The following is a 44,465-nucleotide window of genomic DNA, read 5'->3' as shown; positions in this document are numbered from 1 at the left end:
CATCGACATCTACGTAAATTGCATCTAAGTTATTCATGCCCTTGCCTTGGTAATCTTATGTTTCTTGGTCGAAAGATCTGATCACCGCAAGGGCATTTAGTTCCATTTCTTATGCGCAGCTCAGGTTTATTACTTAAATCAATCATTTTGAGTGAGTAAATGGAGTGAGTAATAACAGCACCTAACCTTTTGATGAGGTAATTATGCGCATGCAAACAAGGGAGAAAAAGAGAGGATATACCCAATTAATATGGACTGTTTTGTCCATAATAAATTTTAAACAAAAAAAAGCCCTGCATGTGTATGCAGGGCTTTAATATAAATGGTGCCTCGACCCGGAATCGAACCAGGGACACGAGGATTTTCAATCCTCTGCTCTACCAACTGAGCTATCGAGGCACTTAAACAGTGCAATTAAATGTTTAAACATTTAATTTAAATAAATGGTGCCGACTAACCGAGTCGAACGGTTGACCTACTGATTACAAGTCAGTTGCTCTACCAGCTGAGCTAAGTCGGCACACTAAACTGTGTGCTAAGGCACGTTCAATTTTAAAGATTGAGAACTTAAAATAAATGGTGCCTCGACCCGGAATCGAACCAGGGACACGAGGATTTTCAATCCTCTGCTCTACCAACTGAGCTATCGAGGCACAAAAACTGTGCAATTAAATATTTAAACATTTAATTTGAATAAATGGTGCCGACTAACCGAGTCGAACGGTTGACCTACTGATTACAAGTCAGTTGCTCTACCAGCTGAGCTAAGTCGGCACACTAAACTGTGTGCTAAGGCACGCGTAATAACGTTTAAACTATTGATTAAACACCACTACTTTAATAAATGGTGCCTCGACCCGGAATCGAACCAGGGACACGAGGATTTTCAATCCTCTGCTCTACCAACTGAGCTATCGAGGCACTTTAACAGTGCTAATTAAAAATCATAAATGATTTTTAATGCAATTCCCACTCAGCGCTATCGACTGAGCCATCTGGGCGTGCGGCGTATTAAACGAGTTTTGCCCTTACAAGTCAACTTTTTTTTTACTCTTTATAACTGTTTGAACGGTTTTCACACAACAAAGCTTATTTTTATAGACTAATGTTTATTTATCCAACAAAAACTCACAAAAAACCTTAATTTAATCAATTAAACCAGACTAAAAACGTAGTGAATTATTTTACGTAAATGATACGATTACTGTGAAAATACGATAAGGGCTTATCGTACAAACAAATACCAATGGGAACAATCAATGCAGAGTAAATTCTCTTCGCCGGTGAAAGGCTTACTGCCGCTTTTTTTAATAATTAATATTGCAGTAACAGCGCTTGCTATTGTTGCCTTTGCGTTTTATTCGCAAAACACACAACCTGCACCAGCAGCCAAACAAAAAGTAAGTATTACGCAGCTAGCACAACAACTTGATTTACCAATGGTAGATGCACTTACTATGTATGGGCAAGGCAAGGTTCGCCAGCTACTTGAGCTTACTTCAGTATTAGATGATGAGTTTGAATATACGCTCTATCGCTTTAATGCCACCTCAGAAACCCAACTTGTATATAGCAGCACTAAACCCGCTATCGAATCTAAAAAAGTAGATGAGCATTTAACTGAGCAAGGTATATTGCACCATATATTGCTTTTGAACGACCAGCCTATTGGTGAGCTAATAATAAAACAACAGTTACCAGCACCGCCTTTAACGCAGCAAGACTCGCAAGTAATAGCCTATATTATTGCAATTGTAAGCGTGTTCGCCTTATTTGCATTAGCCCTACTATTTAATACCTATATAAATACTCGCTTACGTAAAAGTAGTCATTTGTTAAATGAAGAACTTCAAGCGATTACCGAAAATGGCAATTACGACAGTAAAGTAAGTGAAAAACTAGACTTAGGCTTATCTGGCGTGGCTAAAAACATAAACTTGCTGCTAGATAAAGTTAACTCAGTAATGTCTGAAAAAGAGGCTGCGCAAAAAGAGCTTCAAAAATTACAAACTGGCCTTGAGAGCGAAGTACAACAAAGAACAATTGCATTAGAGCAAGCGACATTAAAAGCACAACGCGCTAGCGAAACTAAAACGACCTTTTTAGCCACTATGAGCCATGAAATTCGCACGCCTATGAACGGCGTTATTGGCACTATAGATTTATTAAGACAAACAGAGCTTGATGGCGCGCAGCATCGTTTAAGTACTATTATCCGTGAGTCAGCGTTTTCACTATTAAGTATTTTGGATGATATTTTAGACTTCTCTAAAATTGAAGCGGGTAAGCTAAATATTGACCCTACGCCTTTTTCAGTTACTGATACGATTGAAGAAGTGGCTCGCGTGCTTTCATCTGTTGCTAAAAAGCGCAAATTAGATTTAGAGCTTTCTATTGCGCCAGATATTCCAACTAATTTAACTGGCGATACAATACGGGTTCGCCAAGTACTGTATAACCTTTGTAGTAATGCAATTAAGTTCACCAGCACTGATGACAAACGCCAAGGGCACGTAAAAATATCGGTAGAAGTGGCCCATAATACGGCAGATCATTTTACGCTGCGTTTTTGCGTAACCGATAACGGCAAGGGCATGACCCAAGCGCAACTGCGAGAAATATTTAACCCGTTTGTGCAAGCCGAAAACTCAATTACCCGTGAATACGGCGGCACTGGTTTAGGGCTTTCTATTTGTAAAAGTTTAACCGAGCTTATGCTCGGTACTATTAATGTAACTAGCCATGCAGGCATTGGTAGCGAATTTACCGTTGAGCTTCCATTTGGTACCTCAGGAAAAATTAAGTACGCACATAAAAATGCGCTCAATGGCAAACATGTAGTGGTAGTGAGCAATCATTTAGAGCGCGAAAAAGCAATGTACCGCTATTTATCGTTTATGGGCGCTAAAATTACCTACGTGCACAACCAGCAAGAAATAGAAGCTCAACAAGAGCAGCACGACATTATATGGGTTGTCGATGGCATAGATGATATGGAAAAAGTTAACTCTTTACTGCGTCGTCTTATTTACTCACTTGAAGATAATAATCAACAAGTAGTGGTATTAAGTAAGCTTGATGAAGCCGCTATAAACCATAAAAATGTATTTTATATTAATGCCTCACCGCTGTGTAAATCTAACTTTATGATGTCGATATTGGTAGCAGCAGGCTTGCATCAACCTAAACAAATTAAAAAAACAAAAACACTCAACAATTATTTAAATGTTGAACAAGCACGCGATGCCAATAAACTCATTTTATTAGTAGAAGATAACCTACTAAACCAGCAAGTTTTAACCGACCAACTGCATATACTAGGCTATGGCGTTGAAGTAGCAAATAACGGTGAAGAAGGTTTAGATATGTGGCGTCAAAACAATTACTCGCTCATATTAACCGACTTACATATGCCAAAAATGTCAGGTTACGATATGGTTGAAAAAATTCGTGATGAAGCCGAGTTGTTAGATTCTATAGACGCTCAGCCTTATATTATTGCGGTTACTGCCAATGCGCTCAAAGGTGAAAAAGAGCGTTGCCTGGCGGTAGGTATTAATGACTTTATTACTAAGCCTATAGAGCTTAATGCCTTAGAAGATACCTTAAAGCGTTGGTATGATAAGCATAATAAAGACCAAACTGTTGTTATTCATCAAAAGCCTGCCATGCCTATTAATATGGACGCGGTATCGACTTATGTAAACGGCGACGAAGCCAAACAATTACGCTTTTTCAAAATGTTTTTAGAGCAAAGCCAAAGCCTAATTAAAAGCATTAATTCCGGCGTTATGGTTAATGACAGAGACGAGATAAGCAGTGCTTGTCATCAGCTCAAGGCTATCTCTAAAACTATTGGTGCTGAGGCCGTTGCACAATGTGCAGAAGAGTTTGAAGAGAAGTGTCGAAATGCAGAGCTTGATACTGATGAGCTAATAGCGCAAAGAGATACCCTTGAAATTGAATACTCTAAAGCTGCGCAGTTTTTAAAAGAGCAAGTGCGCTCAGCGAATACTGATGAAGAAACGCTATAAAATATAGCTATAAAAAAAAGGGCTATATAGCCCTTTTTTTTATGCCTAAAAATTACTTTTCAGGAGGTCGATAACCTTCAATTTCTACGTCTTTGTCTTCAAACAAAAAGCCAACCATTTGCTCTTCTAAAAACGTACGGTGCTCTGGGTCCATCATATTTAAATGCTTTTCGTTAATTAGCATAGTTTGCTTATGCTGCCACTGGCCCCACGCTTCTTTAGAAATATTATTAAAAATTTTCTCGCCTAGTTCACCGGGGTATAACTGAAATCCAAGCCCTTCGGCTTCTTTTTGTAACTTTTGACAAAATACTGTACGTGCCATAATTGACTCTCTTAAGCGCTAAATGCTAATAGTTTAACCTATTGGGCTCATTTGTTTAACCAACTTTTTAGTCGGTGCAGCTAAACCCACCTCTATAGATTGATCGAGTGGGTACCACACAAGTTGTTTATCGTTTACTACATCCGGTACGTTATTAATATTAAGCACATGTGGATTTATCGTCAGCTCAAAATGCGAAAACACATGAGTAAAAGGTGTTAACTCTTCCAGCTCGGTTTTTAAGCCTTGCTGATTTAAAAATAACACCATTTCGCTGTATTCGTTAAACTCAAAAAAGCCAAACAGACCGCCCCAAATACCGCTACTTGGGCGCTTTTCCATTAAAACTTTCTCGTCATGCTGAATAATTAATTGATGACAACTCTTTTTAGGAACCGCTTTTTTAGGTTTAGAATGAGGAAACTCTTTTACTTTACCGGCATTAAACGCACCGCAATCGCTATTAAGTGGGCACGCTTGGCAGTCAAAGCGACTGCGAGAGCAAAGGCTGGCGCCCAAGTCCATCATGGCTTGGTTAAACTCAGTCACATTGTTTTTAGGGGTTAACTGGGAAGACAAGTGCCAAAGTTGGTTTTCTACTTTTTTTACCCCATACCACCCTTCAACCATAAAATAACGGGCAAGCACTCGCTTAACATTACCATCTAAAATAGGGTGGTGCTGGCCAAGCGACAGCGATAATACCGCACCTGCGGTAGAGCGCCCTATTCCGGGTAAATCCATGACCTCTTCAAGTGTAGTAGGAAATTTACCTTGGTATTTATCTCGCACTATTTTGGCCGTTTTATGTAAGTTACGTGCCCGTGCGTAGTAACCTAAGCCAGTCCAATGATGCAGCACTAAATCTTCATCTGCATTTGCTAAAGCAATGATATCTGGGAAGCTTGCCATAAACTTTTCAAAGTATGGAATAACCGTAACAACTTGCGTTTGCTGTAACATTACTTCTGACACCCACACTTTATACGGTGTTTTACCTAGTTGCCAAGGCAATGTTTTACGCCCATGAAGGTGATACCACTGAACCACTTGGTTAGCAAATTTGTCTGACTGCTGTTTATTTAAATCCAACATATACTACTTTTACTCATGCTCAATAGCGGCTCAGTCTATTGCAGTTAATAAAAAGATCAAGCTATGAAGGCGCTATAACACGCTAATACTTGTGATTAGCTGCGTGGTCAGGGATAATACGCAACCATTTTTAAACACATTGTTTTTGTCAGGCCAATAATATGAGTGAATCAAGTAACAACAACCTTGAGCAAGCTAAGCAAGAAGGTAAGTATATCCGCACAATTCGCAGTTTTGTAAAACGCGAAGGCCGCTTAACTAAAGGCCAAGCTGCCGCAATTGAAAAATGCTGGCCAACTATGGGTCTTGAGCATAAAAACGGCCTACTCGACTTAGCTCAAGTATTTGGCAATAACAATGATGTAGTATTAGAAATTGGTTTTGGTATGGGCAAGTCATTAGTTGAAATGGCAAAAAATGCACCGCACCTAAACTTTATTGGTATTGAAGTACATCGCCCAGGCGTTGGCGCATGTTTAATGGATGCAGATGAAGCCGGTGTTACTAATTTACGTGTATTTGAACACGATGCGGTAGAAGTACTCGCTGACTGCCTTGCAGATGAAAGCTTAACAACGCTGCAGTTATTCTTCCCTGATCCATGGCATAAAAAGCGTCATCATAAACGCCGTATAGTGCAAACAGAATTTGCTGAAAAACTGCGTACAAAATTAAAAATTGGCGGTGTTTTTCATATGGCTACTGACTGGGAAAACTACGCCGAGCACATGCTAGAAGTTATGCAAGCAGCGCCTGGCTATAAAAATCAGTCATCTACCAACGACTACGTACCTCGCCCTGATTCGCGCCCACTAACTAAGTTTGAACAGCGCGGCCACCGTTTAGGTCACGGCGTATGGGACTTGATGTTTGAGCGCACAAAATAATTACACTAATTTACTAATCAATAATTTGTAAGGCAAAGCCATTTATGAGCGTATTAACCAACCCAAGTTTACTGTTACTTCGTAATAGCGAAGAACTAGTGGGAAAATCTATCTTGGTGGTCAACTTTGTTCAAGATGGCTTTTTAGCAGAGCTAAAGCAGCTAAATCCTCAAAGTGCCATCACCGCATTTAGTTATAACCATGCTAATGGGGAATTTGCTAAAAAAATAAATGGCATAAACGTGTGTGTTAACCATGAAATGGCCGCCAACGATTATGATTTAGTCATTCTTTACTACCCAAAATCAAAGCCTGAAGTATTAATGGCACTTGATAATATTCGCGCCGTTATTAACGAAAAAGCACAGCTACTTGTGGTAGGCGAAAATAAAAGTGGCGTTAAATCGATAGAAAAACAGCTCGCGGGCAAAGCGCAGTACAGTAATAAAATTGACTCTGCTAAACATTGTATTTTGTTTTCATTTGAGCAACTAGAGAACAATCCAACCTTTGAGATTAGCCGCTACCATAAAACGTTTAGAGTAAATGTAGCAGGAGTAGAGTTTGATGCTATCAGTGTTCCGGGTGTATTTAACCACGGCGCTTTAGACGCTGGCACAAAAATGTTGCTAGAAAATGCCCCTACCACTAAACAAGGTAATGTACTGGATTTTGGCTGTGGCGCGGGCTTAATAGCCACTTTTTTAGGTATTAAAAACCCAGCACTGACTTTTACTTGCAGCGATGTGAGCGCACTTGCAACTTATGCTACTGAGCAAACATTAAAGCTTAATAATATTAAAGGCGGCACTATTTTAAGTGATGGCTTAAAAAGTATTAGCGGCAAGTTTGATTTAATAGTTAGTAACCCGCCTTTTCATACTGGCATAGCGACCGACTACGCAATTGCAGAAGCATTTTTATCAAATGCTAAGCAGCACTTAACCAAGGTAGGAAAGCTAAGCATAGTGGCTAATAGCTTTTTAAAATACCCGCCAATTTTAGAGGCGCAGTTTGGTAGCTTCCACACTGTGTACAAAAATAACAAATTTGCCGTTTACAGTAGCTAACTAATTATACTTAATTAGGCTAAGTGTAATTAATACTTAGCCTAACTTTCGAATAAATATCAGAATTAATTTCACTATTTCCCTTCACTTTCTATGGTTTTTGCTAAACTAAAGTTCTAAATATAAATATTCATGCTTAGGCGATGCAGCAATAATGCCAAAAAAAGTACATCAAAAAAGTATTCGAAAAGCGCTGATCAACACCATCATGCTTATCACTGCTATTTGTTTAACTTTATCGGTTTCAATTTCCACTTATATGAGTGTAAAAGAACAAAAGGAACTGATCATAAACAAGCTCGTGATCCTTTCCGATATTGTTGCTTTTGATGCCGCAGATTCATTGGTAAAAGACGACAGAAAAACAGAAGAAAAACGCCTAAAGTCGTTTGATAAAATCCCCCTTGTTAAAAACATTCATATTTACGCAATAGAGAAAACATCGAGTAAACCTGTATTTTTTATTAGCTTTAATGCTAAAAAAACCCCACCTGTTCCGCTGCGCGTTGACAGCATTAAAGAGCTTAACGAGCCAAGAGTGACCAACAATTACATTGAGCTAATAACACCTGTGCTCAATAACGAGCAGGTGGTGGGTTACGTTTACATGCGTGGTAGTTTAGAAAGCCTAGATGAATTTATAAAACAAAAAATTATTATAGATATTTTCCTTACCCTGTTTATTTTGTTTTTTGTGTACTTTATAGCAATAAAAACACAAAAAAGTATCGCTAACCCTATTGAACACTTAAGTGTATTGCTACAAGACGTATCAAAAAATCATAATTATGACGTACGCGCACCAAGCACCAGCGTAAAAGAGGTTACAGCCCTATCAAACAGCTTAAATATCATGCTTACTCGCACCCGTAAGCAAATAGAACGTCATGAAAAAGACAAACTAGAGATCAAACAACTCAACCAAAGCTTAGAAGAAAAGGTAAGCCAAAGAACAATAGCCCTGCGTGAAGCAAACCAAGAGCTGCTTTCTACCCTTGAGCGAATGCATCAATACCAAGAACAAATAGTAGAAAACGAAAAAATGGCATCTTTAGGGCAAATGGTAGCCGGCGTAGCCCATGAGGTTAACACCCCAATTGGCCTAGGTATTACTGGCTCAACCTTGCTGCGCGATAAACTTGCCGATATTCAGCTTAGTTTTGATAATAAGTCTCTTACTTCTAACCAATTAAAACGCTTTATTGACGAAGGTATCGAAAACCTTGACTTAATTTATAGAAACCTAAATCGTGCGGCCGACCTTATCTCTAACTTTAAAAAGGTAGCTGTAATTCAAGATGACGGGATTAAAACCCATGTAAACATCCATAGGTTAATATCTGATGTGTTAATGTCGATTCAATCAGAGTTAATAAAGTCAAAGCCTAACGTAGTGATTAATTGTCCGAGTGATTTAACCATTGAGAGTAAATCTGAGCCATTACAACAAATATTCCAACAGCTTATTTTAAACTCTGCCATTCATGGTTTTAGCAATAGCGAAAATAACGAAATTAAGTTTGATATAGAAATAACAGGCCCACAAATAAAAATAACCTACACAGATAACGGCCAAGGCGTTGATAAAAATGTCAAAAACAGGATATTTGACCCATTTGTAACCTCTAAGCGGGGCCAAGGGGCAAGTGGTTTAGGCATGCACTTAGTGTACAACTTAGTAACCCAAGCACTAGGTGGGCATATACTGTATGACCTAGATGCAAAACCCGGCGTACGCTTTGTTATTACAATTCCATAAAAAGTGTTTAAAAAAAGAGTATTTATTTACGCTTTTTACTTGAATTACCATTTAATGACCTTATAGAGAGAGCATGTGATATTTCATGTTTAATTATTTAACTTGATCTAATAATTAAGCGATACAATTTCTGAACTTTATTGCTTTTGCAGTATCACATACATTGATGAAAGGTTATAAAATGATATAATTCCGTTTTGAATTTGCGCGATTATTTTTAGTACCTTTAAGCGATTGGTGGATGTATCAATTATTAAAGGAAATGGCTTCGTTTTCATAATTCAAAAAGCTGCATCCGTTATATATCATTAAACAGTAGTTTTTGCACAATGCCTTTTGGTTAGTTTGGAACACCCCTACTGTTTTATTTTTATCCAACTTGTTTTTTCTTGTTAACATTTGGGTATAATCCTATAATCTCTAGTAATCGAATTATTTAGTTAAGATTCGATTTTTTGTAAATAAAATATTCCAAAAAGGTTAATTAATAATGCAAACGCCAGTCATTCTAATCGTAGAGGATGAAGACGTAACTCGACTAAACCTCGTGAGTTTATTTGAAGCTGAAGGTTACAAAGTTATTGAAGCCATTGATGGCGATGATATGCATGACAAGCTTACAAATAATGATGACGTCAATCTTGTAGTTATGGACATCAACCTACCGGGTAAAAACGGGCTAATATTAGCACGTGAATTACGCCAAAAACGTAAAGTCGGTTTAATCTTTTTAACCGGCCGTGATAACGATGTAGACCGTATTTTAGGTTTAGAAATTGGTGCTGATGATTACATCACTAAACCTTTTAACCCTCGTGAATTGACTATACGCGCTCGCAACTTAATTACCCGTACAGCGCTAGGCGGCGAAGAGTCAGTGCTAGAAACCAACGGTGTAATTACATTTAATGGTTGGGAACTTGACGAAAACAGCCGTTGTTTAACGTCACCAAATGGTGATGCTAAGCGTTTACCTAAAGGTGAATACAGAGCGCTGCGTTTAATGCTTGATTCTCCAGGGCGTATTTTTAGCCGTGAGCAACTTATTAAGCATATGACTGGCCGTGAACTTCGCGCTAATGACCGTACAGTAGATGTAACTATTCGTCGTATTCGTAAGCACTTCGAAAGTGATAATTCTACTTCTGAGCTAATCAGCACCATCCATGGTGAAGGTTACCGCTTTATTGGTAAAATCGACGCTTAATTAGAGTAAACCGCTTACTCTAATAATTGTAAAAACGAATGAAGGGCAATTTGTCCTTCATTTATTTTATCTGCCAATATATCTAACCATTCTTTTAGTACTTCATCTGATTCATCAAGCGCACCGTGTTCCATCTTTTTAGCATGTAACTGTACGTCGTTTAATCCTACAGAGCCCGCAGCACCTTTAAGCTTATGCGCCACCGATTTGTACTCTTCCCTGTCGTTTTCATTTAACGCGCTTTGCAGCTCTTGCTGATATTGCGGGTTTAGTTTTTCAAACAAACCACTGCTGCGCTTAAATACTTCAAGCCCCATAGAGTTTACAAAGTCTTCAATGGTTTCAACATCAAGCACACCTGCATTAATGCCCTCAAGCGCTTCTTTACTTACCGTTAGCAGTGGTTTGTCTGATTCACTTTGTTGAATATCAAACAAATCAGCCAGCATTTTATCAAGCTTTATTGTATTAATCGGTTTAGCAAGCGCCCCTTGCACCGAAATACCTTCTAAGTCTTCTTCGGCGCTACGTACATTCGCTGTAAGCGCAACGATAGGTAATTTATCAAAATGGCTATCGGCACGTATTTGTCTTGCCACCTCATCACCATTTATATCGGGCAGTTGCATATCAAGTAGTACTAAATCTAGCTCGTCTTCGGTTTCTACAAACGAGAGTGCATCTTCACCTGTTTCGGCCCAAATTACTTCATGGCCGCGCTGCTCTAACAGGTTTGTCGCAATTTCAGCATTTAATGGCACATCCTCTACAAGTAAAATATATAAACCTCTACCGGCATAGCTTTGTTCGGTAGGCGCTACACATAAGCTAAGCGGTATGTGTACTGTAAAGCAGCTGCCTTCACCTTCTGCACTGGTTACCGAAATAGTGCCTTTCATTGCACTGACCAACGCTTTGGTTACGGCTAAACCAATGCCTGAGCCAATCGCGTTTTTACCGCTTAAATCTGGGGCTTTGTAGTACATATCAAATATGCGCGAGAGTTGATCCTCTGGGATCCCCTGCCCTGTGTCTGATATTTTAAGTTCAAGCCACGGTCCATCGTTACGCTCTTCTCGGCTACATGTGAGTTTTACCTCGCCATGCTGGGTAAACTTAACGGCATTATTAATTAAGTTCCATACCACTTGGCGTAAACGCGTTGGGTCTAGGAGTGCATAAACATCTAATGTGCCATTTCGCTCAATTGAAAATTCAAGCTCTTTTTGTTCAGCAATTAAACCGGCAAAGTTCACTACATCGTTAATAAAGTCTGAAACGTTAATAGAGTCGGTTGCTATATCTAACTGCTCTCGGTCTATTTTATCTAAATCTATAATATCGTTAAAAATATTACCTAAGGTTTCAGCGCTCGAAAACACCGTATTACACCAACTGCGTTGCTGCTTATTAAGCTCTGTATCAAGTAGCATTCGGGTTAAACCTACAATGCCATTTAATGGCGTGCGCAGTTCATGGCTAAGCGTTGCTATAAACTTACCTTTATCCTTATAGGCTGTTTCAAGCGCTTGTGCTGCTTCTTTACGGCTGGTTATATCACGGCCAAATGCAAGCAAACCTATGTAGTCACCTTGATCATTTATAAACGGTAATTTACGCAGCTCAAACCAACGGTTTTCGCCATTAACCATATATTCAACATCGATTGTCAGCGCTTGATGCGTTTGCTCTACTTGTTTATCGGTTCTGAGTACTTCTGCTAAAAAGTAGCTTGGGAAAATCTGCTCCACTGTTTTACCAATTAGTTCAGCACTGGTTTTGCCCATAACCTCTTCAAACATCTTATTACAGCCGGCAAACACGCCGTTGTTATCTCGGTAATAAAATAAATCGGGGGAAGAGTCGACAATAGAGCGAAGGAGCATGCCTTGCTGAGCAAGTTCTTGTTGTGTTTTTTTACGCTCTGCTATTTCGCGGCGAAGCTCTTCAATGGCGCGATGCTTGGCATGAAAAGCCATTTTTCGCTCATCTATTTCAATGTTGAGGCGGTTGATATTATCTTTTAATGTTTGGTTTAACAGCTTTTCTTGTTTTGTGGCGCTGTCTAAATAAGCGTATGAGGCATCTAATTGTCTAATCGAGTTGAGTAAAATACTGATCATAAAAGGAGATACAACCGCGGTAAAAAATACCACTGCTAAAATATCAACTAAATTAACCTCTCCCAGTGCCACATAATAAAACATACTCGACAATATAAGCGACACGCCTAATAAAAGCGCGTAGCACATTGCCGCGGTTTTTAACTCGCCAAAGCGAGTTATTAAACTAGAAAGTACTCGAGCCCAAGGGCTCAAAGAAGAATCGGTCATAGGTCAGTGTATCTCGTTACTAGGCATAAATAAAAAGTGCCTATTAATAGTCAAACGCATTTTGCAGCAGATTTTAGCATTTTTCTATTAGCTATATTCATGTTGTGCGACAAAAACAGAAAATTTTCATGTTTACTTTTGCCTACTTGTTAAACTCATCATTTCAGCAATAAATTATTTAGTGTAAAATGCTGCGCTTTATTATGACCAATAACGAGTAGCGCACATGCAAACCAACATGCCCGATATAGCTGATACGGCTCCCGCCTTACAAACAGGTAAGTTAGACTGGGTTGGTATGGGCGAAATAGAACTGCCATTTATTTTTGAATCGAAAGATTTAGCACCCGTTACCGTTAACGCAAAAGCGCGTGCCTATGTTAATTTGCATAAAGAAGACGCTAAAGGCATTCATATGTCGCGTTTATTTTTAGCGCTTGATTTACTCTCAACAGAGCAACAAGTTAACCCACAAACTTTAGCTCAAGCACTCGATACCTTCATCACCAGCCACGAAGGATTAAGTGACAAAGCCCAAATAGAGTTTAAATTTGAATTACCGCTGCGTCGTAAATCGTTATTAAGCGGTAAAGCAGGTTGGAAAAGCTACCCAATTACCCTAACCAGCACTATTGAAAATAGCGTAATTAGCTACGAGCTAAGCGTTGATGTTACTTATTCATCAACCTGTCCATGCTCTGCAGCACTTGCTCGCCAACTTATTCAAAATGCTTTTAGCGAAAAGTTTAACCAAGAAACACTTAATCAAAAAGACGTTTTAGCATGGCTAGGTACAACGCAGGGTATTGTGGCAACGCCTCACTCACAGCGTTCAATTGCAAACGTTAAAGTAAAGCTAGACAACACAATTAGTGAATTTGACGTTGTAAATTTAATTGATACATTAGAAGCTGAGCTAAAAACCCCCGTACAAGCGGCAGTAAAACGTGAAGATGAGCAAGAATTTGCCCGCCTTAACGGTCAGAATTTAATGTTTTGTGAAGACGCTGCACGTAAAATTAAAGCGGTTCTTGAAAACGATAACTTTAGTGATTACTGGCTGCAAATTAATCATTACGAATCACTCCATGCGCATGATGCAGTCGCTATTGCCGTTAAAGGAATTGAGGGCGGTTACAAAGCCTAACAGCCCTGCTGCATTAATAATAAATACATACGGTAATTAGCCATAACAACCAATTTTAGGCACGTAAATTGCTTTACTTGAGCAGTGTCAATTTGTTGTTATGGAGTTACCGTATGGAATTCGCTTTATTATCAATTTTAGTATTAGTGGTTGGGGCCTCTGTGGTTGCGTCAAAATTTAGTGATGATGGCGGCAATCCCTATCCTTTTACCCGCAAACAAACCGTGTTTACACAGGTTGAGGGTGCATTTTTAAATCTTTTAGAGCGTGCGGTAGGTGATCAATACAAAATTGTGAGCCGCGTCAAACTCATCGATGTAATCGACTGCAAGCAAGGCCTTTCTGCTAAATCAAAACGTGCAGCTTTAGCTAAAGCTAAAAATAAGCAACTCGATTTTGTGCTGGTAGATAAAGAAAAAATGACGATAGTGGCTGCGGTCGATTTAGTTAACAACGCCAATAAAGATGGCCACAAAGCGCAGCGTGACTGGTTTGTAAACGGCGCTTTAGAATCTGCTGGCATTCCACATATTCGTATGAAAGTAAAATCAGGCTACCGCCCTTCTGAGGTGCGCGATGCAATTATGTTTAAATTAGGCAAACCTGCAGCGGTGCAATCGGCTCGTCCAACACGTAATCGTGTAAGTAAACCTGCGGTATTGTCACCTTCTCAGGCTAAAGCGCAAACCACTGCGTTAGCCGAAATTTAAAATAGAATTAAATACTCTCCTAAAAGTATTTAAAGCGAGCCGTAAAACAGCTCGCTTTTTTGTTTTTTATTGCTAACTTCACGTATAATCTACGTATTCAAACTCAGGAATCAAACACTATGAATGTTGGTATTATTGGCGCAATGGAGCCAGAAGTTAAAATTTTACGTGAAGCAATGCAAAACCCACAAGTGCTAACAAAAGCAGGGTTTACCTTTTACACAGGCGAATTAGCAGGTAATACAGTAACACTTGTGCAATCGGGTATTGGTAAAGTGGCATCAACGATTGCAACCACGTTATTAATTGATAACTTTAATCCTGATTGTGTTATTAACACAGGTTCTGCCGGTGGCTTTGATCCCTCTTTAAGTGTTGGCGATGTTGTTATCTCTTCAGAAGTACGCCATCACGATGTAGATGTAACCGCTTTTGGCTACGAAATTGGCCAAGTTCCACAAATGCCAGCAGGCTTTGCCGCACACCCAAAACTAGTTGAAGCTGCCGAGCAAACCATTGCGCAAATTAGCGAAGTAAAAACCTTAGTAGGCTTAATTTGTACGGGTGATTCATTTATGTGTGACCCAGTGCGAATTGATAAAGCACGCAGCGACTTTCCTACAATGCTTGCAGTAGAAATGGAAGGCGCATCTATTGCACAAACGTGTTTTGCGCTTAATACGCCATTTGTGGTTATTCGCTCTATGTCTGACATTGCCGGTAAAGAGTCGCCGCAATCGTTTGAAGAATACTTAGAGACTGCATCAATCAACTCATCAAAAATGGTTGTTGCACTATTGGAAAAACTAACAAAAGTTACGCTGTAAATGCTAAGCAATATTGTTCAAAACCATTTGGACTTTATTGCCTTTTTTGTGGCGCTCATTGCTGAGCGCTTTTTCCCGTTAAAAAGCTGGTATCACCCCAATACAGTATTAACCGCTATATTTAGTGCTATAGGAAAACGGGTTTATAAACCAAGTGAGCCTAAAAGTTACCTTTATTTAGCCTCCACTCTTGCCTGTGCGCTAGTTTTAAGCGTTATTCTTATTATTATTGTGTTACTGCTTGAATTTGCCTTTTATCCTGAGCTGCTAGCGGGCCTCATTTTATATTTGTGCCTAGAAAGCAAAGCGATTGAAAAAAAAGCCCTGCGTGTTGCAAAGTTAGTAAAACAAAACCAAAAATCTACCGCGCGTGAACTCGTAAAGCCACTGCTTGCCCGAGAGGTCAATAAGCTCTCAGCGCCAGGTATTATTAAAGCCTTAATTGAAAGCTTAATTTTACGAACTGCCCGTAATTACTTTACCGTTATATTTATATTTTTATTACTTGGGCCAATTGCCGCTTTAGCGTATCGGCTACTGACTTTAATGCAGCATGCTTGGCGCACCGATATTTCACCTAATAGCCACTTTTTAAAACCGCTTAAAATCCTTTTGTTTATAATCGAATTTATCCCCGTACGCTTACTTGCATTAACCATTGCCGCAAGCAAAGCCAGTAAACAAAGTATGCATTACATAAAGCACTATGGCAGACACTTTTATCAAACAAATACAGGGTGGATTTTAAGTGTGTGCTCCGCCTCTATTGGCGTACAGCTAGGCGGCCCTGCGGTTTATTTTGGTAAGCGTTTTAATAAAATGCGAATTGGGACCGAGCGACTCCCAAAACCCGAAGACGTCCCTGTGCTCATAAATAGATTAAATCAAGCGCATGCCTTTTGGCTGTTAGTTATTATCAGTATTGAGATATTAAAGCTGATTTAGTGTTTTTTTAGCAGCCAAAATACGCGCACAAAAAAACCAGCCTAAGCTGGTTTTTTAGTTTTAACTGCGCTTACGCAACAGTAATGTTGGCAAACTTACGTTTACCTACTTGGTAAATAGCGGTCGTGCCTTTTGCTACTTCAAGTTTTGTATCAGTGATTTTATCTTCACCGTTAAGTTTTACTGCACCTTGCTTAATCATGCGCATTGCTTCAGAAGTACTGGCTACTAAATTAGCTTCTTTAAGTAAGTTAGCAATTAAAATAGCTTCTTCTGCAATCGTAATTGTAAGCTCAGGGATTTCATCAGGTAGCGCTTTTTTCTGAAAACGTTTGATAAAATCATCGTGTGCGGCTTGCGCAGCTTCTTCACTGTGAAAACGTGCAATTAACTCTTTCGCCAGCTCAATCTTAATATCACGCGGGTTAGTGCCCTGCTCTACGCGTTGTTTTTGCGCTGCAATTTCTTCGATTGATAAGCTACTTAGTAAGTCGTAGTAGCGCCACATAAGTACGTCGCTAATCGACATTACTTTACCAAACATATCGTTTGGCGCATCAGTAATACCAATGTAATTACCAAGCGACTTAGACATTTTTTGAACGCCGTCAGTACCTTCAAGTAATGGCATCATTAATACTGTTTGAGGCTTTTGGCCTTCTACTTTTTGAAGCTCGCGGCCCATTAAAAGGTTAAAGCGCTGATCAGTACCACCAAGCTCTACGTCTGACTCAAGTGCAACCGAATCCCAGCCTTGTACGAGTGGGTATAAAAATTCGTGAATTGCAATGGGTTGTCCGTTGCCGTAACGCTTTTTAAAGTCGTCACGCTCTAGCATACGCGCTACAGTTTGATTAGCTGCAAGTTTGATCATACCTGCTGCGCCCAGGTTTTCCATCCACGAAGAATTAAACGCAACGGTGGTTTTAGCTGGGTCTAAAATCTTAAAAACTTGCTCTTTATAAGTCTCAGCATTGGCAAGTACATCTTCACGGGTCAGTGGTTTACGTGTTACATTTTTGCCTGTTGGATCGCCAATCATGCCGGTAAAGTCACCAATTAAGAAAATAACCTCATGACCTAAATCTTGAAAGGTTTTCATTTTATTAATTAGTACAGTGTGACCTAAATGTAAGTCTGGCGCGGTAGGATCGAAACCGGCTTTAATTTTTAACTTTTTGCCCGACTTTAGTTTTTCAACTAATTCGTCTTCAATTAATATCTCTTCTGCACCGCGTTTTATCTCTGCTAGAGCGGTTTGTAAATCCACTGTGTATTACTCCAAAATTCTGCCAACGAAGGGGCAACTAGATGACTTGCTACATAAGGGTTTAAAACAGATTTAAACCAAAAGCACTTATGTTGCTAACATAACAAATTTCTACCTAATTAAAACAATTTTTTATGCGAATAATGCAACTAAACTCAATAAGCTTAGTCTCACTGTGTTAGGCAATTAGAAATGGTGTTTAAACGCCGATTTTAGCGCACTTTAGAATCAGTTTAAATCGATAAACTTAAACAACTATAAATTGTCATTTTACTAACATTTGCGGGGCTTTTAGCTTTATTTACTAGTATTCGTACTTTATTACGTATATCCTGCATTAATATATATTTTATTTTCACGACAGCAGAAAAGGCACGTTATGGTTCACGTGGTTAACACGCTTCCCAAAAAACACAAATTGCTTATTCTAGGTTTGGTTTCTGCTATTGTTGGCTTAGCCTTTCTTCCTTCAGAAAAAGCGACTGCATCCAAAGACAATAGTGCAAATGCACTAGAAATTGGTAAGCGTTACGAGTTACAAGTTAAAGTTGAAGACAACGAAAAATTAACTGAATTAAATTCGCCAGAAGCAGCAGAAAAGCTGCCAGAATACGACTTAGTCGATCATCAAGTTAAAAACGGCGATAATTTAGCAATTATCTTCAAGCGTGCTGGCTTTTCAGCGCAAACGCTTCACAAGCTAATTAACACCAATGCTGAAACACGCAAACTAACTAAAATTCACCCAGGTGAAATACTTAGTTTTGCAACAGCAGAAAACGGTGATTTAGCTCAGCTTCGTTATGTTATTTCAAAAACAGATACTTTGTTTGTTACCTTAAATGACGAAGGTAATTACGACACATCAATAGATAGCAAAGAAATAGAAACACTGAGCAAAACAGCCGGTGGCGAAATTTCTAGCAGCTTTTGGACCTCAGCAATTGCTGCAGGCTTAAGCGAGCGCCAAATAATGAACTTTGCTGATATATTTGGTTGGGATGTGGATTTTGCCAACGATATTCGTAAGGGCGATCAGTTTGGGCTAATTTACGAGTCGCATTATGTTGATGGCGAGTTTATTGGCACTGGTAAAATTATTGCGGCAGAATTTATAAACCAAGGCCAGCGTTATGCGGCTATTCGCCATACCGACGGCAGCTTTTATACGCCTGAAGGGCGAAGCATGAAAAAAGCATTTTTACGTGCGCCGGTAAACTTTAAGTATATTAGCTCGAGCTTTAACCCACGCCGCTTACACCCAGTAACAGGGCAAGTAAGAGCGCACCGTGGTATTGATTACGCAGCACGTACAGGCACACCGGTTGTAGCCTCGGGTAACGGTAAAGTAATTAAAGCAGGTTACAGTAAGTATAATGGTAACTACGTATTTATAAGCCATGGTACACAGTACGTAACTAAGTACTTACACCTTAACAAAAAGCTTGTTAAAACAGGCCAAAAGGTTAAACAAGGTGACAAAATTGGTACAGTGGGTTCTACCGGCCGTGTAACAGGCGCGCACCTACACTACGAATTTTTAGTAAATGGTGTTCACCGTAATCCTAAAACCGTTAAGTTACCTAAGTCTGAGCCATTACCACGCTCTGAACTTGCTAAGTTTAAACCTATTGCCGAAAACTTTATTGCACAGCTTGAACGCAATCGCGAACTACAGCTAGCACTTAAGTAACGTATAAGTTATAGATACTAAAAAAGCCTTTGCAGGGTTAACCTGCAAAGGCTTTTTTGTGTTTTTTATTAATTTATTAGTTTATTAGTTCATTAATACATAAATTAGCTGTACGACTAAAGAAACCATAACCAGCGGCCAAATATATTTGCTGTATTTAGTTGCGCCATCCAACCCCATTTTACCTTGGTACTTTTCAAGCAAAGGTATCAGCACCGCTAAGGCGACAAACAAGCAAATTAAAATAACAAATATATTCATTCCTAAACCTTAATTATGGTAATTCATGGCCTTTGGCGCTTACATACAATGCATACCAATGTTCGCGACTTAACGTAACATTTAGCGCACCGCATGACGCTGCAATACGCTCAACGTTCGTTGTGCCAATAATTGGCTGTATTAATGCAGGGTGGCGTAATAACCAAGCTAAAACAATCGCCTCAGGTGTTGTATCGTAAAGTGCAGCAAGCTTATTTACGAGTATGCTGGTATTTATGTCGGCTTGCGATGCATTTGTTAAATCGCCCCCTGTGTATAGCCCTTGGCATAAACTTCCCCAGCTTTGTATTTGAATATCAAAGTGGCGGCAATACTCTACACTGCCCGGTGTAAAGTTAAGATCTTTTCCATCTGCATTACCTGCATAAACGCCTTCATCAACAAATTGGTGTTTTTGTAAACTTGCTTCAATTTGGTTAGCAACAATTGGCATATCTAGGGCATGTTGTAAAAAGTTCATTTGGTGCTGCTGCATGTTTGATACGGCAAAATTACGTACTTTGCCGCTTTCTTGAAGGCAGCTAAATACTTGAGCAATTTCTTCTACTTCCATTAGCGGATCAGGGCGATGAAGCATAAGCACATCAAGATAATCGGTGTTTAAACGTTTAAGTGAACCTTCAACTGACTCTTCAATCCACTTGGCCGAAAAGTCGTAACGCTTAGGGCCTTTATCATCTTCAAAGCGTATACCGCATTTAGATTGAATATACATGTGCTCGCGCAGCTCTGGTCGCTCAGCTAGTGCTTGGCCAAATACCTGCTCGGCTTTGCCAAAGGTATAAATATCGGCGTGATCAAAAAAGTTAATGCCGCCAGCTATGGCTGCATCAATACACTCGTGAGTTTGCTTTAAGTGAGCCTTAGTAATGGCGTCTTTATTCCAACCGCCGCCTAGGCCCATACAGCCAAAAACGAGTCTACTAACATGAGGTAAATATTTTGCCAAAGGGGTGTGAAGCATGATGACTATCCTTATTAGTGTGCATAGCTCTCACTGTAAACAAAAACACGTCTGCAAACAAACTTTAATACGTGCAGTTTTATAGGCATAAAAAAAGCGCAGTAAACTGCGCTAATCGGTTGGATTAAATCCTAAATACTAGCCAACAAGCGCCAGTAATATACCCGCGGCTACGGCACTTCCTAGGACCCCAGCTACGTTTGGCCCCATAGCATGCATAAGTAAAAAGTTATGTGGGTTATTCTCAAGCCCAACTTTATTAACTACACGCGCCGCCATCGGTACTGCCGATACACCCGCAGCACCAATTAAAGGGTTAATAGGTGTTTTAGAAAGCTTGTTAAGGCCTTTTGCCATAAACACACCCGATGCTGTACCAATAGCAAATGCCAGCGCACCGAGCACCAAAATACCAATGGTTTCTACAGTTAAAAACTGATCAGCCGCTAGTTTAGAGCCCACTGCCAAACCTAAAAATATCGTGGTTATATTAATAATTTCGTTTTGGGCACTGTTACTAAGCCTATCCACAACACCAGACTCACGCATTAAATTACCTAAACAGAACATGCCTACCAGGGGGATAGCCGCTGGTAAAAACATAGCGGTTAAGCTCAGTACCATTAAAGGAAATACTATTTTTTCTTTTTTAGATACTTTGCGCAGCTCTGGCATTTTAATAGCACGCTCATCATGTGTAGTTAATGCGCGCATAATTGGCGGCTGAATAATTGGCACTAACGCCATGTAAGAATAAGCAGCCACCGCAATGGCACCTAGTAAATCAGGGGCAAGCTTAGATGCTAAAAATATGGCTGTAGGGCCATCGGCACCACCAATAATGGCAATGGCTGAGGCATCTTGTAAGCTAAATTCAAAGCCAGGTACATAGTTTAATAAAATTGCCCCAAACAAGGTGGCAAAAATACCAAACTGCGCGGCTGCACCCAGTAATAACATACGCGGGTTGGCAATAAGCGCACTAAAATCGGTTAGCGCCCCTACTCCCATAAAAATTAATAAAGGGAAGATCCCCGTATCAATACCTACGTAGTACACGTAATAAAGCAAACCACCTGGGTCAGAAAGCCCAGCAACCGGAATATTAGTCAGTATTGCGCCAAAGCCAATCGGCAGCAGTAATAGGGGTTCAAAGTTTTTAGCAATGGCTAAAAACAACAACAAACACCCTACCGCAATCATTATTAAGCCAGGAAACGTAAAGTTAGCAATGCCGGTAGCATGCCAAAGGTTTAAAAGACCTTCCATTAAAGCTACTCCTACGCCATCGCTATAATTGCATCGCCCGTTGTCACAGCATCACCTTCAGACACTAAGACCTCAGCCACAGTACCTGAGTGCATTGCACGAACCTCGGTTTCCATTTTCATCGCTTCCATAATAACAACCACATCGCCTTCGTTTACGGCTTGGCCTGCTTTTACTTTTACTTTAAAAATATTACCTGCCAGTGGCGCATTCAGTGTTTCACCTGATGCAACCGATGCTGATTGTGGTAAGTGCTCTGAATCTTTTAGCGTTACCTCTTTAAGCTCGCCACCTTGCGCAACCACTACATCGTAAACTTTACCGTCAACTTTAACGCTGTATTGCTCAGCGCTAACACCTTTGTTATTTGCAGGTTTTGCTGCAGGCTTAGCGTTTGCATCATCAGCACTTGGCACTGCTTCAAAGGCATCTGGGTTGTTGCGATTTTTAATAAATTTAAGGCCAACCTGTGGGAATAATGCATAGGTAAGCACATCATCTATTTGCTCATCAGCAAGTGTTAAACCTTGTTCTTGCGCTTCTTTTTGCAGCTCTGCTTCAAGCGATGCAAGCTCTGGGGCTATATTATCTGCAGGGCGACACGTAATAACCTCGCTGCCATCAAGCACTCGCTCTTGCAGCTCTTTGTTCATAGGTGCAGGTGTTAAACCATACTCGCCTTTTAAAACACCGGCGGTTTCTTTGGTAATTGTTTTATAACGCTCACCCGTAAGCACATTTAGTACTGCTTGTGTGCCTACAATTTGCGATGTTGGAGTAACTAGCGGAATAAAACCTAAATCTTCACGCACGCGTGGGATCTCAAGTAATACTTCATTTAGCTTATCTGCTGCGCCTTGCTCTTTCAGTTGGTTTTCCATGTTGGTTAACATGCCACCAGGTACTTGCGCGAGTAAAATACGGCCATCAACACCTTTAAGACTCCCCTCAAAGGCAGCGTACTTTTTACGTACATCTCTAAAGTAAGCCGCTATTTCTTCTAGCTGGTTTAAATCTAATTCGGTATCGCGGGGCGTTCCTTCAACAATCGCTACAATGGTTTCTGTAGCTGAATGACCGTAAGTCATACTCATTGAAGAAATAGCGGTATCAAGCATATCAATGCCTGCATCAATGGCTTTTTGATATGTAGCAGTACTTAAACCTGTGGTTGCATGGCACTGCATAGCAATAGGGATAGAAACGGTTTCTTTTAGCCCTTTAATAAGTTGCTCTGCATCGTATGGTTTTAATAAGCCTGCCATATCTTTAATACAAATAGAGTGACAACCTAAATCCTCTAGCTGTTTTGCAAGGGTTAACCACATATCAAGGGTATGCACTGGGCTTACAGTATAAGAAATAGTGCCTTGCGCGTGTGCTCCTACTTTTACAGCCGCTTTAATTGCCGTTTCTAAGTTACGTACATCGTTCATAGCGTCAAAAATACGAAATACATCTACACCATTTTTGTGGGCACGCTCTACAAACTTTTCTACCACGTCATCGGCATAGTGGCGGTAACCCAATAAATTTTGCCCGCGCAATAGCATTTGCTGTTTAGTATTCGGCATTGCTTTTTTCAGAGCACGAATACGCTCCCACGGATCTTCACCTAAATAACGAATACACGAATCAAACGTAGCGCCGCCCCACGACTCAATAGACCAAAAACCGGCATCATCAAGTTTGCTAGCAATAGGTAGCATGTCATCTAAGCGCATACGGGTTGCAAGTAAAGACTGATGAGCATCGCGTAAAACAAGTTCTGTTAATTTTAATTTAGCCATGTGTGCCTCTTATTTATTATTTGATTTGTACTGAGCAATGGCAGCACTAATAGCAGCGATGTGCTCGTTTGGCACACCTTGAGATTTTAAAGATGGTGATTTAACCGGTATTGCAACTTCAGCCTCGTCAAAACGAGCAACCAAGTTAGACATGAGTGACACAGCACCAATCAATATTGAAAGAAATACAAACACGCCCACCATGCCCGTAAGCATCAAGCTACCTGCGGTTGTGAGTACAGCTCCTATATCCATTTTTCTCCCCCTGCACTATATAGCGATATAAAAAACCGCTTTATTTAAATAATTATTCACCGAATGATAACAAAACTTTTAACTTTGTCCACCACCTGTCAATTGGTAAAACCAATTAAAATTAAACTAACATACAGCCACAATAGTTAACATAGCTAATACAGGGTTAAATTGGCTTAGATATAGATGATAAAAATAACCGTTATAGGCAAAGGTTATATGGTTAAACCCAAAAAAACTTAAAAACTATAAGAAATAGTAAGTTAAACGGCAGGTAAAAAATCAGTTTGGGCTAAAATGTAAATTGGTCTTACCAAGACTAGTAAAGCAGCGCACAAAAAATATTTATTTTTTTACTCTCTTTACAATAGTGTGAATAAGTTACATCGTTAAACGTAAAACTTACCAATCCTAAATTTATAATCTTCGCCAAAAAAACCATAACATATTGAAAATTAATAGAATTAAACTCTGGCACGCAACTGGCATTATTACTTTCGAACGAATTTGATAACCAAGGAGAAAACAATGTTACGCTGGACAATTACATTTTTAGTTATTGCTTTAATCGCTGCAGTGTTAGGTTTTGGTGGTATCGCAGGTGCCGCAGCTGGTATAGCAAAAATTATATTCTTTATCTTTTTAGTACTTTTAGTGATTTCTTTAGTTTCAGGTGCGCTGCGCGGTAAATCGCCCAGGTAGCTACTAACATACTTAAAACACTAAACAATCAACATATACAAGGAATTACATTATGAACTCAACAACTTTAAAAGCAGCACTAATCGCCGTATTTGCAGGTTTCTTTATGATGGGTTGTGAAGACAACCACGCAGAAGAAGCAGGTGAGCGTATTGATGAAGCAGTAACTGACGTGCAAAACTCTGTTGAAGATGCATGCGAAAATGTAAAAGAAGGCGTTAACGCAGAAGAAACTAACTGTTAATCTGTTTGGTAACGTAAAAAACGGCTTTTAATAAGCCGTTTTTTTGTGCGCTAATAAAAAGGGGCTTCTAACTCTTATAATGCATAGCCTACATTAACGGGTGTGATTTTTACGCTAGCTTGTTAAAATAGCGAAAACTATTACTTATTAGCAATTATGGCACTGACCACCACTTACACACTCGATAAACCCTACTACTACGAATGCTTTGACGAGTCCCACTCTTATAGTAAAGCAGCCAAGCCAAAGTATTTTTTGCTGGCATTACTGGTGTGCTTAGGTTTAATTAGTATTTACGCTATGGACGATCATTACCTAGGTACATTTTTAATAATGCTGGGTGTATTAGAATGCGTTGCCTTTTATTACCGCAGGCCTTGGTGGGTTACGCGCCAAATGTTTAGTCGTGCTTCGGGTTCAACGGTTACTCTTTCGTTTACCGATGACGCTATTAGCACCGAAAACCACTATAAAAGCCATACATTTAAGTGGGCAGAAATAACCCATATTATTAAAACCAACCACGGCTACTTAGTGCACCATAATAAAGGTATGCAATATATTTCTAGCAGTGTATTAACCGATGAAATGCGCGATTTTATAAACAAAAAAGCCACTCAGTGAGTGGCTTTTGGTATAGCTAAGTGCATTACTCAGCTAAGTATAACTGTTGATTAAGCATTGCCCGGATTAGGGTTAGACTTTTCAGCTTGTATACGCATGTAAATCTCTTCACGATGCACTGAAACGTCTTTAGGTGCGTTAACACCAATTCGAACTTGATTTCCTTTAACACCTAATACAGTAACAGTTACTTCGTCACCAATCATTAGGGTTTCACCTACTCTACGAGTTAGTATTAGCATTCTCTTGCTCCCATGTTCCAATAAATTATAAGATTCCGCTTGACCATTTTAATGAAAAATTGATTGAAAAGTAAGTAAAAACTCCCAAACTATCCATTTTCTGTTAAAAATTCTGAGTGTAACGCTCTTACTGCTAGTTCTAAATACTTCTCGTCAATTAAAACCGATACCTTGATTTCAGACGTCGATACTAAAACTATGTGTATGCCTTCTTGCGCCAATGCATCAAAAAATTGATGCGCTACACCACTGTGAGACTTCATTCCTATGCCAACAGCCGACACTTTTGCAACTGTTGTATCACTAGAAATGCTATCAGCCTGCAGATTTACCTGTTGTTGAGTTAGTAAATCGTGTGCTTGCAAATAGTCATTTGAATGCACAGTAAAAGCATAGTCTATTTTTTCAAAGTTATGATTAACTTGACTAATCATATCTATTTCGATGCCATTTTCTGCAAAAAGTTTCAAAATTTTTGTAAGAGAATGAACACAGTATGGTACGCCATGTACCTTTATCAAGCATTCGTCACGATTAAACGCAATCCCCGACACAACCTTAGTTGGCATATCGCTCTCCTCAAAACTTATTAGCGTTCCTTCATCGGGCTCAAAACTCGAAAGCACCCTTAGCGGCATTTTATGATTACCAGCCGACTCAACAGCACGAATATGCAATACTTTTGCGCCTAAGCTTGCCAGCTCTAGCATTTCGGCAAACGTTACATGGCGCATTCGCTGTGCGTTTGGTTCTACACGAGGATCAGTAGTGTATACGCCATCAACGTCGGTATAGATCTGACATTCATCGGCTTTTATTGCCGCGGCTATTTCTACCGCAGAGGTATCGGTGCCGCCGCGCCCAAGGGTTGTAATATTACCCTCTACATCGCGCCCCTGAAAACCGGCAATAATCGCAATCCGATTATGCTCAAGCTCATGCTTTAAACGCGTCGCAGCAACCTCTTCAATACGGGCTTTACCAAACATGTTATCGGTTTGAATATTAACCTGATCGGCTAGTAGGCTTACAGCCGAATGGCCACGTTTTATAATAGCCATAGCAAGGAGCGAAACAGAAACCTGTTCTCCAGTGCTAATAAGTACGTCTAATTCTCGGCTACTCGGGCGAGTATCTATTTGCTTGGCGAGGTTAATTAAGCGGTTGGTTTCTCCCGACATGGCTGAAAGAACCACAACCACTTGATGACCTTGCTGCTTAGTTTTAACAACAAGGTCGGCGACCGCTTCTATTCGCTCAATAGAGCCAACCGAAGTGCCGCCAAACTTTTGGACAATAAGTGCCACGTAAGCTTAAACTTTCTCACTTACCCAGGCTGTCACGCTTTCAAGCGCGGCGTTTAGGTTTTCAGGCTGTGAACCACCCGCTTGTGCCATATCAGGACGACCGCCCCCTTTGCCGCCTACTTGGCCTGCCATGTGGTTTACAAGCTCACCGGCTTTAACTTTACCGGTTAAATCTTTCGTTACACCGGCAATTAGGCTCACTTTTTCGCCGCTGGCAACACCCAGTGCAATAACACCTGAGCCAATCTTGTTTTTAAGATCGTCAACCATACCTCGAAGCGCTTTAGATTCAGTACCTTCAACGTTTGCCACTAATAGCTTAACGCCATTAATTTCAACAATCGAATCAAGTAAAGACGCACCCGCTGCACTGGCTAGCTTATCGTTAAGCTGTGCAATTTGCTTTTCAAGGCCTTTAGACTTTTCAAGAAGCGCAGTTACTTTTTCAAGTACCGATGCGCTATCACCTTTTACCAGCGCTGCTACATCGTTTAGCTGTTTTTCTTGCTCGCTTACATACGCCACTGCATCTGCGCCTGTTACTGCTTCAATACGGCGTACGCCTGCAGCAATACCGCTTTCAGATACAATTTTAAATAAGCCAATATCACCCGCGCGCTCTACGTGCGTACCGCCACACAGTTCAATTGAGTAATCGCCAATGGTTACTACGCGTACTTCATCGTCGTACTTTTCGCCAAACAGCGCCATTGCCCCTTTTGCTTTAGCGTCATCAATCGCCATAAGCTCAGTGTTAAGGGCAAAGTTACGACGAATTTCATCGTTAACTACACGCTCAATTTCACGTAGCTCGTCTTTAGTAACCGCTTCAAAGTGTGAGAAGTCAAAACGTAAACGCTCAGGCTCAACCAGCGAGCCTTTTTGGCTTACGTGTTCACCTAATAATTGGCGCAGTGCTTCGTGTAAAATATGCGTAGCTGTGTGATTTTTCTTAATGCGTTCACGGCGTGTATCATCAATAGTGGCATCTACTTTATCGTTAACCGCAATGCGCCCTTGTACGCTACCGTGGTGCGCAAACGCATTACCCAGCTTAGTAGTGTTAGTCACTGTAAACTCGCCACCTGCAACAGTAATGGTACCGGTATCGCCTGTTTGGCCACCAGATTCAGCATAAAATGGCGTATGGTTAAGTACAACAATGCCTTGTTGGCCGTCTTCTAAAATAGAAACCGACTCACCATTTGCAAACACTTCTACTACTGTAGCGCTATGATGTGTGCTGTCGTAGCCTTTAAACTCAGTGTGTTTTTCTGACTTTAATTGCTCGTTGTAATCGGCACCAAATTTACCAGCTTGCTGCGCTGTTTTACGCTGTACAGCCATGCACTCTTCAAAGCCTGCATGGTCTATTGTCATTTGGCGCTCACGGGCTACATCGGCCGTTAAATCAGCGGGGAAACCATAGGTGTCGTATAATTTAAATACTAAATCACCAGGAATAACATCGCCTTTAAGCTCGCTTAGGCTTTCTTCTAAAATAGCTAAGCCACGCTCAAGGGTTTTACCAAATTGTTCTTCTTCAATGCGCAGTACTTTTTCGATAATTTCTTGCTGCTTTGCAAGCTCTGGATAGGCTTGGCCCATTTGTTCAATAAGCGCTGCAACCAGTTTATAGAAAAACGCACCTTGTGCACCAAGCTTGTTACCATGGCGTACTGCACGACGAATAATACGACGCAATACATAACCACGGCCTTCGTTTGACGGCATAACACCATCAGAAATTAAAAACGCACACGAACGAATATGATCCGCAACAACGCGTAACGATTTATCGTTTAAATCCTGTGCGTTAGTTACGCTTGCCGCAGCTGCAATTAAGCCTTGGAACAAGTCGATTTCGTAGTTTGAATGCACGCCTTGTAAAATAGCAGCAATACGCTCAAGGCCCATACCTGTATCAACAGATTGTTTAGGCAGCGGCTCCATAGTACCGTCGCTTTGACGGTTGTACTGCATAAATACAAGGTTCCAAATTTCGATAAAGCGGTCGCCATCTTCTTCAGGTGAGCCCGGAGGACCACCCCAAATGTGCTCACCGTGATCGTAAAATATTTCAGAACACGGGCCACACGGGCCAGTATCGCCCATTGACCAAAAGTTATCTGAGGTAGCAATACGAATAATACGATCTTCGCTTAGGCCAATATCATTGTGCCAAAAGCCAAATGCATCTTCATCGTCGTGGTAAATAGTAACAAGTAGTTTTTCTTGTGGTAATTTAACAACCTCAGTTAAAAACTCCCACGCAAACTTAATAGCGTCTTGTTTAAAGTAATCACCAAAACTAAAGTTACCTAGCATTTCAAAAAATGTATGGTGACGCGCTGTGTAACCTACGTTTTCTAAATCGTTATGTTTACCACCAGCACGCACACAACGCTGTGCACTTGTAGCACGCGTGTAAGGGCGAGTTTCGGCGCCTAAAAACACATCCTTAAAAGGAACCATGCCGGCATTGTTAAATAACAACGTGGCATCGTTACCCGGAATAAGTGAAGCCGATTGGACAATTTGGTGCTGTTTGCTGGCAAAAAAGTCTAAAAACTGTTGCCTAAGTTGTGCCGTAGTCATGTGCTGCATGTGAAAATCTCACCTGTATTTACTGTGCTTGCATTGCAAAATCAATTTGTTCGTAGCTAAATCCTCGGTACATTAAGTAGCGCACGCGCTTAGCTTTATCTTTGTACTCGAGGTTGGCCGGTGTAGTTGAATACTTTTTGTTGTACGCTTCCTGCGCAAGCTCAAACCAGTCTATTTCAAGCTCTTCAACCACTCTTTCAAGTAGTGAACGGTCAATCCCTTTGCCTATGGCTTCGCTTTGAATGCGCTTTAAGCCATGGCCTTTAAAAATGTGTTTTCTGACAAACCCTTCGCAATAACGTTGCTCGTTAATAAAATTGTGCTCTTCGCACCAATTAAGCAGGGTTTCTATAAACTCGTCGCTGGCTTCTTTTTGCTGAAGCTTAAAGGTTAACTCACGGCGCGAATACTCTTGGCGCCCAAGTAACCACAGTACATAGTTTTTAAGTTTTTGTTTTAACTTATCATCCATTAAGCGTCAAAGCGCCCGCTTTGTTCACTGCTAAGTGGTTTAACATTACTATCGTCACTTGGCGGTACAACTGGCATAAAAATAGCCTGATAAGATACAAAGAAACTAATGTAGCAAATTGGCATTAAAATCAACAGCGGTAAGAACGATAAGAACATAGAAAGCGCCATAAATAAAACACAAATAATGCCAAAAACACTCAATGCGAACAGGTTATGATAAAAAACCAATAGCGAATTTTTAAGCGCCGTTAAAATGCGTTTTTCTTTACTAAAATAAATAAGCGGTACCGCGTAAGCAAACGCCATTAAATACACCGCCATTGCCACTAAAAATAGCACCACACTGGCGCCCGAAATACTATTTAAGGTTTGCTCAAGCGCAATGTTAGGATCAAGCCCCTCTTGGCTCATAATAGCCACGGCATCGGCAAATAGGCCATTAGCCAATAAGGCCATTAAAATACTCGCCCCCATTTGGTAAAGCGCTAAACGTAGTAGCCCTAAACGGTTACCTTTTGCGCTAAAGGGTTTGAGTATGTCGGCGAGCATAATTTTACCTCCCTGCTGCTTGCTAAGCACCGCCTGATAAAAACCGGCGGTTAAAAAAGGCGTAGCAAGTGCCGCAACAACTTGTAGCAAAGGTAAAAATAACGACAGTATGCCCACTATGCCTATTAATAAGTGCATAACTACAAAGGTAAATGGCTGGGTTTTAAAAATATGCCAACCGGCTTTAAACCACTTTAGCCCGGCATCGGCTTTAAAAATTCGTAATTCGTTAGACATACTGGCTCTTAAATTAAACAAAACACGCCAAGTATAACTTGGCGTGAGGGGGGATTAACAGACACTACATGATTAAATAGTTAAGGTTTTTTAATTTTTTTAATATCTAACATATGTGCGCCGTGTTTTATTTTGGTTTCTAGGTAAGCTTTGTTACCTGTAAGGCCTGCTTTAATATGCGCATGGGTACCAATAACGGTGTCTACTTCAATGCCGGCATCTTTTAATGCATTAAGCTTTTTAGGGTTATTGGTCATTAATTTAACGTGGCTTAAATTAAGTGCGTTGAGCATTAATACCGCGTCCGAAAAATCACGTAAGTCGTCGGCAAAGCCTAAGTGGTTATTAGCCTCGTAAGTGTTCATACCTTGAGATTGCAGCACGTAAGCATCAATTTTATTATATAAACCAATACCCCGGCCCTCTTGGCGTAAATACAATAACACCCCGCCTTGCTCGTGCATCATTTCAATACACTCATTTAACTGCTCGCCACAATCGCAGCGCGATGAATGAAACACATCACCGGTTAAACACTCAGAGTGCATGCGAATAAGCGGCACATTTTGATTTACATCAGCATTGTTAAATACAAACGCAACGTGTTCTTGGCCGTCTTTTAAGCCACTAAAAGACACTATTTCTGCGGGAATATCACTATTTTTGCCAACATTAAGCTGGGCTCTTGCTCTTACTTGCGCCACGACAAATCCAAATAATTAAATAACTACGACACCATAAGGTGATAATATCACAAATGTTTAAAGTTAGATCGTAGTACACTAGGTTTATGGCAAATATATGGCGATTACACAGCCTATTTTCAATCTTAATATGCAATAAACTCCCACTACCTAGGGCTATTTCCCCAAAACAATGACAAACTTGAACGCATTTGCTATTTTAATTTTATTACTTTTACCACGCTGCTTATACATTAAGTTAATACACCGCACCTATAAAAAGCTAAAACGGTGTTACCTAGTTATCTCAGCAGGCACTATTAGTACAGTATAATGACGAAAGTTAGTTACAGCTTAGTGCACATGGGTATTAGGTAATTAGTTAGTTTTATAAGCAAGTGCCCACACAAAAGATAATGAAAACCATTATCACTTGTGGTATTTTGTTTCTAGATTGAACACTAATAGGGATTATTATGAAAGCACAACACCTCGCCTTAGTTATCGGATTAACCTTTACGGCTTTTGCAAGCCAGGCCAATGCAAGCCAAGTAAGCGATGATAAAGCCGCCTTTTCTGATGCATACCAAAGTTATTTAACGGCTGTTAAAAAAGACGAAAACATAGAGCAAGCAGCTAAACATGCCTATATTACAGGCCTTGCGCTTTATGGTGATAAAAGTGATAACACCGCAAGCCTTGCTATTAATTACGCCAAAGCAATTACAGCGCCGCGCTCTATCAACGACAAAAAAAATGTATCAGAGCAACGCTTCGAACTTTACTCGCAAGCCTATACAATACTGGCAAATAACCACGGTAAAAATGCAATAGAAACAATCGATGCCCTAATAGGCAAGGCTGAAAACACCAGCTCGGCCTATCAAGCCGATAACGATTACGACCGTATAATTGAAATAGCTAAAACACAAAACAACCCTAAATTTGTTGCCGACATGCAGTTTGAAGCAGCCTCGCTGCTTGCCAAAAAATTTGCTCATAAAAAATACCATAAAGCTAAAACACTGCTTAACCAAGCCGATGACTACTACCGTAATAACCTAGACGACAACACCGTAGAGCGCATTAAAGCCGACTTTTTAATGGCGTCGTTTGCTCAAGGTAAGAAAAAATACAATGAAGCCATTGAACGACTAAACCATGTTGTATCGGTATTTGATAACAACTTAAGCTTTGATCACAGCGCTGAGCTTACTGCGCACTCAAAGCTTGTTAACCTTTACGAAAAAACAGGCCAAAGCGAACAAGCCACTAAGCATTGTTTAGCAATTGCTAAAATGGTGCCGTGGAAAAAAACACAAGAGCAAACACCTATATATCGCAAAAACCCTGAGTACCCACAAAACAAAGCGCGCCAAATGCGAGACGGTATTGTCGTTGTTGAATTTGACGTAGATACCGCAGGCTTTGTTAAAAACCCAGAGGTAGTTAGCTCACAAGGGGGGAAAGAGTTTGAAAGGTCGGCACTTACGGCACTTAAAAAGTGGCGTTATGCACCAAAATTTGAAGACGGCCAACCCGTTGTTGCAAGCACGCAAGTACAGCTCGACTTTAAAATAGCCAGATAACACGCAAGGTATTATAGCGTCTTTTTTGTTCAGGTAGTTTTATTCAAAGCTTTGCGAGTATTTTATCGCTTGCGGCTTCAATTAAATCGAGCACATTTTCAAAGCCATCATCGCCGCCGTAGTATGGGTCGGGTATGGCGCTTTGGCTTTGCTCGCCGTATTCTAAAAACAATGCCAGCTTGTAATGTAAATGGGTGGGGCATTGCGCTTTTAAGTCAGCTAAGTTTTGTGTGTCGGCCGCTAAAATTAAATCAAACTCAGTAAAATCGCTGCTGCGAACTGGGCGCGAAAATATACCTTTAAAGCTATAACCGCGTTTTTCGCCTGCAGCCATTGAGCGGCTATCTGGCGTTTTACCTTCGTGGTAGCCAATAGTTCCTGCCGAGTCGACTTTTACCTCAACGCCTAATTTTTTAGCACGCGCTTTTAACACCGCCTCTGCTGTGGGCGAGCGGCATATATTACCTAAACACACTATCAGTACTTTTTTCATTAAGGCTCCTTCAGCTAATTTAACCACCTAGGCTTTAAAACTGTTTTAATATAGCCTCGTTATAGTCATCGGCATTTAAAGTCAGGTTATACTTGGCCGCCACACTATCAAGCTCCGCTTGTTTTATAGCTAACTCGTCCATAGTAATGGTGTTATCGTCAAGCTGCCATAAAAGCCGTGAGCCCGCATAACTATAATGAATCGCTAACAATGCATCGGCATTACCCTCGCGCCCTGCCGCTTTTAGCTTTGGCATTTTGCGGGTTATTTTATTAAGCGCTTGTTTAAGCTCCCACACATAGACCACTTCGGTCATAAAACTATGGGTACGGTATTTATTTAACAGCCAGCCAATGGCCAAACTTGTTATAACAACACCGGTTAAATTCCAATGAAAGTGACTCCCGCTTTCATCAGGAAACAACGCAATTAACGTTTGCGATATAGCCAAGCTGCCAACAGCTAAACCCGCCGCACACCCAGCAATTACCCTATTTAAATGTTTGCGGTAACGTGCTTTATCTATTTGTATGAGTTGCATAACAGCCTAAAAATTTAATAAGTAAAAATATAGCGAACGCTATTGTAACTAAACCCCGCAATTTTTATAAAATTATTTAACCCCTTTTTGATTTGCCCCCCGTTATAGCTTTTAAACAACCCAATAAGTTTACTCGGAGCGGCTTATGCACACACTTGAAGTACCCAATAATTCAGCATTTATTAAAACATCAACCGCCGTTATTGGCGGCGCAGTAATGACCTTTGCCGCCTTTGCATTTATGCAATACTTAATTAGTGGCGAGCAGCGCGCGCCTATAAAACTTGGCGACGATATTATTGTAGAGATTTTTCAGGCACCAGAGGATTCAAAAGTAAGGCATATACAAAAAATACAGCCACCACCGCCTGTGCCAAAAACGCCACCTAAAGCGCCACCAGTCGATACCTCAAACGACCCTGTAATAGCGATTAACGAATTAACACCAATCACTATTGATGATTTTGGAGATGACATAAATAGCACGATTAACCGCCCAACAGGCGATGCAACACCCATAGTGCGCATAAACCCAAAATACCCAACATCTGCTGCGCGCAATGGCATAGAAGGCTGGGTACAACTGAGCTTTAGCATTTCGCCCACCGGCGAAGTAATAAACCCAGTGGTAATAAACGCCGAGCCCAAACGTACCTTTGACCGCGAAGCAATAAGAGCCATAAAACGCTGGAAATATCGCCCCAAAGTAATAGAAGGTGTGGCACAATTACAAACAGATCAAACCGTACAGCTCGATTTTAAATTAGATAACTCTATTTAACGGACTAAACGCCTATGCTACTCAGTATTAAGTCATGGTTATTTGAAACGCCAAGCAAGGATTGCATGGCAAGTTACGCAAAAAGTGGCGACAACCGCTACTTAGAGCAGCTTATTGCCTTATTCAGTAACGATTTATATCACTACCTAGTGACGCAATCTAATACGCATTTAGCATACGACGTAAGCCAACAAACCTGGCTAAAAGTAATCGAAAAACGCCACCTTTACCAAGCGCAAACCACGCCAAAAGCGTGGTTATTTAAACTCGCGCGCAACACATTAGTAGACGAATACCGCAAACAGCAGCGCTTTGTAGAGCTTGACGGAAACACCCACCTACCCGCGCAGCAAAATGAGCAAGGTAATAACAATAGTATTAGCAATATAAATTACCAAGCGTTCGATAGCGCACTCAAGCAACTGAGCTTTGTTCAACGCGAAGCCATTACCTTACAACAAGAAGGCTTTAGCCTTGCCGACATAGCGCTTATAACGCAAAGCAACCATGAGAGCGTAAAAACAAGGCTGCGCTATGCCAAGCAAAACCTTAAACGTTTATTAGGAGCAAACAATGAACAAGCCTGATGAGCAGTTTGATCAAAAGCTCACTCAACACTACAAAGAGCGAAAAGCACGCACTACACTCAGCGCTTCCCAAAAAAAAGCGTTACTTAATAATGCCAGCCATAAAAAGCCCTCAAGGCTTAGTTTTACGCTACAGTTAACCAGCCTTGCCTGCGCACTGGGCGTATTCGCATTTATTGTATTTGATAACAGCAATGGCATTAACTACGCACCTAAAACGGTGCTTAACACTATCGATATTCACAACTACTCAATTATTAAAACCCACGAAATAAACCCATCAGGCAATTACACAAGCGCCATTACCGAGCAAAAACACGCACTCGATACTCAGCACGCTAATAGCTTGCGCTTACACCAACAACGCCACATAGAATACGGCACGCTCGTAAAGGTTGATAACGACTGGTTCATAGCCAGCTGTAATGACGAGGTACTGGTACAAATTAAGCAATCACTGCTCAGTGATTTAAAGGGTAAACATGCGGTAGAAAGTGGTCTAAATACGGGTGATATGCTGGCTATGGCGCATAACGGTAAAGGGCAGATAGTAGCGCTTAAACATGCTGGAGTTGGGGTTAGGCAGTGTGGGGCTTAGGAAAACAATGATAATTAAGAAAAATTACCATTGTAATAATTTTTAGTATCACTATTTAACTTTTTACTGAAAGCATGCTTTTGTCATCTATAAAGTCCTCAATATTATTGACGATTCCAATAGAATTAAACAGTTTGTATATCAGCTTAATCGAAAACTCAATCGAGGCTTTAGGAAAACCATCCTCTTCAACAATATCACTACCACTATAGAAAGGGCTACTATGCTTTATCATTGTTCTCTCGGATGGTTCAACAGGAAAAGATATATCTTTGTCAGTATTTAAAGGTATGGAAAGCTTTTTTATTCTTTCAATAAATTTTAATGAATCGATATAAGGTGAAGTGTAAAAAATATTCTTTAGATTAAATGAAGAGTAAAAATCCCTTTTATCTCCACGTAACTTTAATATATGTAAATAAACGTTAACTAGGCTAAAAAGAGCTGTACTAAATATTGAGTAATCAATTACTTTCAAATCTTTATAACCAGTGCCTATAGCAATATTATAAAACTTTGAAGCATGTTCATTTTTAGTACTACTCACCAATTCTTCCAAACTATAACTATTTAAAGGGATATCAAACCTAACAGAACCATCATGCCACCAACGTATACTTAAAGATGCTAAACTTGGATCATTATTATGTATCTGTCTAGCTATAAAGCCATCAACTGTAGAAGATACAGATTGCATAGGTGCATACATACACTTAATATTTTTATCAATATTAGTAGTAAACTTGGAAAACTCATCAAAAGATAATAACTTTGAGGGAGGTAATTGACTTTCCGAAGGCTTAATAAATATGTGCGCTCACTGTGATTCTGACTGAGAGGCGGGAAGTTCAGGAAGTTTATTTAAAAACTCAAGTACCGATCTTTTTTTTGCTTCACCTCTTTTCCACAGTTCATCAAGAATATATCTATCACTTTCCTCTTTTGGCTTAGACTGATCTGCTAACCGCCTATAGACTCTTCCTGATGAGTGTATATGTGGCGTATTATGGCTCATCGGAATACCGACAATTACAATAGCTTTATCCTCATCTAGTCCAATTTCAGGTGATGGACCATAAAACACTTTTTCTTCATATAAAACTTCTGGATTAATATGAGCTGAAATAGCCTCTCTGAGTTCGGTAGATATTTTTTCTACCTCATCTAAAGAAACGCCTAAGAACTTCTCAGCAGTCCTTTTACCATTAGAACTTTCATCAATGCCAATAATTAACCAACCTCCATATTGATTTGCAAAACCTGATATATGCTTGGCATAGTCAGTTATTTTTAATCCTTGGCGCTTATAATCAATGTACCAGCCTTCGGCAACCTGCTCTAGCCTCTTTAAATCAGTATAATTTAATTTATCTAACTTATTCTTAAATGGGTAATATGAGTAATTTAGCAATTTGTCTTCCTTAACTTTTTTATATGTATATCATAAATTTTCTCATACTGAATTAATACTTATAGGCAATAACAAAGTCGAGATATTTTTATCGTTAATTTATTATCTATGGTTTTATGATGGGTTAACAAACATTTATAAAGTCTATTATAAATATTAAATTGCGGGCTAACGCCCGACGCGCCAGCAAGCTGTACGCCTACAACAAACACTACATATAATTAGCCTTGGGTTTGCTCATTGCATCGGTGATACGTTGGGTTTCGTGTCACTCAACCCAACCTACGTCACTAATATCTTATAAATCAGCGTTAATGGTTACTGCTTTAAAAGTCGCTGTTCTGGATTGTGTAAGTACTTTAAGCCGATGGTCACTATACGTGTATGTACCATTGTTATAACGCGTAGTTGAACATTACCAATAACCACAATTGAGCCTTTACTGATTTCTCCTGAAAGCTTTTGGTTGATCACCTCTTCCAAGCTTATGCCCTCTGGGGCGTCTATTTTCATGTGGTATGAGTAAAATATATCGCCTACTAGCGTAACCCCTTTCACTTTAAGTTCGTTGCGCGCTAAGTGGCTGTCTTGGTGGTTTGTTTTATCGGTTGCTGTAAAAACTAAATCAACAAAAGGTCTGTTAGCGGGTTTTAAAACAACAAATAAATGATCGTTTGGTTTTAATTTAGTAGAGCCGCGTGGCGGTATGATTGAAGGCCCTCGTGTGATCATGGCTACAACTACACTTTCTGGCAGTGCAGCATGAGACAAACTGCGCCCAGAAACGCGAGAAACCTCACTTAACGTATACTCTACAATTTCTATATCAATATCGTTTAGGGCGGTAATTTCGAGCGTTGCAGCTGCTAAATCGGGTGGCGGCTCTATTAAACTTAACTTTTTAGCCATCCAAGGCATAGTTGAGCCTTGCAACGTGGCCGAGATTAACACCACGAAAAAAACCACATTAAAAATAAGCTCCGCCCCTGAAAGGCCAAACAACAGTGGGAATATAGCTAAAATAATCGGCACTGAGCCTCTTAGCCCCACCCAAGATACAAATAAAGTTTCGCGATTATTAAAGCCAAATAATTTTAAAATTGGCGCTACCGCTAGTGGGCGAGCAACAAGAATAAGTGCCAGTGCAATTAACAACCCTTCTAGCCATACATCAACCAACGACGAGGGGTTAATTAAAAGCCCTAACACAACAAACATGGTTATTTGCCCAAGCCACGCTAAACCATCGTGAAACAGAAAAATGCCGCGTTTATATACAAATTTACTGTTACCTAAAATAACGCCGGTTATAAATACAGCTAAAAAGCCACTGCCGCCAAGCGTTGCAGAAAGGCCAAAAGAAAGCAGCCCAAATGCGGTTACCATTACTAAATACAAACCTGATGCATTTAATTTTATTCGATTAATAAACCACACCGACACCTTACCAATTAAAAACCCACAAACGGCGCCTACGCCCATTTGCTGGGCAAATAACTGCAGTAAACCCAGCCCTATTGGCATGTCGTTAACTAGCATTTCGAGCAAACCCACCGTTAAAAAAATAGCCATTGGGTCGTTCGAGGCACTTTCTATTTCAAGGGTTGATTTAAGTTTTTTATTTAAGTGAATGCCTGCACTTCGTAAAAGTGCAAATACGGCAGCGGCATCTGTAGAGCCCACAATAGCGCCCAGTAAAACGCCTTGTAATACGGGTAGGTCTAAAATATAAGTGGCGACAAGGCCGGTAATTACAGCCGTTAAAAGCACCCCGACCGTAGCTAAAGCCGAAGCAGGTTTCCACACTTGTTTAATAGAGCTGGTTGGCGTTTGTAGCCCACCATCAAATAGAATAATAGCCAGTGCTAACGTGCCCAGAGCATGCGCAGCCTCTGCGTTATCAAATGATATACCTGCAATACCGTCTTCACCTGCAAGCATGCCCACCAGTAAAAATAGCACCAGCACGGGTAGGCCAACGCGCGCAGATAGCTTGCTCGAGATAACCCCTAGTAAAATTAAAATGGCACTAACAAGAATGATATTATCTATTACAAACATAGTGTGGGTTTACAGCCTTGTATAAGTTAAAAAGTAAGAATTTATAGCTATTAAAAAGCTTAAAGCTCATGCCATACAATAACCTAAAAAATATAAATACGGGTACTTAACTGCATATTTAAAACAAAAAAGCCTGCGATTAAGCAGGCCTTTTTGTATTTAAACGAGCAAATTTTATAACACAATTATGCTTGTTACTAAATACGCTATAAACGTCAGTGCGCCGCCAAATAACGCATATGGTAGCTGCGTTTTAACGTGGGTGAGTAAGTCACACCCCGAGGCGAGTGCCGATACAGCGCTGGTGTCGGATATAGGGGAGCAGTGATCGCCAAATATACCGCCGCCTAAAATAGCGCCTACCACCAGTGAAGGTGGTAAACCGAGTGCTTGAATAAGCGGTACACCAATAGGAATAAGTATGGCAAATGTGCCCCACGAGGTACCCGTAGTAAACGACATAACCGCGCCGGTTAAAAACAGCACTGGTACAATTAAGTAAATAGGTAGGTAATCGCCCACTAGCGATGCGACAAATACGCCCGTGCCTAGCTCTTTTAAGCTTGCGCCCAGTGTAAGTGAAAGCAATACAATGCTCACCAGCGGTAATAACTCGCCCATGCCTTTAAAGCCGGTGTCGACTAATTGATGGTGAGTAAATTGGCGCGAGCTAATCATTAAAACATATGCAACCACAATGGCTAATACCGTTGCGTATAAAACCGATTTAGAGCCGCTGCCTTCTGCAAGTACGCCGTTGCCGGTGTAAAACATAAAGCCTACCATGCTCACAATTAGGGTAAGTAATGGCACTAGCATGTAACGCGCTTTAGAGCCTTTTACTTCTTCTTTTAGGTCAGTTTTTTGCAGCTCTAGCTTTTGCTCGGCTTCTTTCATTGGGCCGTGTACTTTATCAAACGCGATAGTGTAAAACACAATGACTAACGTGATAATGGCGTAAAAGTTATACCCTACGCTGCCCCATAAAATAGAAACTGCCGATTCGCTTAGCTCGTAATTGCCAAGTAAACCCAGTACAAATGCGCCCCAACCGTTAAGTAATATTAAAATACACACCGGTGCACTGGTACTATCAATAATATAAGCAAGACGGGCTCGGCTCATTTTAAACTTGTCGAACAAGCCACGCGATACAATACCTGAGGTTAATACGCTGAGGTTTGACTCTATAAATACCGCGATGCCGGTAAACATGGTTAAAAAGCCAACTTGGCGCTTACTTTTTGCAATGCCTTTATTCATTAGCATATTAACGGTGGCTGCTACGCCGCCTGATTCGCGTATGTAGGCAAGCAAGGCACCAATCATAATACTAAATATTAAAATGCGAGTGTTACCCGGCGAGCTGGCTACCGATATTATGCGCTCAATGGTATTTAAAAATGTAGCAAATAAGGTATTACCCTCGCCTTGTATAGCGAGTAAAAATTCTGATGAAGCCACGGCCACCAAAAGTGCCATTATTACTTCTTTTCGCCAAAATACGATAGCGATAGCAATGAGCGGCGGTAATATAGAATACCAAGACATAAATTAACCTTTATTAATAGCGAAGTGCGTTCGCTTTATTCACGTTGAAACGCTTATTTTACAGGCCGTTTTAAAAATGTGGCCTGAATTTGTAAACCGCTTAGCTTAATGGATTGGCTTAGTTAAGTCACCTGCAAATAAATCACTTAAGGCACTGCACTTAGGCCGTTTTAGCCTAAACGATAATTTATTGATTTAGTAGTGCTTCGTAAATAAGCGATACCACCGAGCCATATTGCGCGGTCTCATATTGCTTGCCCAAAAATTGGTAGTGTTTTTGCCCGCCTTTTATTTTTGTGTGCCGCGCATTGGTCAATAAAATAATGGCTAAGTCGTAGGTTGGATCAATAACCGTTACTGTGCCCGTCCAGCCGGTGTGACCATACGCTTGTGCACTTGCATAAGGGCCAAAATGCCAACGCCTAGCTTGGCTGTAACCTGCAAGCCTAAAGCCTAGGCCATAGGTTTCGTTGTTTAGTTGTGGCGTTACAAACTGCGTTAAGGTTGATGCGCTAAATAATTGGGTATTGCCAAAGCCACCTTGGTTTAATAGTACTTGGCAAAGCACAGCTAAATCGGGTGCGTTACTAAATAAACCGGCATGCCCTGCTACGCCATTAAACGAATAAAATGCTCGCTCGTCGTGCACTTCGCCTTGCAAAACATTGGTACGAATATTTTCAAAGGTAATACGGCCATCACGAGTGTTGCCGCTAAGCTCGGTTGCTGCAAATTCAGCGCGTTTAAAGCCCTTTTTAAGTGGGTTAAATACCGTATTGGTCAGTTTAAGTGGGGCGTAAATGTGTTGCTCTAAGTAGTCATCAAGTGGTTGCCCGGTTATACGCTCAACCAGTACGCCTAAAATCATGTAATCAATATCGGAGTAAACGGCTTGTGCGGGGTATTTATTGCTCAGCGGTACTTGCGAAAGTAACAACTGCTTTGTGGTTTGGCTATTTTGCGAAAAATACGCATCGCCATTTTTAGCACCTTTACGATGAAAATCAAACACAGGTGGGTAACCCGCTGTATGCGTGAGTAAATTTTTAACTGTGCGCAGCTCGCGGCCATCACCTTTGTATTCGGGTAAGTAACTTTGTACGGGCTTGTTTATATTTAAAAGCCCTTCACTTACAAGTTTCATAAGGGCAAAATTAGTGGCAAATATTTTGGTGTTAGAGGCTAAATCAAACAGAGTGTGTGTTTGCATTGGCTCTGGGCGTAGTAGCATTAAATCACTTTGCTGGTACTGTTTGGCATCGCCATAGGCACTAAGCTTTATGAGTTCGCCACTTTTAATAACGGCCAATACCGCACCAGGAAAACCAGCTTGTATGTCTTTTTCAATAAGGGCATCGACCTGGCTAAAGTCTATATTACTTTGCGCAGCGGTATTTAAGGTTGGAAACTCAAAGCGCAAGGTAAGGCTTGCGCCTTTAGGTTTAATATTTTCAACCTTAAACGTATTTACCCCGTTGTGGGTGCGCCTTGCTAGCGAATACTCATATAAAGTATTGGCGGCTAATTGGTTGGTAATATTAAGCTTTTGGTTATTTATAAAAATATCGGCGCTAATAGCGTTATTATTTTGAATTAATAACTGCCCTCGCCCTTTATACGCTTTAAATGTGCCACGGTTATTTACGTACTCACGGCTGCTTGGGTTAGCCTCAGGAAAAGTGACAATAACTTGGGCGTTTGGAAGCGTTACTAATTTGCTTTGCTTAAGTTCACTTGCTGTAAACTCATTTGGCTTATTTGCCGTACTGCACGCTACAAGAGTAACACTAACAAGCGCCAGTAAAGCCGTTTTAAAACAGCTGCTTAATTTTTTGTTTATTACTAAAGCCATTTATACCCCTTACTTGTACAGCAAATACGGCGCTCGTTGCTTTTTAAATGCTGCAAGCCCTTGCTGCCAACTTTGTTTTATTTGCCGCTCTGATTGCCCTGCTTCAATAGCTAACCGTAGTTTGTTGGTACCAGCCAATTTATCCATAAAATCAGCGCGTTCAAAAAAGGTAATATTGTTTTTAGATAATTTATTATAAGCCGTAATTAAATAACTTAAATCAAGCCCACGCGTGTTTGCTGTGCGTAGATCGAGCCCTTTTACAGGGGTATTTTTAAATTTAGGGTTTGCTGCCGCCCCTTTTATCGAGCGCGGTGTAAAACTAAAACCCCCAAGCGCAACGGGCGAGTAGCCAATTACTTGAAACGCAAAGTCGGTGCCTCTGCCAATACTTACAGGGGTTGCTTCAAAAAAGCACAGCGACGGATACAGCGCAATTGATTGATCGTTAGGTAAATTAGGGCTGGGTTTTACAGGTAAATTGTAGGATGTTAAGCGCGTGTAATGATCAACTTGGATCACAGTAAGCTTTAAATCAGCCGCTTTATTGATCCAGCTTTCGCCTTTGATCATTTTTGCAAGCTCGCCTACCGTCATGCCGTGCAGCACGGGTATTGGGTGCATGCCTACAAACGATTTAAATTGGCGCTCAAGTATTGGCCCATCAACGTAGGTAATATTGGGGTTTGGCCTATCAAGCACAATAAACTCAATACCTTGCTCGGCTGCGGCTTCCATCATGTAATGCATAGAGCTTATGTAGGTATAAAAGCGCACGCCCACATCTTGTATATCAAAAATAATAGCATCTACTTCGCTTAGAGCCTCAGCGCTTGGTTTTTTGTTTTTGCCATAAATAGAAATAAGCGGGATACCAGTTTTGCTATCAACCGCATTTTTAACATGGGCTCCAGCGTCGTGATCGCCTCTAAAGCCATGCTCAGGTGCAAAAATTTTGGTTATGGTTATATTTTTAGTGAGTAAAGCATCAACCAAATGAGTATTTTCAACAAGCGATGTTTGATTTACCACAAGGCCAACACGTTTATTTTTTAATTGTGGTAAATAATGTGCGTACTGCGCAGCGCCAACAATTGGCGTTGTTTGAGCTGTGTGAGCCTGCGCGCCCACATTAAAAATAGTGATAAATAGTAAAACAAAGGTGATGAATACAGCTTTAAACATACAGCAAGATCCTTTTAAACAAGGTGTTTAAAATACCACAGCTTAAGTTAAAGAGCAGTGAATGGTTTTGAGCTGTACATAAGTAACTAGAAGCTGCGCTTCTAACGTGAGCAAGCTCTACGTCTACGACGATTAAACTCAGGGTTTAAAGTTTTCCCGTAGATACCATCTCTCATTTTAAGCTTCAAGGTCGTACTTAACTTTCTTGGAGCTTAAACTCTTCTTGGTTTTTTATTACACCAAAACATATATGAATGAGCTTTCTCATATTCGCACATACAGCTT

Annotated in this window: 40 protein-coding genes and 5 tRNA genes; 17 read left to right on the top strand and 28 right to left on the bottom strand. The window is 40.4% G+C overall.

The genetic code is table 11. The features are described from left to right. Positions 1 to 323: 323 nt before the first annotated feature. From PSH41_RS19225 to PSH41_RS19205, 5 genes are all read right to left on the bottom strand, one after another. A tRNA-Phe gene (locus PSH41_RS19225) sits at positions 324 to 399 on the bottom strand. 45 nt (positions 400 to 444) lie between these two features. Then, positions 445 to 520: transfer RNA gene (locus PSH41_RS19220), tRNA-Thr, on the bottom strand. A gap of 57 nt (positions 521 to 577) precedes the next feature. Then, positions 578 to 653: transfer RNA gene (locus PSH41_RS19215), tRNA-Phe, on the bottom strand. A 45-nt stretch (positions 654 to 698) separates the two neighbouring features. Beyond that, positions 699 to 774, bottom strand: a tRNA-Thr gene (locus tag PSH41_RS19210). Positions 775 to 845: 71 nt separating this feature from the next. Further along, a tRNA-Phe gene (locus PSH41_RS19205) sits at positions 846 to 921 on the bottom strand. A gap of 338 nt (positions 922 to 1,259) precedes the next feature. Here PSH41_RS19205 and PSH41_RS19200 point away from each other — a divergent pair. Then, positions 1,260 to 4,034 carry a hybrid sensor histidine kinase/response regulator gene (locus tag PSH41_RS19200; protein ID WP_121637023.1) on the top strand — a complete coding sequence of 925 codons (2,775 nt, stop codon included), beginning with the start codon at positions 1,260 to 1,262 and terminating at the stop codon, positions 4,032 to 4,034. Positions 4,035 to 4,086: 52 nt separating this feature from the next. Here the strand turns inward: PSH41_RS19200 and PSH41_RS19195 are convergent, their stop codons facing one another. Continuing rightward, complete coding sequence (locus PSH41_RS19195) at positions 4,087 to 4,359, bottom strand: oxidative damage protection protein (protein WP_004587535.1); 273 nt, start codon at positions 4,357 to 4,359, stop codon at positions 4,087 to 4,089. 33 nt (positions 4,360 to 4,392) lie between these two features. Next, positions 4,393 to 5,454 (bottom strand): A/G-specific adenine glycosylase, encoded by a 1,062-nt coding sequence (mutY, locus tag PSH41_RS19190; protein ID WP_273589984.1) that lies wholly within the window; start codon positions 5,452 to 5,454, stop codon positions 4,393 to 4,395. 161 nt (positions 5,455 to 5,615) lie between these two features. Between mutY and trmB the strand changes: the two genes are divergently transcribed. From trmB to arcA, 4 genes are all read left to right on the top strand, one after another. Next, positions 5,616 to 6,341, top strand: a complete 726-nt coding sequence (gene trmB, locus PSH41_RS19185) for a tRNA (guanosine(46)-N7)-methyltransferase TrmB (RefSeq protein WP_024031613.1) — start codon at positions 5,616 to 5,618, stop codon at positions 6,339 to 6,341. Positions 6,342 to 6,385: 44 nt separating this feature from the next. Then, entirely contained in the window at positions 6,386 to 7,411 is a 1,026-nt protein-coding gene (locus PSH41_RS19180; RefSeq protein ID WP_273589983.1) for a methyltransferase, read from the top strand. 154 nt (positions 7,412 to 7,565) lie between these two features. After that, positions 7,566 to 9,170, top strand: a complete 1,605-nt coding sequence (locus PSH41_RS19175) for a HAMP domain-containing sensor histidine kinase (RefSeq protein ID WP_273589982.1) — start codon at positions 7,566 to 7,568, stop codon at positions 9,168 to 9,170. A gap of 490 nt (positions 9,171 to 9,660) precedes the next feature. Further along, entirely contained in the window at positions 9,661 to 10,377 is a 717-nt protein-coding gene (gene arcA / locus PSH41_RS19170) for a two-component system response regulator ArcA (RefSeq protein WP_004587530.1), read from the top strand. A gap of 14 nt (positions 10,378 to 10,391) precedes the next feature. On the opposite strand, the gene arcB is transcribed toward arcA, so the two are convergent. Then, a complete protein-coding gene (gene arcB, locus PSH41_RS19165; protein ID WP_273589981.1) occupies positions 10,392 to 12,710 on the bottom strand; it encodes an aerobic respiration two-component sensor histidine kinase ArcB in 2,319 nt (772 codons plus the stop codon). Positions 12,711 to 12,936: 226 nt separating this feature from the next. Here arcB and folE2 point away from each other — a divergent pair, with 226 nt between their 5' ends. The 4 genes from folE2 to PSH41_RS19145 all read left to right on the top strand — a co-directional run bounded on the left by folE2 (position 12,937) and on the right by PSH41_RS19145 (position 16,339). Further along, positions 12,937 to 13,857, top strand: coding sequence for a GTP cyclohydrolase FolE2 (folE2, locus tag PSH41_RS19160; RefSeq protein ID WP_273589980.1), 921 nt, complete (start codon positions 12,937 to 12,939; stop codon positions 13,855 to 13,857). A gap of 113 nt (positions 13,858 to 13,970) precedes the next feature. After that, positions 13,971 to 14,567 (top strand): DUF2726 domain-containing protein, encoded by a 597-nt coding sequence (locus tag PSH41_RS19155; RefSeq protein ID WP_024031608.1) that lies wholly within the window; start codon positions 13,971 to 13,973, stop codon positions 14,565 to 14,567. A gap of 119 nt (positions 14,568 to 14,686) precedes the next feature. After that, on the top strand, positions 14,687 to 15,394 hold the full coding sequence (gene mtnN, locus PSH41_RS19150) for a 5'-methylthioadenosine/S-adenosylhomocysteine nucleosidase (RefSeq protein ID WP_004587526.1): 708 nt from the start codon (positions 14,687 to 14,689) through the stop codon (positions 15,392 to 15,394). Further along, complete coding sequence (locus tag PSH41_RS19145; RefSeq protein ID WP_273589979.1) at positions 15,395 to 16,339, top strand: cobalamin biosynthesis protein CobD/CbiB; 945 nt, start codon at positions 15,395 to 15,397, stop codon at positions 16,337 to 16,339. 70 nt (positions 16,340 to 16,409) lie between these two features. Here PSH41_RS19145 and tyrS read toward each other — a convergent pair whose 3' ends face one another. Beyond that, positions 16,410 to 17,609: a tyrosine--tRNA ligase gene (gene tyrS / locus PSH41_RS19140; protein WP_029772449.1), complete on the bottom strand. Its 1,200-nt coding sequence runs from the start codon at positions 17,607 to 17,609 to the stop codon at positions 16,410 to 16,412. A gap of 379 nt (positions 17,610 to 17,988) precedes the next feature. Here tyrS and PSH41_RS19135 point away from each other — a divergent pair, with 379 nt between their 5' ends. Continuing rightward, positions 17,989 to 19,302, top strand: a complete 1,314-nt coding sequence (locus tag PSH41_RS19135) for a peptidoglycan DD-metalloendopeptidase family protein (RefSeq protein WP_004587523.1) — start codon at positions 17,989 to 17,991, stop codon at positions 19,300 to 19,302. 84 nt (positions 19,303 to 19,386) lie between these two features. Here the strand turns inward: PSH41_RS19135 and PSH41_RS19130 are convergent, their stop codons facing one another. The 5 genes from PSH41_RS19130 to PSH41_RS19110 form a co-directional block, all read right to left on the bottom strand. After that, a complete protein-coding gene (locus tag PSH41_RS19130) occupies positions 19,387 to 19,563 on the bottom strand; it encodes a hypothetical protein (protein WP_004587522.1) in 177 nt (58 codons plus the stop codon). 13 nt (positions 19,564 to 19,576) lie between these two features. Next, positions 19,577 to 20,548, bottom strand: coding sequence for an aldo/keto reductase (locus PSH41_RS19125; RefSeq protein ID WP_004587521.1), 972 nt, complete (start codon positions 20,546 to 20,548; stop codon positions 19,577 to 19,579). A gap of 138 nt (positions 20,549 to 20,686) precedes the next feature. Beyond that, the gene (locus PSH41_RS19120; RefSeq protein ID WP_273589978.1) at positions 20,687 to 21,817 is read right to left on the bottom strand and encodes a sodium ion-translocating decarboxylase subunit beta; all 1,131 of its coding nucleotides are present in this window, start codon (positions 21,815 to 21,817) and stop codon (positions 20,687 to 20,689) included. Between the two features lie 11 nt (positions 21,818 to 21,828). After that, positions 21,829 to 23,607, bottom strand: a complete 1,779-nt coding sequence (gene oadA / locus PSH41_RS19115) for a sodium-extruding oxaloacetate decarboxylase subunit alpha (protein ID WP_273589977.1) — start codon at positions 23,605 to 23,607, stop codon at positions 21,829 to 21,831. 9 nt (positions 23,608 to 23,616) lie between these two features. Next, positions 23,617 to 23,862 (bottom strand): OadG family protein, encoded by a 246-nt coding sequence (locus PSH41_RS19110; RefSeq protein ID WP_024031602.1) that lies wholly within the window; start codon positions 23,860 to 23,862, stop codon positions 23,617 to 23,619. 528 nt (positions 23,863 to 24,390) lie between these two features. Here PSH41_RS19110 and PSH41_RS19105 point away from each other — a divergent pair. From PSH41_RS19105 to PSH41_RS19095, 3 genes are all read left to right on the top strand, one after another. After that, entirely contained in the window at positions 24,391 to 24,564 is a 174-nt protein-coding gene (locus tag PSH41_RS19105; protein WP_002961939.1) for a DUF1328 domain-containing protein, read from the top strand. Positions 24,565 to 24,616: 52 nt separating this feature from the next. Continuing rightward, positions 24,617 to 24,808: a hypothetical protein gene (locus PSH41_RS19100; protein WP_004587517.1), complete on the top strand. Its 192-nt coding sequence runs from the start codon at positions 24,617 to 24,619 to the stop codon at positions 24,806 to 24,808. A gap of 156 nt (positions 24,809 to 24,964) precedes the next feature. Further along, positions 24,965 to 25,432 carry a YcxB family protein gene (locus PSH41_RS19095; RefSeq protein ID WP_004587516.1) on the top strand — a complete coding sequence of 156 codons (468 nt, stop codon included), beginning with the start codon at positions 24,965 to 24,967 and terminating at the stop codon, positions 25,430 to 25,432. Between the two features lie 50 nt (positions 25,433 to 25,482). Here the strand turns inward: PSH41_RS19095 and csrA are convergent, their stop codons facing one another. From csrA to PSH41_RS19065, 6 genes are all read right to left on the bottom strand, one after another. Further along, positions 25,483 to 25,674, bottom strand: a complete 192-nt coding sequence (gene csrA / locus PSH41_RS19090) for a carbon storage regulator CsrA (protein WP_004587515.1) — start codon at positions 25,672 to 25,674, stop codon at positions 25,483 to 25,485. Positions 25,675 to 25,763: 89 nt separating this feature from the next. Next, on the bottom strand, positions 25,764 to 26,981 hold the full coding sequence (locus PSH41_RS19085) for an aspartate kinase (protein ID WP_054983851.1): 1,218 nt from the start codon (positions 26,979 to 26,981) through the stop codon (positions 25,764 to 25,766). A gap of 6 nt (positions 26,982 to 26,987) precedes the next feature. After that, on the bottom strand, positions 26,988 to 29,588 hold the full coding sequence (gene alaS / locus PSH41_RS19080; RefSeq protein ID WP_273589976.1) for an alanine--tRNA ligase: 2,601 nt from the start codon (positions 29,586 to 29,588) through the stop codon (positions 26,988 to 26,990). 19 nt (positions 29,589 to 29,607) lie between these two features. After that, on the bottom strand, positions 29,608 to 30,060 hold the full coding sequence (locus PSH41_RS19075) for a regulatory protein RecX (RefSeq protein ID WP_004587512.1): 453 nt from the start codon (positions 30,058 to 30,060) through the stop codon (positions 29,608 to 29,610). Beyond that, positions 30,060 to 30,848 (bottom strand): BPSS1780 family membrane protein, encoded by a 789-nt coding sequence (locus tag PSH41_RS19070; protein ID WP_273589975.1) that lies wholly within the window; start codon positions 30,846 to 30,848, stop codon positions 30,060 to 30,062. The genes PSH41_RS19075 and PSH41_RS19070 overlap by 1 nt, the downstream gene beginning before the upstream one ends. Positions 30,849 to 30,928: 80 nt before the next feature. Beyond that, on the bottom strand, positions 30,929 to 31,552 hold the full coding sequence (locus PSH41_RS19065) for a GTP cyclohydrolase II (protein WP_024031598.1): 624 nt from the start codon (positions 31,550 to 31,552) through the stop codon (positions 30,929 to 30,931). Between the two features lie 455 nt (positions 31,553 to 32,007). On the opposite strand from PSH41_RS19065, the gene PSH41_RS19060 reads away from it, so the two are divergent. Continuing rightward, positions 32,008 to 33,120: an energy transducer TonB gene (locus PSH41_RS19060; protein WP_154945180.1), complete on the top strand. Its 1,113-nt coding sequence runs from the start codon at positions 32,008 to 32,010 to the stop codon at positions 33,118 to 33,120. A 43-nt stretch (positions 33,121 to 33,163) separates the two neighbouring features. Here PSH41_RS19060 and PSH41_RS19055 read toward each other — a convergent pair whose 3' ends face one another. After that, positions 33,164 to 33,613, bottom strand: coding sequence for a low molecular weight protein-tyrosine-phosphatase (locus PSH41_RS19055; protein WP_024031596.1), 450 nt, complete (start codon positions 33,611 to 33,613; stop codon positions 33,164 to 33,166). 34 nt (positions 33,614 to 33,647) lie between these two features. Further along, positions 33,648 to 34,154 carry a DUF3087 domain-containing protein gene (locus tag PSH41_RS19050; protein ID WP_004587507.1) on the bottom strand — a complete coding sequence of 169 codons (507 nt, stop codon included), beginning with the start codon at positions 34,152 to 34,154 and terminating at the stop codon, positions 33,648 to 33,650. Positions 34,155 to 34,299: 145 nt separating this feature from the next. On the opposite strand from PSH41_RS19050, the gene PSH41_RS19045 reads away from it, so the two are divergent. The 3 genes from PSH41_RS19045 to PSH41_RS19035 are packed head-to-tail and all read left to right on the top strand — an operon-like array spanning position 34,300 to position 36,120. Further along, positions 34,300 to 34,935 carry an energy transducer TonB gene (locus PSH41_RS19045; RefSeq protein WP_248442746.1) on the top strand — a complete coding sequence of 212 codons (636 nt, stop codon included), beginning with the start codon at positions 34,300 to 34,302 and terminating at the stop codon, positions 34,933 to 34,935. 14 nt (positions 34,936 to 34,949) lie between these two features. After that, positions 34,950 to 35,522 carry a sigma-70 family RNA polymerase sigma factor gene (locus tag PSH41_RS19040; protein WP_273589974.1) on the top strand — a complete coding sequence of 191 codons (573 nt, stop codon included), beginning with the start codon at positions 34,950 to 34,952 and terminating at the stop codon, positions 35,520 to 35,522. Further along, positions 35,509 to 36,120 (top strand): hypothetical protein, encoded by a 612-nt coding sequence (locus PSH41_RS19035; RefSeq protein WP_273589973.1) that lies wholly within the window; start codon positions 35,509 to 35,511, stop codon positions 36,118 to 36,120. Before PSH41_RS19040 ends, PSH41_RS19035 begins: the two co-directional genes overlap by 14 nt. A gap of 55 nt (positions 36,121 to 36,175) precedes the next feature. On the opposite strand, the gene PSH41_RS19030 is transcribed toward PSH41_RS19035, so the two are convergent. From PSH41_RS19030 to PSH41_RS19005, 6 genes are all read right to left on the bottom strand, one after another. Beyond that, the gene (locus PSH41_RS19030; protein WP_273589972.1) at positions 36,176 to 36,817 is read right to left on the bottom strand and encodes a hypothetical protein; all 642 of its coding nucleotides are present in this window, start codon (positions 36,815 to 36,817) and stop codon (positions 36,176 to 36,178) included. 120 nt (positions 36,818 to 36,937) lie between these two features. Continuing rightward, on the bottom strand, positions 36,938 to 37,531 hold the full coding sequence (locus tag PSH41_RS19025) for an AlbA family DNA-binding domain-containing protein (RefSeq protein ID WP_273589971.1): 594 nt from the start codon (positions 37,529 to 37,531) through the stop codon (positions 36,938 to 36,940). A 318-nt stretch (positions 37,532 to 37,849) separates the two neighbouring features. Next, positions 37,850 to 39,592: a potassium/proton antiporter gene (locus PSH41_RS19020; RefSeq protein ID WP_054983858.1), complete on the bottom strand. Its 1,743-nt coding sequence runs from the start codon at positions 39,590 to 39,592 to the stop codon at positions 37,850 to 37,852. 174 nt (positions 39,593 to 39,766) lie between these two features. Then, entirely contained in the window at positions 39,767 to 41,143 is a 1,377-nt protein-coding gene (locus PSH41_RS19015; protein ID WP_029773935.1) for a Na+/H+ antiporter NhaC family protein, read from the bottom strand. 187 nt (positions 41,144 to 41,330) lie between these two features. Beyond that, positions 41,331 to 42,995 (bottom strand): penicillin binding protein PBP4B, encoded by a 1,665-nt coding sequence (gene pbp4b, locus PSH41_RS19010; protein WP_273589970.1) that lies wholly within the window; start codon positions 42,993 to 42,995, stop codon positions 41,331 to 41,333. A 9-nt stretch (positions 42,996 to 43,004) separates the two neighbouring features. Continuing rightward, positions 43,005 to 44,180 carry an exo-beta-N-acetylmuramidase NamZ family protein gene (locus PSH41_RS19005; protein WP_273589969.1) on the bottom strand — a complete coding sequence of 392 codons (1,176 nt, stop codon included), beginning with the start codon at positions 44,178 to 44,180 and terminating at the stop codon, positions 43,005 to 43,007. Positions 44,181 to 44,465: the final 285 nt, after the last annotated feature.

This window comes from Pseudoalteromonas sp. CST2, assembly GCF_028599385.1.
Lineage (GTDB): Bacteria > Pseudomonadota > Gammaproteobacteria > Enterobacterales > Alteromonadaceae > Pseudoalteromonas > Pseudoalteromonas atlantica.
The sequence above is the reverse complement of the archived record's forward strand: the minus strand, read 5'-3'. Positions and strand labels throughout refer to the sequence as shown.

Excerpts from the sequence above, each read along its gene's own strand:
- PSH41_RS19200 (WP_121637023.1), top strand. The coding sequence starts at position 1,260 with ATGCAGAGTAAATTCTCTTCGCCGGTGAAAGGCTTACTGCCGCTTTTT.
- PSH41_RS19195 (WP_004587535.1), bottom strand. The coding sequence starts at position 4,359 with ATGGCACGTACAGTATTTTGTCAAAAGTTACAAAAAGAAGCCGAAGGG.
- mutY (WP_273589984.1), bottom strand. The coding sequence starts at position 5,454 with ATGTTGGATTTAAATAAACAGCAGTCAGACAAATTTGCTAACCAAGTG.
- trmB (WP_024031613.1), top strand. The coding sequence starts at position 5,616 with ATGAGTGAATCAAGTAACAACAACCTTGAGCAAGCTAAGCAAGAAGGT.
- PSH41_RS19180 (WP_273589983.1), top strand. The coding sequence starts at position 6,386 with ATGAGCGTATTAACCAACCCAAGTTTACTGTTACTTCGTAATAGCGAA.
- PSH41_RS19175 (WP_273589982.1), top strand. The coding sequence starts at position 7,566 with ATGCCAAAAAAAGTACATCAAAAAAGTATTCGAAAAGCGCTGATCAAC.
- arcA (WP_004587530.1), top strand. The coding sequence starts at position 9,661 with ATGCAAACGCCAGTCATTCTAATCGTAGAGGATGAAGACGTAACTCGA.
- arcB (WP_273589981.1), bottom strand. The coding sequence starts at position 12,710 with ATGACCGATTCTTCTTTGAGCCCTTGGGCTCGAGTACTTTCTAGTTTA.
- folE2 (WP_273589980.1), top strand. The coding sequence starts at position 12,937 with ATGCAAACCAACATGCCCGATATAGCTGATACGGCTCCCGCCTTACAA.
- PSH41_RS19155 (WP_024031608.1), top strand. The coding sequence starts at position 13,971 with ATGGAATTCGCTTTATTATCAATTTTAGTATTAGTGGTTGGGGCCTCT.
- mtnN (WP_004587526.1), top strand. The coding sequence starts at position 14,687 with ATGAATGTTGGTATTATTGGCGCAATGGAGCCAGAAGTTAAAATTTTA.
- PSH41_RS19145 (WP_273589979.1), top strand. The coding sequence starts at position 15,395 with ATGCTAAGCAATATTGTTCAAAACCATTTGGACTTTATTGCCTTTTTT.
- PSH41_RS19135 (WP_004587523.1), top strand. The coding sequence starts at position 17,989 with ATGGTTCACGTGGTTAACACGCTTCCCAAAAAACACAAATTGCTTATT.
- PSH41_RS19130 (WP_004587522.1), bottom strand. The coding sequence starts at position 19,563 with ATGAATATATTTGTTATTTTAATTTGCTTGTTTGTCGCCTTAGCGGTG.
- PSH41_RS19125 (WP_004587521.1), bottom strand. The coding sequence starts at position 20,548 with ATGCTTCACACCCCTTTGGCAAAATATTTACCTCATGTTAGTAGACTC.
- PSH41_RS19120 (WP_273589978.1), bottom strand. The coding sequence starts at position 21,817 with ATGGAAGGTCTTTTAAACCTTTGGCATGCTACCGGCATTGCTAACTTT.
- oadA (WP_273589977.1), bottom strand. The coding sequence starts at position 23,607 with ATGGCTAAATTAAAATTAACAGAACTTGTTTTACGCGATGCTCATCAG.
- PSH41_RS19110 (WP_024031602.1), bottom strand. The coding sequence starts at position 23,862 with ATGGATATAGGAGCTGTACTCACAACCGCAGGTAGCTTGATGCTTACG.
- PSH41_RS19105 (WP_002961939.1), top strand. The coding sequence starts at position 24,391 with ATGTTACGCTGGACAATTACATTTTTAGTTATTGCTTTAATCGCTGCA.
- PSH41_RS19100 (WP_004587517.1), top strand. The coding sequence starts at position 24,617 with ATGAACTCAACAACTTTAAAAGCAGCACTAATCGCCGTATTTGCAGGT.
- PSH41_RS19095 (WP_004587516.1), top strand. The coding sequence starts at position 24,965 with ATGGCACTGACCACCACTTACACACTCGATAAACCCTACTACTACGAA.
- csrA (WP_004587515.1), bottom strand. The coding sequence starts at position 25,674 with ATGCTAATACTAACTCGTAGAGTAGGTGAAACCCTAATGATTGGTGAC.
- alaS (WP_273589976.1), bottom strand. The coding sequence starts at position 29,588 with ATGCAGCACATGACTACGGCACAACTTAGGCAACAGTTTTTAGACTTT.
- PSH41_RS19075 (WP_004587512.1), bottom strand. The coding sequence starts at position 30,060 with ATGGATGATAAGTTAAAACAAAAACTTAAAAACTATGTACTGTGGTTA.
- PSH41_RS19070 (WP_273589975.1), bottom strand. The coding sequence starts at position 30,848 with ATGTCTAACGAATTACGAATTTTTAAAGCCGATGCCGGGCTAAAGTGG.
- PSH41_RS19060 (WP_154945180.1), top strand. The coding sequence starts at position 32,008 with ATGAAAGCACAACACCTCGCCTTAGTTATCGGATTAACCTTTACGGCT.
- PSH41_RS19055 (WP_024031596.1), bottom strand. The coding sequence starts at position 33,613 with ATGAAAAAAGTACTGATAGTGTGTTTAGGTAATATATGCCGCTCGCCC.
- PSH41_RS19050 (WP_004587507.1), bottom strand. The coding sequence starts at position 34,154 with ATGCAACTCATACAAATAGATAAAGCACGTTACCGCAAACATTTAAAT.
- PSH41_RS19045 (WP_248442746.1), top strand. The coding sequence starts at position 34,300 with ATGCACACACTTGAAGTACCCAATAATTCAGCATTTATTAAAACATCA.
- PSH41_RS19040 (WP_273589974.1), top strand. The coding sequence starts at position 34,950 with ATGCTACTCAGTATTAAGTCATGGTTATTTGAAACGCCAAGCAAGGAT.
- PSH41_RS19035 (WP_273589973.1), top strand. The coding sequence starts at position 35,509 with ATGAACAAGCCTGATGAGCAGTTTGATCAAAAGCTCACTCAACACTAC.
- PSH41_RS19030 (WP_273589972.1), bottom strand. The coding sequence starts at position 36,817 with ATGCAATCTGTATCTTCTACAGTTGATGGCTTTATAGCTAGACAGATA.
- PSH41_RS19020 (WP_054983858.1), bottom strand. The coding sequence starts at position 39,592 with ATGTTTGTAATAGATAATATCATTCTTGTTAGTGCCATTTTAATTTTA.
- PSH41_RS19015 (WP_029773935.1), bottom strand. The coding sequence starts at position 41,143 with ATGTCTTGGTATTCTATATTACCGCCGCTCATTGCTATCGCTATCGTA.
- pbp4b (WP_273589970.1), bottom strand. The coding sequence starts at position 42,995 with ATGGCTTTAGTAATAAACAAAAAATTAAGCAGCTGTTTTAAAACGGCT.
- PSH41_RS19005 (WP_273589969.1), bottom strand. The coding sequence starts at position 44,180 with ATGTTTAAAGCTGTATTCATCACCTTTGTTTTACTATTTATCACTATT.